The organism is Neorhizobium sp. T25_27, assembly GCF_002968565.1.
In the GTDB taxonomy this organism is placed as follows: domain Bacteria; phylum Pseudomonadota; class Alphaproteobacteria; order Rhizobiales; family Rhizobiaceae; genus Neorhizobium; species Neorhizobium tomejilense.
Map to the genome: position 1 here is coordinate 388,371 of NZ_PVBJ01000002.1, position 55,192 is coordinate 443,562.

Annotated in this window: 58 protein-coding genes (2 of these 58 only partly in view); 25 read left to right on the plus strand and 33 right to left on the minus strand. The window is 61.8% G+C overall.

The features are described 5' to 3' along the window. The 3 genes from C5J24_RS08715 to C5J24_RS08725 all read left to right on the plus strand — a co-directional run. Positions 1–406 carry the 3' portion of an enoyl-CoA hydratase/isomerase family protein gene (locus C5J24_RS08715; RefSeq protein ID WP_105417261.1) on the plus strand. Its footprint begins 383 nt before the window's first position, so 406 of the gene's 789 nt are visible here — the last part of the coding sequence; its start codon lies off the left edge, out of view; the stop codon is at positions 404–406. 207 nt (positions 407–613) lie between these two features. After that, positions 614–1,585: an alpha/beta fold hydrolase gene (locus C5J24_RS08720; protein WP_105417263.1), complete on the plus strand. Its 972-nt coding sequence runs from the start codon at positions 614–616 to the stop codon at positions 1,583–1,585. Between the two features lie 3 nt (positions 1,586–1,588). After that, a complete protein-coding gene (locus C5J24_RS08725; protein WP_105417265.1) occupies positions 1,589–2,266 on the plus strand; it encodes an FMN-dependent NADH-azoreductase in 678 nt (225 codons plus the stop codon). 314 nt (positions 2,267–2,580) lie between these two features. On the opposite strand, the gene guaA is transcribed toward C5J24_RS08725, so the two are convergent. The 13 genes from guaA to C5J24_RS08790 form a co-directional block, all read right to left on the minus strand. Then, positions 2,581–4,158, minus strand: coding sequence for a glutamine-hydrolyzing GMP synthase (gene guaA / locus C5J24_RS08730; RefSeq protein ID WP_105402449.1), 1,578 nt, complete (start codon positions 4,156–4,158; stop codon positions 2,581–2,583). 61 nt (positions 4,159–4,219) lie between these two features. Continuing rightward, positions 4,220–4,873: a 5'-methylthioadenosine/S-adenosylhomocysteine nucleosidase gene (locus C5J24_RS08735; protein ID WP_105417267.1), complete on the minus strand. Its 654-nt coding sequence runs from the start codon at positions 4,871–4,873 to the stop codon at positions 4,220–4,222. Next, entirely contained in the window at positions 4,870–5,319 is a 450-nt protein-coding gene (locus C5J24_RS08740) for a PaaI family thioesterase (RefSeq protein ID WP_046667333.1), read from the minus strand. Before C5J24_RS08740 ends, C5J24_RS08735 begins: the two co-directional genes overlap by 4 nt. 72 nt (positions 5,320–5,391) lie before the next feature. After that, entirely contained in the window at positions 5,392–5,844 is a 453-nt protein-coding gene (locus C5J24_RS08745; RefSeq protein ID WP_046667334.1) for a TspO/MBR family protein, read from the minus strand. A gap of 37 nt (positions 5,845–5,881) precedes the next feature. Continuing rightward, positions 5,882–6,964, minus strand: coding sequence for a DUF1513 domain-containing protein (locus tag C5J24_RS08750; RefSeq protein ID WP_046667335.1), 1,083 nt, complete (start codon positions 6,962–6,964; stop codon positions 5,882–5,884). 4 nt (positions 6,965–6,968) lie between these two features. Next, positions 6,969–8,072 carry an imelysin family protein gene (locus tag C5J24_RS08755; protein WP_046667336.1) on the minus strand — a complete coding sequence of 368 codons (1,104 nt, stop codon included), beginning with the start codon at positions 8,070–8,072 and terminating at the stop codon, positions 6,969–6,971. Beyond that, a complete protein-coding gene (locus C5J24_RS08760; protein ID WP_080951194.1) occupies positions 8,072–9,610 on the minus strand; it encodes a di-heme oxidoredictase family protein in 1,539 nt (512 codons plus the stop codon). The genes C5J24_RS08755 and C5J24_RS08760 overlap by 1 nt, the downstream gene beginning before the upstream one ends. Before the next feature lie 52 nt (positions 9,611–9,662). Beyond that, the gene (locus tag C5J24_RS08765) at positions 9,663–10,940 is read right to left on the minus strand and encodes an imelysin family protein (protein ID WP_105417269.1); all 1,278 of its coding nucleotides are present in this window, start codon (positions 10,938–10,940) and stop codon (positions 9,663–9,665) included. A gap of 134 nt (positions 10,941–11,074) precedes the next feature. Further along, entirely contained in the window at positions 11,075–12,364 is a 1,290-nt protein-coding gene (locus C5J24_RS08770) for an RsmB/NOP family class I SAM-dependent RNA methyltransferase (RefSeq protein ID WP_046667338.1), read from the minus strand. Positions 12,365–12,461: 97 nt separating this feature from the next. After that, on the minus strand, positions 12,462–12,872 hold the full coding sequence (locus C5J24_RS08775) for a septal ring lytic transglycosylase RlpA family protein (RefSeq protein WP_046630324.1): 411 nt from the start codon (positions 12,870–12,872) through the stop codon (positions 12,462–12,464). Between the two features lie 382 nt (positions 12,873–13,254). Further along, positions 13,255–14,127 (minus strand): SDR family oxidoreductase, encoded by an 873-nt coding sequence (locus C5J24_RS08780; protein WP_105417650.1) that lies wholly within the window; start codon positions 14,125–14,127, stop codon positions 13,255–13,257. Continuing rightward, on the minus strand, positions 14,127–15,302 hold the full coding sequence (gene queG / locus C5J24_RS08785; RefSeq protein WP_105417271.1) for a tRNA epoxyqueuosine(34) reductase QueG: 1,176 nt from the start codon (positions 15,300–15,302) through the stop codon (positions 14,127–14,129). Before queG ends, C5J24_RS08780 begins: the two co-directional genes overlap by 1 nt. Next, on the minus strand, positions 15,283–15,975 hold the full coding sequence (locus C5J24_RS08790; RefSeq protein ID WP_046667341.1) for a glutathione S-transferase family protein: 693 nt from the start codon (positions 15,973–15,975) through the stop codon (positions 15,283–15,285). The genes queG and C5J24_RS08790 overlap by 20 nt, the downstream gene beginning before the upstream one ends. Before the next feature lie 156 nt (positions 15,976–16,131). Between C5J24_RS08790 and C5J24_RS08795 the strand changes: the two genes are divergently transcribed. Further along, complete coding sequence (locus C5J24_RS08795) at positions 16,132–16,938, plus strand: undecaprenyl-diphosphate phosphatase (protein WP_105417273.1); 807 nt, start codon at positions 16,132–16,134, stop codon at positions 16,936–16,938. Positions 16,939–16,978: 40 nt separating this feature from the next. On the opposite strand, the gene C5J24_RS08800 is transcribed toward C5J24_RS08795, so the two are convergent. The 7 genes from C5J24_RS08800 to dnaN all read right to left on the minus strand — a co-directional run bounded on the left by C5J24_RS08800 (position 16,979) and on the right by dnaN (position 22,031). Next, on the minus strand, positions 16,979–17,131 hold the full coding sequence (locus tag C5J24_RS08800; RefSeq protein WP_105417275.1) for a hypothetical protein: 153 nt from the start codon (positions 17,129–17,131) through the stop codon (positions 16,979–16,981). A 260-nt stretch (positions 17,132–17,391) separates the two neighbouring features. Next, a complete protein-coding gene (locus C5J24_RS08805) occupies positions 17,392–18,372 on the minus strand; it encodes a complex I NDUFA9 subunit family protein (RefSeq protein WP_105417276.1) in 981 nt (326 codons plus the stop codon). A gap of 102 nt (positions 18,373–18,474) precedes the next feature. Beyond that, positions 18,475–18,762 (minus strand): DUF1330 domain-containing protein, encoded by a 288-nt coding sequence (locus C5J24_RS08810; protein WP_037079589.1) that lies wholly within the window; start codon positions 18,760–18,762, stop codon positions 18,475–18,477. Positions 18,763–18,912: 150 nt separating this feature from the next. Next, entirely contained in the window at positions 18,913–19,605 is a 693-nt protein-coding gene (gene pyrF, locus C5J24_RS08815) for an orotidine-5'-phosphate decarboxylase (RefSeq protein ID WP_105417278.1), read from the minus strand. Continuing rightward, positions 19,602–20,195 (minus strand): histidine phosphatase family protein, encoded by a 594-nt coding sequence (locus C5J24_RS08820; RefSeq protein ID WP_105417280.1) that lies wholly within the window; start codon positions 20,193–20,195, stop codon positions 19,602–19,604. Before C5J24_RS08820 ends, pyrF begins: the two co-directional genes overlap by 4 nt. 2 nt (positions 20,196–20,197) lie before the next feature. Continuing rightward, positions 20,198–20,791, minus strand: coding sequence for a phospholipid N-methyltransferase PmtA (gene pmtA, locus C5J24_RS08825; RefSeq protein ID WP_046667346.1), 594 nt, complete (start codon positions 20,789–20,791; stop codon positions 20,198–20,200). Positions 20,792–20,912: 121 nt separating this feature from the next. Then, complete coding sequence (gene dnaN, locus C5J24_RS08830; protein ID WP_046630337.1) at positions 20,913–22,031, minus strand: DNA polymerase III subunit beta; 1,119 nt, start codon at positions 22,029–22,031, stop codon at positions 20,913–20,915. Positions 22,032–22,301: 270 nt separating this feature from the next. Between dnaN and rsmI the strand changes: the two genes are divergently transcribed. The 9 genes from rsmI (at position 22,302) to C5J24_RS08875 (ending at position 31,342) form a co-directional block, all read left to right on the plus strand. Next, on the plus strand, positions 22,302–23,219 hold the full coding sequence (gene rsmI / locus C5J24_RS08835) for a 16S rRNA (cytidine(1402)-2'-O)-methyltransferase (RefSeq protein ID WP_105417282.1): 918 nt from the start codon (positions 22,302–22,304) through the stop codon (positions 23,217–23,219). Next, the gene (locus tag C5J24_RS08840) at positions 23,206–23,604 is read left to right on the plus strand and encodes a YraN family protein (RefSeq protein ID WP_105417284.1); all 399 of its coding nucleotides are present in this window, start codon (positions 23,206–23,208) and stop codon (positions 23,602–23,604) included. The genes rsmI and C5J24_RS08840 overlap by 14 nt, the downstream gene beginning before the upstream one ends. A 123-nt stretch (positions 23,605–23,727) precedes the next feature. Continuing rightward, positions 23,728–25,050, plus strand: a complete 1,323-nt coding sequence (ugpB, locus tag C5J24_RS08845) for a sn-glycerol-3-phosphate ABC transporter substrate-binding protein UgpB (protein ID WP_105417286.1) — start codon at positions 23,728–23,730, stop codon at positions 25,048–25,050. A gap of 77 nt (positions 25,051–25,127) precedes the next feature. Beyond that, complete coding sequence (gene ugpA / locus C5J24_RS08850; RefSeq protein ID WP_105417288.1) at positions 25,128–26,012, plus strand: sn-glycerol-3-phosphate ABC transporter permease UgpA; 885 nt, start codon at positions 25,128–25,130, stop codon at positions 26,010–26,012. Between the two features lie 9 nt (positions 26,013–26,021). Next, on the plus strand, positions 26,022–26,870 hold the full coding sequence (gene ugpE / locus C5J24_RS08855; RefSeq protein WP_105417290.1) for a sn-glycerol-3-phosphate ABC transporter permease UgpE: 849 nt from the start codon (positions 26,022–26,024) through the stop codon (positions 26,868–26,870). Between the two features lies 1 nt (position 26,871). Next, positions 26,872–27,972, plus strand: coding sequence for a sn-glycerol-3-phosphate import ATP-binding protein UgpC (locus tag C5J24_RS08860; RefSeq protein WP_105417292.1), 1,101 nt, complete (start codon positions 26,872–26,874; stop codon positions 27,970–27,972). Positions 27,973–28,082: 110 nt separating this feature from the next. Beyond that, positions 28,083–28,586 (plus strand): cupin domain-containing protein, encoded by a 504-nt coding sequence (locus tag C5J24_RS08865; RefSeq protein WP_046609561.1) that lies wholly within the window; start codon positions 28,083–28,085, stop codon positions 28,584–28,586. 75 nt (positions 28,587–28,661) lie between these two features. Continuing rightward, positions 28,662–29,612, plus strand: coding sequence for a glutathione synthase (gene gshB / locus C5J24_RS08870; protein WP_105417294.1), 951 nt, complete (start codon positions 28,662–28,664; stop codon positions 29,610–29,612). A gap of 194 nt (positions 29,613–29,806) precedes the next feature. Beyond that, entirely contained in the window at positions 29,807–31,342 is a 1,536-nt protein-coding gene (locus C5J24_RS08875; RefSeq protein WP_105417295.1) for a YifB family Mg chelatase-like AAA ATPase, read from the plus strand. Between the two features lie 129 nt (positions 31,343–31,471). Here C5J24_RS08875 and cysK read toward each other — a convergent pair whose 3' ends face one another. Then, entirely contained in the window at positions 31,472–32,440 is a 969-nt protein-coding gene (gene cysK, locus C5J24_RS08880) for a cysteine synthase A (RefSeq protein WP_105417297.1), read from the minus strand. 129 nt (positions 32,441–32,569) lie between these two features. After that, the gene (dut, locus tag C5J24_RS08885; RefSeq protein WP_105417651.1) at positions 32,570–33,040 is read right to left on the minus strand and encodes a dUTP diphosphatase; all 471 of its coding nucleotides are present in this window, start codon (positions 33,038–33,040) and stop codon (positions 32,570–32,572) included. Positions 33,041–33,138: 98 nt separating this feature from the next. On the opposite strand from dut, the gene C5J24_RS08890 reads away from it, so the two are divergent. Further along, on the plus strand, positions 33,139–34,722 hold the full coding sequence (locus tag C5J24_RS08890; RefSeq protein WP_105417299.1) for a peptide chain release factor 3: 1,584 nt from the start codon (positions 33,139–33,141) through the stop codon (positions 34,720–34,722). Between the two features lie 6 nt (positions 34,723–34,728). Here the strand turns inward: C5J24_RS08890 and C5J24_RS08895 are convergent, their stop codons facing one another. Beyond that, positions 34,729–35,115 carry a RidA family protein gene (locus tag C5J24_RS08895; protein ID WP_105404237.1) on the minus strand — a complete coding sequence of 129 codons (387 nt, stop codon included), beginning with the start codon at positions 35,113–35,115 and terminating at the stop codon, positions 34,729–34,731. A gap of 81 nt (positions 35,116–35,196) precedes the next feature. On the opposite strand from C5J24_RS08895, the gene C5J24_RS08900 reads away from it, so the two are divergent. Beyond that, entirely contained in the window at positions 35,197–35,724 is a 528-nt protein-coding gene (locus C5J24_RS08900) for an Lrp/AsnC family transcriptional regulator (protein WP_105404236.1), read from the plus strand. Here the strand turns inward: C5J24_RS08900 and C5J24_RS08905 are convergent, their stop codons facing one another. After that, positions 35,725–36,669 (minus strand): threonine/serine dehydratase, encoded by a 945-nt coding sequence (locus C5J24_RS08905; protein ID WP_105417301.1) that lies wholly within the window; start codon positions 36,667–36,669, stop codon positions 35,725–35,727. Between the two features lie 62 nt (positions 36,670–36,731). Further along, on the minus strand, positions 36,732–37,625 hold the full coding sequence (locus C5J24_RS08910; RefSeq protein ID WP_105417303.1) for a LysR substrate-binding domain-containing protein: 894 nt from the start codon (positions 37,623–37,625) through the stop codon (positions 36,732–36,734). 110 nt (positions 37,626–37,735) lie between these two features. Here C5J24_RS08910 and C5J24_RS08915 point away from each other — a divergent pair, with 110 nt between their 5' ends. Next, entirely contained in the window at positions 37,736–38,443 is a 708-nt protein-coding gene (locus tag C5J24_RS08915; RefSeq protein ID WP_105417305.1) for a glutathione S-transferase family protein, read from the plus strand. A gap of 101 nt (positions 38,444–38,544) precedes the next feature. On the opposite strand, the gene otsA is transcribed toward C5J24_RS08915, so the two are convergent. Both otsA and otsB read right to left on the minus strand, forming a co-directional pair. Next, positions 38,545–39,921: an alpha,alpha-trehalose-phosphate synthase (UDP-forming) gene (gene otsA, locus C5J24_RS08920; RefSeq protein WP_105417307.1), complete on the minus strand. Its 1,377-nt coding sequence runs from the start codon at positions 39,919–39,921 to the stop codon at positions 38,545–38,547. A 17-nt stretch (positions 39,922–39,938) separates the two neighbouring features. Then, positions 39,939–40,754, minus strand: coding sequence for a trehalose-phosphatase (gene otsB, locus C5J24_RS08925; protein ID WP_105417309.1), 816 nt, complete (start codon positions 40,752–40,754; stop codon positions 39,939–39,941). A 195-nt stretch (positions 40,755–40,949) separates the two neighbouring features. Between otsB and C5J24_RS08930 the strand changes: the two genes are divergently transcribed. After that, positions 40,950–41,744: a class II glutamine amidotransferase gene (locus C5J24_RS08930; RefSeq protein ID WP_105417311.1), complete on the plus strand. Its 795-nt coding sequence runs from the start codon at positions 40,950–40,952 to the stop codon at positions 41,742–41,744. 3 nt (positions 41,745–41,747) lie between these two features. On the opposite strand, the gene coaBC is transcribed toward C5J24_RS08930, so the two are convergent. Next, complete coding sequence (coaBC, locus tag C5J24_RS08935) at positions 41,748–42,953, minus strand: bifunctional phosphopantothenoylcysteine decarboxylase/phosphopantothenate--cysteine ligase CoaBC (RefSeq protein WP_105417313.1); 1,206 nt, start codon at positions 42,951–42,953, stop codon at positions 41,748–41,750. 127 nt (positions 42,954–43,080) lie between these two features. Between coaBC and C5J24_RS08940 the strand changes: the two genes are divergently transcribed. After that, positions 43,081–43,440, plus strand: coding sequence for a hypothetical protein (locus C5J24_RS08940; protein WP_105417315.1), 360 nt, complete (start codon positions 43,081–43,083; stop codon positions 43,438–43,440). A gap of 223 nt (positions 43,441–43,663) precedes the next feature. After that, positions 43,664–44,224: a glyoxalase superfamily protein gene (locus C5J24_RS08945; protein WP_105404228.1), complete on the plus strand. Its 561-nt coding sequence runs from the start codon at positions 43,664–43,666 to the stop codon at positions 44,222–44,224. 28 nt (positions 44,225–44,252) lie between these two features. Here the strand turns inward: C5J24_RS08945 and C5J24_RS08950 are convergent, their stop codons facing one another. The 4 genes from C5J24_RS08950 to ubiE form a co-directional block, all read right to left on the minus strand. Beyond that, positions 44,253–45,029, minus strand: a complete 777-nt coding sequence (locus C5J24_RS08950) for a hypothetical protein (RefSeq protein WP_105404227.1) — start codon at positions 45,027–45,029, stop codon at positions 44,253–44,255. Further along, positions 45,016–46,374 carry a hypothetical protein gene (locus tag C5J24_RS08955; protein ID WP_105417317.1) on the minus strand — a complete coding sequence of 453 codons (1,359 nt, stop codon included), beginning with the start codon at positions 46,372–46,374 and terminating at the stop codon, positions 45,016–45,018. The genes C5J24_RS08950 and C5J24_RS08955 overlap by 14 nt, the downstream gene beginning before the upstream one ends. A 150-nt stretch (positions 46,375–46,524) precedes the next feature. After that, positions 46,525–48,087, minus strand: a complete 1,563-nt coding sequence (gene ubiB, locus C5J24_RS08960) for a 2-polyprenylphenol 6-hydroxylase (protein WP_105417319.1) — start codon at positions 48,085–48,087, stop codon at positions 46,525–46,527. A gap of 4 nt (positions 48,088–48,091) precedes the next feature. After that, entirely contained in the window at positions 48,092–48,868 is a 777-nt protein-coding gene (ubiE, locus tag C5J24_RS08965) for a bifunctional demethylmenaquinone methyltransferase/2-methoxy-6-polyprenyl-1,4-benzoquinol methylase UbiE (protein WP_046667391.1), read from the minus strand. A gap of 151 nt (positions 48,869–49,019) precedes the next feature. Between ubiE and mutM the strand changes: the two genes are divergently transcribed. From mutM to C5J24_RS08995, 6 genes are all read left to right on the plus strand, one after another. After that, the gene (gene mutM, locus C5J24_RS08970) at positions 49,020–49,898 is read left to right on the plus strand and encodes a bifunctional DNA-formamidopyrimidine glycosylase/DNA-(apurinic or apyrimidinic site) lyase (protein ID WP_046667392.1); all 879 of its coding nucleotides are present in this window, start codon (positions 49,020–49,022) and stop codon (positions 49,896–49,898) included. Positions 49,899–49,952: 54 nt separating this feature from the next. Next, the gene (locus C5J24_RS08975; protein WP_105417321.1) at positions 49,953–50,726 is read left to right on the plus strand and encodes an enoyl-CoA hydratase; all 774 of its coding nucleotides are present in this window, start codon (positions 49,953–49,955) and stop codon (positions 50,724–50,726) included. Between the two features lie 190 nt (positions 50,727–50,916). Beyond that, positions 50,917–51,183, plus strand: coding sequence for a 30S ribosomal protein S20 (gene rpsT / locus C5J24_RS08980; RefSeq protein WP_038594489.1), 267 nt, complete (start codon positions 50,917–50,919; stop codon positions 51,181–51,183). 856 nt (positions 51,184–52,039) lie between these two features. Further along, positions 52,040–53,605, plus strand: a complete 1,566-nt coding sequence (gene dnaA, locus C5J24_RS08985) for a chromosomal replication initiator protein DnaA (protein WP_105404222.1) — start codon at positions 52,040–52,042, stop codon at positions 53,603–53,605. 5 nt (positions 53,606–53,610) lie between these two features. Then, on the plus strand, positions 53,611–54,228 hold the full coding sequence (locus tag C5J24_RS08990) for a LysE family translocator (protein WP_105417323.1): 618 nt from the start codon (positions 53,611–53,613) through the stop codon (positions 54,226–54,228). A 9-nt stretch (positions 54,229–54,237) separates the two neighbouring features. Next, positions 54,238–54,831: a bifunctional 2-polyprenyl-6-hydroxyphenol methylase/3-demethylubiquinol 3-O-methyltransferase UbiG gene (locus C5J24_RS08995; RefSeq protein WP_105417325.1), complete on the plus strand. Its 594-nt coding sequence runs from the start codon at positions 54,238–54,240 to the stop codon at positions 54,829–54,831. A 10-nt stretch (positions 54,832–54,841) separates the two neighbouring features. On the opposite strand, the gene hemW is transcribed toward C5J24_RS08995, so the two are convergent. After that, positions 54,842–55,192, minus strand: partial view of a radical SAM family heme chaperone HemW gene (hemW, locus tag C5J24_RS09000; protein ID WP_105417327.1) — the 3' portion only. The gene runs 843 nt beyond the window's last position; the window shows 351 of its 1,194 coding nt (coding positions 844–1,194); the start codon falls outside the window, past its right edge; the stop codon is at positions 54,842–54,844.

Genomic DNA, 55,192 nt, shown 5'->3' on the forward strand with positions numbered 1-55,192 from the left:
GGAAGTGTCGGTCGGCGGCATTCCAATGGCAGGCGGGGTGCAGCGGCTCGCCGATCGCGTCGGCAAAACGCTCGCTACTCGCTTCGTCCTGCTTTCGGAGCCAATTTTCGGAAAGGTCGCAGTCGATCTGGGTATCGCAACCCATTCAGCGCCTGACGGCAAGTTGGAGGAGGTCTCCGACGAACTCGTGCGGCATCTCGCGACAGGGCCGACCCTCTCTTACGGCAAGGCGCGTACGCTCATCCGCACCTGGGCTACTGGAGGTGTCTCGGCTGCCGACATCATCTCCACCCAGCTCGGCGCTGGCATCCTCGACACCAAGGATGGCGCAGAGGGAATGGCCATTGCGGTCGCGGCTGTGCGCAAACACGAGCCGATCCCGAAGATCCAGTTCGCAGGGAAGTAACTCGATCCGGTGCTGACATCAATTCTCGGAGCCAGGCAGTGGCTAGTCTGCGACTGACTCAGAGACGGATGACAGAGAGTTCAAAGTAAAGCCGAACACCATCTCGATCGCACGCGAACTATTATCGAACTGTGTACTTCAAAAGATCGATCCCAGCGGTCGCCGCATCGCGTGCGTCAATTTCACAATTCAAATGGAGCATGAAAGATGATTTTCGTGGATCGGAATAAGTCGCTGAAGCAGACCTTTGTAGAAGCCAATGGCGTCAAGCTGAACGTTGTCGAGCAAGGCGAGGGCCCGGCTGTGCTGTTCGTCCACGGCTTTCCTGACGGATGGCGGGGCTGGCGCCGGCAGATGGCGGCAGTCGCGGCCGCGGGTTACCGCGCGATATCGTTCGATACGCGTGGCTACGGCGATAGCTCCAAGCCTGAAGACGCAGCGCTTTACACGGTTCTCTACCATGTAGGGGACCTTGTCGGCATCCTCGCGAAACTCGGGATCGAGCGCGCTACCCTGGTCGGCCACGACTTCGGCGCGACGGTGAGCTGGAACGCGGCGGTGATGCGTTCGGATCTGTTTGACGCGGTCTTCGGCCTCAGTGTCCCTCCGGTGCTACCGGGTGCGGGGCCTAGCATGCTCGAAATGCTGAAGGCCGCCGGCAAGGAGGGGGCCTTTTATATGTTTCGCCACATGAAGCCGGAGGCCGACCAGGAGTGGGCGGATGCGGCCACGACTTTCCCGGGTGCTCTCTATTGGATGTCGGGGCTGCCCGATGCCTCCGAAGCATGGGGTCCGATGGATCCAAGCAAAGATATGCACCGGCCATCCCCGATCGGCATCCCGCCCTTCGCTGATCGCGAGGATGCCGAGACGATGATCGCAGGCTTCCAGCGTGATGGCTTCCACGGCCCACTGAATATCTATCGCGGCATGCAGCCCTATTTCGACCAAGCCAAAGCATTTGCCGGGGCGAAGATCCGACAGCCATCCTTCTTTGCGTATGGCACGGCAGACAGCATGATTAAGATGCGAGCTTTGAACGAGGAAGATCTCAAGCCGGCCGTGCCAAACCTCCAGGGGTTCCTACCACTTGAGGGCGTCGGGCACTGGCCACAGCTCGAGGCCTCTGAGGCAGTGAATGAGGCGCTGGTCGCCTTTCTCAACAAGAGGAAGGCTTGAGCCGTGACGACGATTTTTCGTTTGGATGCAAGCATTCGTGCCGTCGGCTCTCAAAGCCGCGCTCTAGCTTCAACGCTCGAGGACTCTATCCGAACGCAACTGGCAGAGCTGGATGTCGTGAGGCGGGACGTTGGCCTTTCACCCCTGCCTGCAACAGCGTGGGCCCTTGCCGTTCAGGCTGGTCCAAAGGCCCTCAGCGAACGCACGACGGAGGAGGTGGAGGCGGCAGCGCTGGCAACCAGATTGGCCGATGAGATGCTGGCCGCAGATGCCTTCATTTTTTCGGTTCCGCTCTACAATTATGCTGTTTCGCAACACGCAAAGGCGTGGATTGACCTTCTGGTCACCGAACCGCGTTTCACCGTTAAAGTGGCGTCGCCGATCTCGAAGCGTCCCGCCTATCTGATCTCAGCGCGTGGAGGCGCATACGGCCCTGGCATGCCGAAGGAAGGCTGGGACCACGCGACGCCCTGGCTTAGGCGCATCTTTGAAGACAACTGGGGATTGGACCTCCAACTCATCGATGTCGAGCTGACCCTCGCTGATGTTAATCCCGCTATGGCCTCTTTGCGGGACCTCGCGGTGTCCAATCTTAAGCAGGCGCACGCCGCCGCCAAGCAAGCGGGAGAACAGCTGGCGACGCGACTTACAAAATCGCTGGTGGCTGAGCCGGGGCGGTGATCGCTGCGAACTGCAGGTAGGTCCTCAAGTCAGAGCTTCCAGACGCAGCGCTGACCAAGATGAATGAACGGCAAGTTTCGGGATTATCAACCAAAGCGCCCAACGGCCGAATTGAGGGCGCAAGCCCTTGTGCACGCCAAACTGCACTCCGGCCCTCTAGACCCACTTTACGTCATCCTGGAAGTACGCGCAGATCGGACGTGCGAAGCAGAATGGAGAACGCCAGCTCAATGGCAGTGAAATACGGACGAAGAACAATTTAGCGACAGCGAAAACCACCGCCAAAACTACGCTATTGCCGCCGTTTGTATCCGTCACTCCCACTCGATCGTGCCGGGGGGCTTGCTGGTCACGTCATAAACGACGCGGTTGATGCCGCGGACTTCGTTGATGATGCGGGTGGCCGTGCGGCCGAGGAAGTTCATGTCGTAGGGATAGAAGTCCGCGGTCATGCCGTCGACTGAGGTGACGGCGCGCAATGCGCAGACGAAGTCGTAGGTGCGGTAGTCACCCATGACGCCGACCGTCTGCACCGGCAGAAGCACGGCGAAGGCCTGCCAGATCGTGTCATAGAGGCCGGCCTTGCGGATTTCATCGAGGTAGATCGCATCGGCCTTGCGCAGGATATCGAGCTTTTCGCGGGTGACGCCGCCGGGGCAGCGGATCGCGAGGCCAGGACCCGGGAAGGGATGTCGGCCGATGAAGCTTTCCGGCAGGCCGAGTTCGCGGCCGAGTGCGCGCACTTCGTCCTTGAACAGTTCACGCAGCGGCTCGACCAGCTTCATGTTCATGCGTTCGGGAAGGCCGCCGACATTGTGGTGGCTCTTGATCGTCACCGAAGGTCCGCCCGAGAAGGAAACGCTTTCGATCACGTCCGGATAGAGCGTGCCCTGGGCCAGAAATGCCGGAGAGCCCTTGCCGTCGGCGGCGATCTTGGCGGCTTCCGCCTCGAAGACTTCGATGAACAGGCGGCCGATCGTCTTGCGCTTCACTTCCGGATCGGAAACGCCGGCAAGCTGGGTCAGGAACAGGTCGGACGCATCCACATGCACGAGCGGGATATTGTAGTTGTCGCGGAACATGCCGACGACCTGCTCGGTCTCGCCCTGGCGCATCAGGCCGTGATCGACATAGATGCAGGTCAGCTGGTCGCCGACCGCTTCGTGGATCAGGACCGCTGCGACCGAGGAATCGACGCCGCCGGAGAGGCCGCAGATGACCCGTTCCTTGCCGACCTGTTCGCGGATCTTGCGGATCATCTCGGCGCGATAGGCAGACATCGTCCAGTCGGACTTCAGCCCGACGATCTTGTGCACGAAATTGGAGAGCAACTTGGCGCCGTCGGGTGTATGCACCACTTCCGGGTGGAACATGGTGGTGTAGTAGTGCCGGCTTTCGTTGGCCGCGATGGCGAAAGGCGCATTCTCCGAAGTCGCGATGACCTCGAAACCGTCCGGAAGCTGCGTGACGCGGTCGCCATGGCTCATCCAGACGGGATAGCGGCCACCGACTTCCCAGAAACCTTCGAACAGCGGGCTCTTCGCCTTGATCTCCACGTCGGCGCGGCCGAATTCAGCTGCATGCCCGCCTTCGACGACACCGCCGAGCTGGGTTGCGAGCGTCTGTTGGCCGTAACAGATGCCGAGGATCGGAACCCCGCTGTCGAACACCGCCTGCGGTGCGCGGGGGCTGCCTTCGGTGGTGACCGATGCCGGGCCACCGGAGAAGATCACGCCCTTGGGCTGAAGTTTCTCGAATGCTGCGCCTGCATGCTGGAAGGGGTGGATTTCGCAGTAGACGCCCGCTTCACGGATGCGACGCGCGATGAGCTGCGTCACCTGGCTGCCAAAATCGATGATGAGGATGCTGTCGGGATGAGCTATCTGGGTCATGGCGAGCCTTTAAAGAAACTTCGCCTTTCTGGCAACGGGGAACGCGGCGAAAATCGCGCCTTCAAAGGATGATGGCGCCATCCTCCAACCCCTCGAACAGGCTGTCGACCGCATCCGCCAGCTTTTTATCGATCACATGCAGGTATTCGGTCCAGTCGCCGACATGCTTCAGCTCTTCCTTGCCGTCGGAAATGCCCCGCAGGCCGATCAGCGGCAGGCCAAAAAGCTGGCAGCAGCGCAGCACCGCGAACGTTTCCATGTCGACCATGTCGGCGCCGACGAGATCATAGGCGGCACCGGAGACGATGTTGCCGCCGGTCGATAGCGAGGCTTCCCTGACGCCGGGAATGCGCAAGGGAAGCGGCATGATCGCCGGATGGTCGAGGAAGGGCGTGCGACCTTTCTCGAACCCGAGCGGCGAGGCGTCCATGTCCCGATAGGCGACCGATGAGGCCTGATAGATTTCCGTCTGTTCGAGATTGCGGGAACCGGCCGAGCCGAGCGAGACGACGAGATCGGGCAGGTCGTCCGTCGCTTCCAGGCGTGTCAGCGCATGGGACAGCACGACGGCCGCCTCGACCGGGCCGACGCCGGTCATCAGCGGCTTGATGCGGGATTTCAGCGCCGGGCCGTACTCGGCATCGACCGCCATCACGAAGAGAATGGATTTGCCGCCGGCGAGGCTCGGCTCGCCGAGGGGAAGGGGAGAAGTCATCCGGTTACGTCCTCTCGGCCCCGTATCACCATCATGGTGCCGGTCATGGAAGCAATGAGTTTCGCAGGACCATCGCCGATCGCATAGGCGCGGCCGTCCGCAACGATGATCGTCGAGCCTGGTTTGGTGATCTCGCCGCGAAACAGAAAACGATCGCCGCGGCCGGGCGACATCAGGTTCACCTTGAACTCGATGGTGAGGATGGAGGCTTCCGGTTCGATGACGGTATAGGCGGCATAACCGCAGGCGGCATCAAGCGCCGCGGAAATGACGCCGGCATGCAGGAAACCGTGCTGCTGGGTGAGCTTGACGTCGAAAGGCAGCTCGATCTCGACTATCGCTTGTTCGACGCGTGTCAGTTCGGCGCCCAGCATCGCCATCGCGCCCTGTCGACCAAAACTCTGGCGCACCCGTTCGCGGAAATCGCCCGTATCTCTCCCGTCCATGTTCCCGCCCCTTTCGCAGATGCGAAATTGGCATGGCGGGCGATGTTCGGCAAGCCGTACGATGGAGCGTGCTTAATTCATGAGAACGATCGACAGGTTGAGGAGCGTGGCGAACGCGACCCAGAGCGCATAGGGCACGAAAAGCCATGCAGCCCTGCGGTTTTCCCGCCAGCTGGCGGCGATGAACAGCAGGATCGAGATCAGCAGCGGCACGATGACGACGAGGCCGAGAACAGGGCTCTGCAGGCCGAAGAAAACCGGCGACCATAGAAGGTTGAGCGCCGCCTGAACGGCAAAGAGAACGAGGCGGCGGCTGTTGTTCTCATCATACCATGTCTCGGAAAGTGCGACGCCGATCAGGACGTAAAGGATCGTCCAGACGGGAGCGAAAATCCAGCTCGGTGGATTGAAGAAGGGTTTGTTGAGCGACTGATACCACTCGCCGGGGACATTGCTGACGCCGCTCAAGGCGCCGAGTGCGACGCAGGCGACGATGAAGAGGATCATAACGACGGTTTTGCTCATCCCGCCGCAACTAGGGCGCTTCCGCAGCTGGGAAAGGTCAGCCCAGCCGGACGATATGCTGATCCCAGGCGACTTGGCTGCGCATCTCGTTGAACTGCCCGTCATAGGAGGAAACGGCAATGCCATGCGCGGCGGGCGCGACGCCGGCGGCCTCGCGGACGGCCTCTTCCTTCACCACGGCCCCGGTTTTCGCGTCGAGCGTGACCGCGGCCCCGCCGACCGGGGAGGTAAGGCCAACGACGTTGTCACGACGGTTGACGGCGATGGCGCCGACATAGTTGCCAAGCCGGACCGTTGTTTCCTCCGGCAGCGAGACGAAGGACAGGTCCTCCCCCTTGGAAAACCAGCCGGCGAGCGGCGGCAGGGCGTTGCGCGCACCTTCCCACTGGCAGGCGAACCAGATGCGGCCGTTTTCCGCGATATCGAGATGGCGGGTCGAAAGCTGTTTGAGCGAAGCGGGCAGGCGGTGCCGCTGGATGAGGTGGCCGTTCTTCGCATCGAGCAGAACCAGCGACGGTTCCATGCTATCGACATTGAGCTTGGTGCGCCCGAAATCCGGATGAGTCTCGATACCGCCATTGGCGATGACCAGCAGCTTGCCGTCGTCGGAGACGGTCATGTCGTGGGTGCCGATGCCGTGGGCGTCGAACTCGGCGATGCGGCGGAATTTGTCCCGGGCGTCGTAGACGCCGATCATGCCGCGATTGCCGTCGAAATCGTTCTCGCTGGCATAAAGCCGCGTCCCGTCCGGCGAGAAATGGCCGTGGCCGTAGAAATGCCGGCCTTCCGGGGAGGTGATCATCACCGGTTCGGCCTGCCGTGATGGATCGAAGACCATGGCAAACGTGCCGGGACGGCGGGCAAAGGCGACGGTGCGGCCGGTGGCGGTGCTATAGGCCATGCCATGGGCGCGGGCGGGAAGGGCGACGCGGTCGATGATTTCGCCCCGTCCCGAAACGGTGGCGACGCCGAACGAGCCGTCCGGCGCGCGAAAGCCCGAGGCATAGACCGCGTCAGTGCGTTCGAGCGCCATCAGCGAGCGTGGCGCAAGGGCGGCGGTGAAGGTGATCCCCGCCGCTTTTAGAAAGCCTCGCCGGTCGATGGCCTCGCCGCGCCACATGGTCTTAATCGCCGTCCGCGAAGGAAAAGCCGGAGCTGAGGCCGATCGCGCCGCCGTACCCGTCGTTCAGCTTGGTGATGACGTCCTTTCCGTCCGCCAGCAGCGTATCGAGTTTCTTGCGCTCAGCAGCACTCTCGACTGCCTTGTCGAGGTCCGGCGTGATCTTCGCCGAAAGTTCGATCATCGACTTCAGCTTCGCCTGCGTGGCGGCGACGATCGGCCGGTCCTTTTCCTTCAGCAATTCCACCATCCCGGATTTTTCGAGCAGGGCCGAAAGGCCTTCGAGATTGCCCTTGATGGCCGGCCAGGTGTTCTCCGAGCGCCAGAACAGTGCCTGTTTCGGGAATTTGGCCTTGTCGGCACCCTTGTAGAAGGTTTCGATCCGCTGGTCGCGCACCGCTTCGGCGCCATGCACGAGAATGCCGAGCAGCGCCGTGATCGCCTCGCCGCCGGTGCGGAAATTGAGGTTGTCAGGCCCCGGCTGTTCCCACGTCTTCTGGATGCCGTCGGGCGCGTCCCAGATATCGGAAAGCTCCTTGGCGACATTGGTGATATTGCCGGCGATGGCCGCGCCATAACGGCAGCGATAACTGTTCTTCGCGTTGAGAAGCTCGTCGGAACCGGTGCCCGAAAGCACATATTCGAGTGCGCCGAAACCTTGCATGGCTACGCTCTTGGTGCCGAGCGTGGCGGGATCGGTGGCGGTCTCGTCGACCTTGGAGAGGACCGATTGGACCTGCTTCAGGCCGGTGCTCTTGCGGTCGGGATAAAACAGGATGCGCTCGAAGCGGTTCTGCTCGATGACGGGACCGACGCGCACCACCTCGATATGCGCCCAGCTGACCGCCGCATCGCGGAAGGTGCCTTTCGCGGCATCGTAGTTCGTCTTGGAGGGCGCCTCGCAGAGCACCTTCATCGCCGTCGTCATCTTGCCCGCGGATTCGTGGAAGGCGTCGTATCCGGGTCGAATGAACCCGTCCACCGCCGCCGTCATCACCTTGGTGACATCAGCCATCGGCAGATCCACCGAGGGAGCAGGTTCACCTTCCTGCGCGAAGGCGGTGGCGGGCAGCAGCGAGACGAGTCCGGCAAAAAGGATCTTGCGCATCAGAGCGACTCCAGGAATTTGAGGAGGGCGGCACGGTCTTGTCTTGATAGTGCAGCGAAGGCATCGCGGGCCTTCTGCGCCTCGCCGCCATGCCAGAGGACAGCCTCCGTCAGGTTTCTTGCCCGACCGTCATGCAGGAAGAACGTATGGGCGTTGACGGTTTCCGTCAGGCCGATGCCCCAGAGCGGTTGTGTGCGCCACTCGCTGCCGGTGGCAACGCCCACCGGCTGGCCGTCGGCGAGGCCGTCGCCCATATCGTGCAGCAGGAAATCCGAGTAGGGCCAGATCAGCTGGAAAGCCTGCGCCTTGTTGCCGGCATCGCGGCTGGTGACGAACTTCGGCGTGTGGCAGGCGGTGCAGCCGGCCTGGTAGAACAGCTCCTTGCCCTTCAGAACCGTCTTGTCGCCGATATCGCGGCGGGCCGGTACGGCAAGGTTCTCGGAATAGAAGGTAACCAGCGGCAGGACGGGATCGGGTGCCTCGACCGGCCCGAGCCGCTGCTGCACGCCGGTCGGCATGGCGAGGCACGCAGCCTCCGCCTTTGTGCAGTCGCCGTGGTCGAACGGATCGTCGGGGGTCGAGATGCCGAGGTCGCCGGCAAAGGCGGACGAACTCTGGTCGCGGACCGAGGCGTTCTGCGCCTTGAAGCCGAAGCGGCCGACCTTCAACTCGCCGGTCTTGTGGTCGCGCACCATGGCCGGCTTGCCGGAAATCCCGTCGCCGTCCTTGTCGTTCGGGTCGGCCCGGCCGAGAATATCGGCATCGTGGATAGCCTGGATAAGGCCCATGCCGATCATCGGCGGCGCGATCCGCGGCGACAGCGTCACGTCGCCTTCCATCGCACCGTAGCCGAGATTGGCGACCGAATAGGTCGGCTTGCGCAGGTTGACCACTTCGCCGTCGCCGAGCGTGACCGGCATTTCTTCATAGGAAATCTGCATCCGGCCTTCGGAGGCGAGTCCAGTTACGGCGAGGTCCTGTAGCTGCTCGCCATAGATAGCGTCGGGGAAATTGAGCTTCCTGTAATCGGCGACAGCTTCCCGCTCATCGTCGGTGCGCGCCGGACGGGCGAGCCGGAAGAACATCGAGGTCGCGTCGGCACCGCCTTCCGGCGGGTGGCCGCGGCCGTCCTTCAGGTGGCAGCTCTGGCAGGCGCGGGCGTTGAACAGCGGCCCCAGCCCGTCGGACGCCTGTGTCGAGGACGGCGCCGAGACCCAGAGTTTTGTGAACAGCGCATTGCCGAGCTTGAACGTCCCTTCTTCCTCGAAGGTGATGTTGGCGGAGAAATGCGAGAAGGCATCGCCATTGACATCGGCGCGGCTGGTCGCGGCCCCGCCCGACATGGTCTCGAACTGCTCAGGCTTGGAAAAATCCGTCGTCGGGCGCGTGACGCTCTCGACGCGTTTCTGGTCCTTCGGATTGAGATCCGTGCGGATGGTCGGGAAAAGTGCATCGCCGCCGGTCGCGATCAGCGGCATGAGAAAGAGAGCGCCCGAAAGGATCGGCAGCAGGAAGACGAAAGGCTTGGGCGTTCTCATAGGGCTACCGGGCCGCAGGCTGAAGGTCAGCCGCGGCCCGCCTTTTCATTGCTTATTTGAAGACGGCGTCAGGATTATCGAGGCTGTCGGAACCTTCAAGCTCTACTTTGCCTAGCTTCAGCGACGCAATGACGCGCTCGACGCTCTTGCTCTGGTCGATCAGGCCATCGATCGCCTTCTGGACGACCGCATTGCCCTCGACATTGCTTTCGCCGATCATCTGGTCGTAGGCCTCGACCTTCTTCGCCCGGTCGGCCATGGCGTTCATGGCCGCGAGCGTCGCGTCCAGCTTGCCGAGCATTTCGGTATCGAGCGCCTTGTCGGTCGCGGCAACCAGCTCGGAGAGCGACGGGCCGGTCATCTTGGTGCCGTCGACGCGGGTATATTCGCCCGTATAGGCCGACTTGATGCCGACCGCGTCGTAGAGATGCGAGTTGTAGGTGTTGTCGGAGAAGCAATCGTGCTCTTCTTCCGGATCGTGCAGCAGCAGGCCGAGCTTCATGCGCTCGCCGGCAAGCTCGCCGTAGGAGAGCGAACCCATGCCCGTCAGGATGGCGGTCAAGCCCTTCTTGGAATTGGCTTCGACGTTCTTGGTCGCCTTGCCCTTCGGAGCCCAGGCGGTGACCATGTCCTTGAGGTCGGAGACCAGCAGGGCGGACGCGGCCTTCAGGTAGTCGGCGCGGCGATCACAATGGCGGTTGGTGCAATTGGCCTTGTCGTAGTCCGTGTAGGAGCGCTTGCCTGCGCCCGGCCCCGTGCCGTTCAAATCCTGGCCCCAGAGCAGGAATTCGATGACATGGTAACCGGTTGCGACGTTCGCCTCGATCTCGCCGGCTTCGTTCAGGCTGCGCAGCGTCTTGGCGTCGAACTTCGAGAGGTTGAGCGTCTTGCCGTTGACCTTGATCTTCGGGTTGGCAATGACATTGGCGGTATAGAGTGCGTTCTCGTCGCTCTCCTTGCCGTAGGAGGCGTCGACATAGTCGATCAGGCCTTCATCGAGCGGCCAGGCATTCACCTTGCCTTCCCAATCGTCGACGATCGGGTTGCCGAAACGGTAGACTTCCGTCTGCTGGTAGGGAACGCGGGCGGCTATCCATGCGTCCTTGGCAGCCTTCAGCGTCTCTTCGCCAGGCTTGGCGAGGAATGCGTTGATCGCCTTGTCGAGGGCCTGCGCTGTTGTCAGCGAGTCCTCGTATTTCGCATGCGCCAGCTCGGCATAATGCTTGAGGACGGCAGCGGATGTGGTGGCGGCCTGCGCCTCTGTCACGACGAACGCCGCAGAGGCGGCGAAAAGCGCCAGGGCGGCGCCGAGAACGGTCTTGCGGATCATGTCCCTCTCCTTCACGGCCCGGATCTCTCCCCGACCGTCAAAGGGTTCATCGCGCAATTGGAAACTGGTGTCAAACTATCTAGTTTAGAATAATTTGAAAGTAGAACTCGACTTTGACTTTGATCCTGTCGCACTCAAACTTTGCGTTGCATGCGACAGAAAAAGAATCCGTCCGTATCGGTACTTGCGGGCGTCAGAGTTACGGTCAGTGCATCTTTCGAGCGAGGCCGCGGCGCATCATTTCCGAAAATGCGGTCCCAATGGTCCGCTGCGGGCGCGATGGAAAACTCCGGGTTTTCGGCGCAGAAGCGCGAGACCTGGGCATCGTTCTCCTCCGGCAGGATCGAGCAGGTGACATAGAGAAGTGCGCCGCCTGGCTTCACGAAGACGGCGGCTTCGGAAAGCGCCTCCTGCTGCTGGGTAATGCGCTCGTCGAGGTTTTTGGGCGTGAGCCGCCATTTGGTGTCCGGGCGGCGGCGCCAGGTGCCGGTGCCGGTGCAGGGCGCATCGACCAGGACCGCATCGAGCTTGCCTTTCAGGGCGTTGAGCTGGCGCGCGTCGTCATGCACCTGCACATTGCGGGTGCCCGCGCGCCGCAGCCTCTCGATGATCGGCGCCAGCCGCTTGCGGTCGGCGTCATAGGCGTGGATCTGGCCCTTGTTGTGCATGGCGGCGGCCATGGCGAGCGTCTTGCCGCCGCCGCCGGCGCAGTAATCGAGAACCTGGTCGTGTTCGCCCGGCTGCACGAGCTCGGCGACGATCTGCGAGCCTTCGTCCTGAACTTCGAACCAGCCTTTCTGGAACGAAAGCTCGGCGGTGACGTTGGGCAGACGCGACGCTCCTTCGCCGGCGGCAATCCGGATGCCGTTGCGGGCAATGCGCGAAGCCTTGGCGTTCGAGCGTTCCAACGCCTTGACGACCTTCTCGCGAGACGCCTTCAGCGTGTTGGCGCGCAGATCGAGGGTCGGGCGATCGGCCAGTGCCTTGGCCTCAACAAGCCAGTCCTCGCCGAAATTGGCTTCGAAGGACGGCTGGATCCAGTCGGGTATGTCTCCCTGCACATGCAGGGGCGCATCCTCGAGACGGCGGGAGGCGAGCGACGAGAGGTTCGCCTCGGTCAGAGCCGGTGGCGCGAAGCGGTCGTCGGTAAACTCGGCTTGGAGCGCCTCGGGCGTGAAGCCCCATTGCCGGATCAGGACCGCGTAGGCGAGGGCCGCCGGGCTTTCGTCGTCCATGAGCCAGGCATGCGACAGACGCATGCGCAATGCGTCGTAGACGATGTTGCCTATTGCAGCACGATCGCCGGAACCGGCGAAACGATGGGCGAGGCCCCAGTCCTTGAGAGCGTCGGCGACAGGACGCCTGCGCGTCTCGATATCGGCCAGAACCTCAATGGCTCCGGCAATTCGTCCGCCCAATCGCATGTCGCTCTCCGTGTCGGTTGCACCCGTGTGGCACGGGTCGTAACCGTGATCGCGCGATAGGGCAATAGGCCGGTCTAAACCGTCTCTCTGGCCAGCCTCAGCCTTCGATCGCTTTCAGGCCCTTGCCCGGGACCTTCTGATCGCCGGCGTCGACAATCTGGTAACAGACCTGGGCGGTGCCGGAGCTGATCATGCCGATGTTCTTGGCTGCGGCCTTGGAAACGTCGATCACCCGGCCGCGGATGAATGGCCCACGGTCGTTGATGCGAACGACGACGCTTTTGCCGTTGCGCTTGTTGGTCACGACGACCTTGGTGCCGAATGGCAGCGTCCGGTGTGCCGCCGTCATCAGAGAGGGGTTCATTCGCTCCCCGGATGCGGTCTTGGATCCGAGGGCATACCAGGATGCGTGACCGCATCCAGGCGCAGCATTGGCTTGCGCGGCGCCGAGAGTTGCAAAAGCAGCAATGGAGGCCGCGGCGAAAGTCGAGCGTCGAATTGTTGTCAAGTCGGTCGTCCCCGTTCGTTTTGTCCCTGCACGTTGCGTGCAAAATGGCTAAGCGGGGCGAAAAGTGGCGAAAAAGTGGGGTTATCGATCACGGAACATTACGGTCTGTAACATTTGTGATTAGATTGCCGCCGATATTTTTAAGAAGCCAGCTAAGCTTCTGCGGAAGAAAACCTTTAAAAACAGTCAGAAAGAGGAATATGGTTCCGGTAAGACTCGGAGAGAGTCTGTGATCACGGAAATCGCAGAAAAAAATTTGTTGCTTTGCGAGATTTCCTGCCTCATTTGGGCGAATTTTGTGATCTCAAGCCTCAGGTATTAAGAAACTATAACCGGAAAGGCGCCAGAAGATGGAAATTTCAACCGTTTCAAAATGGGAATTTTATCCTCGCCAACGGCCCGAGGCCTGCATTTCGGCGAGCGACATGCGGTAATTGGGGAACTGGAACTGGAACCCCGCAGCGCGAATCTTGGCATTCGAAACCCGTTTGTTGGCGCCGTAGAACGAACGCGCCATCGGCGTCATGTCGGCAGTCTCGAAGTCCAGTTCCGGCGGTGGCTCGACACCCATCAGCCGTGCCGCTTCGACGATGACATCCTGGGGCGGGCCGGGCTCGTCGTCGGTGACATTATATATTCCGCCGACATTGCCCTTGGCGAGGAAGAGCGCTGCGCCGCCGATGTCTTCGACGCGGATGCGGTTGAAGACCTGATCTTTCTTTATGATGCGCCGCGCTGTGCCCCGTGCGAGATTGACGAAGGCGTTGCGGCCGGGCCCATAAATGCCGGCGAGGCGCAGGCTCGCCACAGGCCGACCGGCGGCCCGCCCTTCGGCGGCCCAGGCATCTTCCGTATCGACCCGTTCGATCGACCGGCCGTGGATCGGGCTGCCGGGGGTCTCCTCGGTGACCCAGCCGCCGCCATGATCGCCATAAACGCCGACGGTCGAGAGATAACCCACCCATTCGAGCTTCGGGCAAAGCGCGCGTAGCTTTCCGGACACGAGCTTGAGCAGCGGATCGCCCTCGGTGCCGGGCGGGATCGATTGCACCAGGTGCGTCGTCTCCCGAAGCTCTGTCAGCAGTTCTTCGCTGAACGGGCTGCCGTCGAACACGAAGGCCTTGATGTCGCGGGCCGCGAGTTCCAGTGCCTTGTGGGCCGTTCTGACGGTGCCGGACACCCGATGGCCCTCGGATTTGAAGGCCTCCGCGATTGCCTGGCCCGAATAGCCGCATCCGAAGATCATCACATTCATCAGGACGCTCCCGCCAATCGCCATTCTTCCAGCACTTCCGTATCCTCTTCGGCGCCGCGTGCCTCGGCAAACCGCGCGAAGTCCATATCAGTCATCAGGCGCTTCAGGGCCCATATAGCCATGCCGCGCACCGTGGGCGAGGGGTCGCCGGCAAGCTCGAGACATTGCCCGATGAGGCTGGCATCGCTGGAATTGCCGGCGGCGATCAGCACGTTGCGGATGAACCGGTCGCGGCCGATGCGTTTGACCGGCGAACCGCTGAAAAAGGTCCGGAAGGCCGCGTCGTCCAAGGTCAGCAGAAACGTGATCGACGGCTCCTTCAGGTCCTCGCGCGCCTGCAGCTTCATTTCGGAGGCGCTTGCCGCAAACTTGTTCCAGGGACAGGCGGCAAGACAGTCGTCGCAGCCATAGATGCGGTTGCCGATCAGCGGCCGGAATTCCGGATCGATCGGACCTTTGTGTTCGATTGTCAGATAAGAGATGCACCGGCGGGCATCGAGCCGATAGGGAGCCGGAAACGCCGCCGTCGGGCAGGCGTCGAGACAGGCCCGGCAGGAGCCGCAATGATCTGTCTCCGGCGCGTCCATAATAAGGTCTGCCGTGGTGAACAGGCTGCCGAGGAAAAGCCAGGAGCCATGGGTGCGGCTGACGAGATTGGTATGTTTGCCCTGCCAGCCAAGCCCTGCCGCCTCCGCCAGCGGCTTTTCCATCACCGGTGCGGTATCGACGAAGACCTTCACGTCCTCGCCGGCCCGCGCCGCAAAGCGCGTCGCGATCTCCTTCAGCCGGCCCTTGATGACGTCGTGGTAATCGCGGTTGCGCGCATAGACCGAGATCGCCGCCTTGTCCGGCTTGTCGAGAATGACGCGCGGGTCTTCGTCCGGCCCGTAGGTCAACCCGAACATCACGATCGAACGCACCTGATCCCACAACACCTTCGGGTCGGCGCGGCGCAGCCTCGTCTCCGCCATCCAGTCCATGCTGCCGTGGTGGCCGTCGGCCAGGAAAACCTCCAGCCGCTCCGGCGCCCGCGGGATGCCGTCCGGGCCTGTAATCCGGCAAAGATCGAAGCCCTGCGCCGCTGCTTCCTCGCGGATGAAGGCGGTCAGCTTCTCTCGCCGCCGGAGCGTCTTTTCTTCCTCCCGCGAGGTCGCGTCAGAAATCAAGGTCCGCATAATGGGATACCGGAGTGAGGCCGCGGATGCGTTCGGCAAGCATCGGCCGGAAGGAGGGTCGCGATTTCAGCCGCTGATACCAGTCCTTGGCGACCGGCGTCTCCGACCAGTCGATCTCGCCAAGGTAGTCGAGGATCGAAATCGAAGCGGCGGCGGCGAGATCGGCATAGCTCAGGCGGTCGCCCGCAAGCCAGGGCCGGGAGCCGGCAAGCCAGGAGAGATATTTCATATGCTGGCGGATGTTGGCGCGGGATGTGCGCAGCACCTTCGAGTCCGGGGCGCCACCGCCCTGGGCGGTCGTCATCTGCAGCTTGTAGACCCGCTCTCGGGTCAGCGGCCGGGTGACATCCTGCTCCATCTTCTGCAGGAACCATTCCGTCAGGCGCCGGATCTCGGCGCGTTGCCACGGGTCTTCGGCAAGCAGCCGGCGGTCGCGCTTCAGCACGCCATGGGTTTCGTCGAGGAATTCCAGGAGCACGGAAGGGCCACAAAGCACTCTCATGCTGTCGTCGACATAGACCGGGAGCGTGCCCGCAGGATTGAGCGTCAGGAATTCCCGCCGCTTTTCCCACGGCTGCTCCTCGAGCAAGTCCGCCTGAAAGCCGTATTCGGCGAGAATCAGCCGGACGAACCGGGAGGCCGAAGACATGGAATGATGATAGAGCGTGGGCATGGATACTTGAACTTCACGAACTTCGTATAGGAGGGGCAGGGGCGCCTCGCGCGCCCGCCTGACATATGGCAGCTATATGGATTTGGTAGTCCCAAGACAAGCAACGGCTCATAAACTGCTTAAAACTGCCCTTATCTGCTCAATAAAGGATTAAGAATGGCGGATCAGTCCATCATCAGTGCGCTCATCCTCGGTTTGATCGAGGGGCTCACTGAATTTCTTCCCGTTTCCTCGACCGCCCACGTTCTTTTGGCTGGTCATTTCCTCGGTTTCCAATCCCCCGGCAACACTTTCGCGGTCCTGATCCAGCTCGGTGCGATCCTCGCCATCCTGCTCGTTTATGCCCGCAAGCTGCTGCAGATCGCGGCCGATCTGCCGACCAGTCCCAAGGCACGCAGGTTCGTGACAACGGTGCTGATCGCATTCCTGCCCGCGGCGGTGATCGGCGCTTTGGCCCACAGCTTCATCAAGGCCGTGCTGTTTGAAACACCGATGCTGATCTGTGTCATGCTGATCCTCGGCGGCTTCGTGCTGCTTGTGGTCGACAGGATCAAGTTCCAGCCCAAATATCACGACGTGATGGATTATCCGCCGTCGCTCGCGTTCAAGATCGGGCTGTTCCAATGCGTGGCGATGATCCCCGGGACCTCGCGTTCCGGCGCGACGATCGTCGGCGCGCTTCTGCTCGGCGCGGACAAGCGCTCGGCGGCGGAATTTTCGTTCTTCCTCGCCATGCCGACCATGCTCGGCGCCTTCGTGCTCGATCTTTATAAAAACCGCAATGTGTTGAGTTTCGACGACGGCGCCCTGATCGCTGTCGGTTTCGTCGCCGCCTTCGTCACCGCCATCGTGGTGGTGCGGTCGCTACTCGACTTCGTATCGAGCCGGGGCTACGCGCCGTTCGCCTACTGGCGAATCATCATCGGCGCCGCGGGCCTGATCGCCCTGCTGCTGGGAGCATAAAAAGAAGGCGGCTCAAAAGGCCGCCGACTTCCCGATCATGTCAGTGATTGATGGATGCCGTGCTGCACGGGTCGACGCCGTATGCGGGCGTGCATTCGCTCTTGCCGGCTGCGCCCGTCGTCGGGGCCATGAAGGAGCCCGCGAGGATGATCAGCGCTGCGCATGCAAAAAAGAGGGCGATGGGCTTGCCCATGGAGGAATGCCTTTCGATGGAAGATTTTATCGTCACGGTTGCGCCGCTTGTTTGGTGAGGGAGGATCTATGGGTTGGATTAGAAGAATTCAATAAAGGATTTTGCTGAACCGGCCGTTAACGCGACTGCATCGGCCACTGCGACCTTTGTGCCACAATCCTTGCCCGAAACATGAGCGACAACAAAGGGGTGCCCGAATTTTCAGCGGGCACTGCCGGCATGCCGGAGCGAAATCAATTGCGTGATATGGTTAACGAATGTCAGGCGGCGCGGCCGGAACCGGTGTACTGGCCCTGCGGGCGGTACTGCACAAGGTAGGATGGCAGGATGGAGGAGGCGAGCGTCGGGCGGATGCCTATCCCCTGCAGCGTGCGGCCTTCCGTGACGGCGGCATCGGAAACCACATTGTCGATCTTCAGCAGCTTCACCTGATCGCTGGTGATCGGCGGCTGGACGAAGGGGATCAGAGACGCAATGCTGCCAATCAGCGATGCGATGCCGAAGGGCAGCGAGACGAGCGCATTGCTGCGATTGGTGACGCGCAGCATCGTCTCGAGACACTGGCGGAAGGTCATGACCTCGCCGCCGCCCAGCTCATAGATTTTTCCGGTTGCGATCGTGCCGTCGACGGAGCGTGCGACGGTTTCGGCGACGTCCTCCACATAGACCGGCTGGAACTTCGTCTTGCCGCCGCCGATCAGCGGCAGGGCGGGGAAGGTGCGGGCCATGGAGGCGAACTTGTTGAAGAAGCTGTCTTCCGGCCCGAACATGATCGACGGCCGCAGGATCACGGCATCCGGCAGCGTCGAAAGGATCGTCGTCTCGGCGCGGCCCTTGCTGCGGGCATAGGACGATTCCGAGTTGGCATCGGCGCCGATCGCGGAAATATGGGTAAGCTTGGCGCCGGCCGCACGTGCCGCATCGACAACCGCCCGAGCACCAAAATCCTGGACCGCATCGAACGTGTTGCGGCCGCTCTCGAACATGATACCGACGCAGTTGACCACATGCGAAGCGCCTTCGGCGGCCTTCAGGACCGACTGGCGGTAGCGAAGGTTCGCCTGGACCAGCGAGATCTGGCCGACATAACCGGCCGGCAGCAGGAAGCCTGCGAGATCCGGGCGGCGGACGGCAACCCGGACGCGATAACCGCGCTTGGCCAGCGTACGCACCACATGCCTGCCGACGAAGCCCGACCCTCCGAAAACGGTGACGAGCGGCGGAAGGTTGTTGATGGTCATGGCGTGCTCCGGGAGCCTGTGGGACGAGATGAGTGCTGTTTAACCGAATCGCGGCACGGGTGGAAGTGTCTCCACTGCCGCACCGCCCGCGACAACCGGTTCTTAAAGGCCGTCGAGCACGACGATTTCGCCATCAGCCACTTCCTGGCGGATCTTGATGGCGATCGCATATTCGGGGGAATTGTAGCAGTCGATGGCAGCTTGCATCGACGGGAACTCGATGATGACGTTGCGGGCGCGGGACTTGCCTTCCATCGCCGCCATCGCGCCGCCGCGGGCGAGGAAATTGGCGCCGTATTTCTCGAAGGCGGGCGTGGCGGCTGCGATATAATCCTTGTAGCGTTCCGGATCGCGGACATCGACGCGAGCGACCCAGTATCCCTTGGCCATGGTATTTCCTCCAGCGTGTTTTCGGTTGCGATGACTTCAGGCAAATTCCGGAGCGAGTCAATATGACAGGCTTTGCGCCCTATCCTGCGGTCCGTCGGAACTCATCTCGGATCACGGCAGGGAGAAATGGTCTCCGGCAACAAATGGTGGTCAGAGCACGCCCTGCATCTCGGCGAGAATTGCCTGTGCCGCAGCCTTCGGATCCGGCGCCTTGACGATCGGGCGGGCGACGACGAGATGGCTCGATCCGGCCCGCAATGCGTCCGCAGGCGTCATGACCCGCTTCTGGTCGCCCGCTTCCGAACCCGCAGGGCGGATGCCGGGCGTGACGATCGCCATGTCGGGGCCGACGATCTTGCGCACCGCAGCCGATTCCTCTGCCGAGCAGACGATGCCGCCCATGCCGGCGGCCAGCGCCTGTTCGGAGCGTCGCAGAACCAGCGTATGCGGATCGTATTCGTAACCTGCGTCGACGAGGTCCGTCTCGTCCATCGAGGTCAGGACGGTAACCGCAAGCAGGCAGAGGTCGGAACCTTTCGCTGCCTCGACCGCGGCGCGCATCGCCTTCGGATAGGCGTGCAGGGTGAGCATGGTCATGCCCATCTTGACGATGTTCTCGACACCCTTCGCGACCGTGTTGTCGATGTCGAGCAGCTTCATGTCGAGGAAGACTTTTTTGCCATCCTTTGCGAGATCGCGTGCAAGTTCGAGACCGCCGGCGAATACGAGCTGATAGCCGATCTTATAGAAGGAAACGGTGTCACCGAGCGTGGCGACCATCTTTTCGGCTTCGCCGATAGTCGGAATATCGAGGCCTACGATGAGGCGATCACGAGCGTTCATGCCTGGAACCCTTCCCATTTTTCGATGGGCGTCCAGTCGCATGAGACAGTCCGATCCGCAAGGGTGAAGCAGAAGAGATTTCCGCCGCCACCCGGCTGGTCCCGGTCGCGGGCGATCGGCGAGCCGGTGAGGTGGCATTTCAACAGCGTTCCAACACCGCCATGGCCGACGAAGGCGATCGGCACGCTTGGATCGTGATCGGCGAGAATTCTGGCGACCGCCGAAACGATGCGTCTCTGCGCGTCCACGGCGCGCTCCCAGCCTTTGAAGCTCTCTTCCGGATGGGCGAAGAACCAGTTGGCCGCATCCTCGAACTGCGGCGGCGGCAGAAAGCCCGTCGCCGACCGGTCGTTCTCGTGGGTATCTTCCGCGATCTCGATCGAAATGCCCGAGGCGAGGCTAAGGATTTCCGCAGTCTCGATCGCCTTCACCTCGTCGCTGGAGACGATCCGGCCCAGTTTCCTTGCCCAATCGGACTTGGCGGCCTCGCGGGCGCGAGCAGCGCCGACATCCGAAAGCCCCCAACGGGGCACTGGAATGTCGGGATCGATACGGACCTGCGGATGAGTGATGTAGAGGCCGAACGTCATGGTCAGCCGCGGCTGTAGGTCCAGAGCTGCGCCGGCGGGATGTTCCTGACGACGAAATCGTAGTGCTTGATCCGGTAACGGTCGGGCTGGGCGATGATCGGCGAGACGGGACCGTAGGTGATCTGCATCACCGGCCGGCCGGCCGGGATGCGGTTGAGCAGATCCTCAAGAAGCGCGATGCGGCGCTCCATCGGGAAGCTCAAAAGCGGGATTGCCGAAATAACGCTGTCGAAGGTCTTGTCCTTCAAGGCACCGAGCGTGCGGTTGAGATCGAAAGCGTCGCCATTGACGAACTTGACCCCTGGATAGGTGCGGACGAGATGCTGGAAGAAATCGGTCGAATATTCGATGGAGACCAGGTTTTCCGGCGAGACGCCGTGCTTCAGGATCGCCTTGGTAATGATGCCGGTGCCGGGTCCGAGTTCGAGGACGGGCAGGCCCGAGGCCGTGTCGATGACGCTTGCCATGCGTTTGGCGGTAACGGAAGAGGTGGGGCAGATCGCGCCGACCCGTTTCGGGCCATCGATCCAACCCTTGAAGAACCGGATCTCATCATCGAACTTGCGGCCGAGCCGCTCCTTCAAGCGCAGTTCCATTTTCTTATCCTCTCCCATTTTGCCCCATGTGGAACCCCAATGCCGCAAAAGCAAGGAAAAATGTCGCACTTGGGAAACCCGTATGAAAAAGGCGGCCGGGGTTTCCGGCCGCCTTCATGATTTAAACGCGCATCGGCATCAACACATAGAGCGCGTCGTCGCCCGCCGTGTCGCGCACCAATGTCGGGGAACCGGCATCCGCCAGCATGAAGATCGCGTCATCGCCCGAAAGCTGGGCGGTAATGTCGAGCAGGTATTTGGCGTTGAAGCCGATTTCCATCGGGTCGTTGTCGTAACCGACCGCAACCTCTTCCGTGGCGCTGCCGGAATCCGGATTGTTGACGGTCAGCATCAGCTGGCCGTCGGTGAGCGACAGTTTCACGGCGCGGCCGCGCTCGGAAGAAATGGTCGAGACGCGGTCGACGGCCCTGGTAAAGCTCTGGCAATCGACGCGCATTTCCTTGTCGTTGCCGGTCGGGATGACCCGCTGGTAATCCGGGAAAGTTCCGTCGATCAGTTTCGAGGTCATCACGACCGAGCCCATGGTGACGCGGATCTTGGCGTCCGAAACCTCGATCGTGACAGCCGCCTCCGGATCGTCGACCAGTTTCTGCAGCTCGCCGACCGTCTTGCGGGGAATGATGATGCCCGGCATTCCTTCCGAGCCCGACGGTGCCTGCACATCGGCGCGCGCCAGGCGGTGACCGTCGGTCGCGACCGCGCGAAGCTTCAGGTCCCCGTCGGCTTCGATCGTGTGGAAGAAGATGCCGTTCAGGTAATAGCGGGTCTCCTCGGTGGAGATCGCAAACTGGGTGCGGTCGATCAGCATTTTCAGATCGGTCGCCTTCAGCTTGAACGTATGCGTGAAGCTGCCGGCGGTAAGGTCTGGGAAGTCGGATTCCGGCAGGCACTGCAGAGAGAACTTCGAGCGGCCGGATTGCACTGTCATCGAGCCGCCGTCCGGGTTGGTGGCGAGCAGCACCTCGGAACCGTCCGGCAGCTTGCGGACGATTTCATAAAGCAGGTGCGCTGGAACCGTCGTGGCTCCGGCAGTCTCGACCATGGCCGGCAGGACCTCGGTGATTTCGAGATCGAGGTCGGTCGCCTTCAGGTCGAGGCTGGCGCCCGACGCGCGCATCAGCACGTTGGAAAGGATCGGGATCGTGTTCCGCCGCTCCACCACGCGATGCACGTGGTTCAGCGACTTCAGAAGGTTGGACCGCTCAAGAGTAATACGCATGGACGCAATCGCTTTCGACCGTGGCGATCCGGCAGGGCCGGACCCCTGATATTCTGCCGGCTTTGGACCAGCCGGATGATGTGGACCGGCAAAATGGCAGACAACCCGTTCGAAAAGCAAGAGGTGAACAAGGCGTTAGCAAGTCATTTCACATCTGTCTCACGCACTGCACACAGAAAATATGCGTTCTCAACAGCTTGCCCGTTACTTGCCGAAGCCGGCCGGCTTGCCCATAAAGGCTCATGACCATCCATCTGCGCGTGATACCCCTTGACCGATGAACCGAAGAGCAGCCAGCGCGGCTATCGCGTCGCCAATACTTTCGTGCCCGCGCGACCGCTGGAGCCGGCGCTTTATCTGGTCGCAACCCCGATCGGCAATCTCGGCGACATCACGCTGCGGGCGCTCGAAACGCTCTCAGGTGCCGATGTGCTCGCATGCGAGGATACCCGGGTGACCCGCGTGCTGCTCGACCGCTACGGCATCGTCAACCGTCCCTACGCCTATCACGAGCATAATTCCGACGAGGTCGGCCCGAAGCTCATCGCCGCGCTGCAAGAGGGGAAATCGGTGGCGCTGGTCTCCGATGCCGGCACGCCGCTCGTCTCCGATCCCGGTTACCGGCTCGGCCAGATGGCGATCGAGGCCGGCCATAAGGTCGTGCCGATCCCCGGCGCCTCGGCGCCGCTCGCAGCCCTCGTCGGTTCCGGCATGCCGTCCGATGCGTTCCTGTTTGCCGGTTTCCTGCCGGTCAAGGACAAGGGTCGGCGGGACCGGCTGGCCGAGCTTTCGAAAGTGCCGGCGACTTTGATCTTCTTTGAATCGCCGCATCGCATCGGCGCAACGCTTGGCGCCGCCGCCGCAGTGCTCGGGGGCGGCAGACGTGCAGCGGTCTGCCGCGAATTGACGAAGACGTTCGAGGAGTTTCGCCGCGGCACGTTGGAGGAGCTTGCCGCCTACTACAATGACGACCGCGTCGTGAAGGGCGAGATCGTGCTGCTCCTGGCGCCGCCCGAGGCAGAGGAGCCGCCCGGGGAAGTCGAGGTGGACGTGCTGCTGCGCCAGCTTTCGGCCTCCATGCCAGCCGCCAAAGCGGCGGCCGAAGCTGCCCGCGTCACCGGACTTCCGCGCAAGGATCTCTATCAGCGGCTTCTGAACCTGAAAGGCGAGGCGGGTGGCGGAGATTGACCCGGTCCTGAGGCGCCGCAAGGTCGGGCGGCAGAAAGCTCAGCGGCAAAAGGCTCAGCGATGGGGCCATGCCTCGGAATATCTCGCTGCGCTTTATCTCCTGGTCAAAGGCTATCGAGTCCTTGCGATCCGTTACCGCACCAAGCTCGGGGAGATCGATCTGATCGTCCGCAAAGGCGATCTGGTGGCCTTTGTCGAGGTCAAGGCGCGGGTCGGCGAACAGGAGGCGATCGACGCCGTCGGTTACGTCACCCAGAGCCGAATTCGAGCCGCAAGCGATGTCTGGCTTTCAAAGCGGCAGGATGCCGCGAGATTGTCTCGGCGTTACGACGTGATCGCGGTGCTTCCCGGCCGTCTGCCGCGGCATTTTGCGAATGCTTTCTGACGCTGATGTGAAATTATTGCATAGGTGTGCAATGTAATATTCCTGACATAAAACTGTTAAGGGCCTGTCACAGCCTGGCCCTATTGCGGTCCTCACCCCAACAGAGGTGGAGAGGACCTTAAAATGTTCAAAAAACTTTCGATGGCCGCGATCGCGGTCGCACTGTCTGCGACCTCGTCGCTTGCCGCGACAGAAGTCACCTGGTGGCATGCCATGGGCGGCGAGCTCGGCAAGAAGCTCGAAGAGATCGCCCAGAAGTTCAACGAGAGCCAGAGCGACTACAAGGTCGTTCCGGTCTACAAGGGAAGCTATCCGGAAACGTTGACCGCCGCGATCGCCGCGTTCCGTGCCGGCCAGCAGCCGGCCATCGTCCAGGTCTTCGAAGTTGGTACCGGCACGATGATGGCCGCCAAGGGCGCCGTCTATCCGGTCTACAAGCTGATGGCCGATGAAGGCGAACCCTTCGACACCAAGACATTCCTGTCTCCTGTTACCGGCTACTATTCCGATACGAAGGGCAACATCCTGTCGCTGCCCTTCAATTCCTCCACGCCGATCATGTATTATAACAAGGACGTCTTCAAAAAGGCCGGCCTTGATCCCGAGGTTGCCCCGAAGACCTGGAAGGAAGTCGAGGAATTTTCGAGGAAGATCGTTTCCTCCGGCGCTGCCAAGTGTGGCGTGACCTCGGCCTGGATCACCTGGGTCCAGACCGAAAACCTTTCGGCGCTGCATGACAAGCCTTTCGGCACTCTGCAGAACGGTTTCGGCGGTGTGAAGTCTGAATTCAGCTTCAACGGTCCTCTGCAGACCAAGCACTGGGCAAACCTGAAGAAGTGGCAGGACGAAGGCCTGTTCAAGTACGGCGGTCCGGTCGGTGGCGACCAGGCGGCGACCATGTTCTATTCCCAGGAATGCGCCATCACGATGAACTCCTCCGCAGGTCGCGCAGGCGTCATCAACAACGCCAAGACCTTCACACCGGGCTTTGCCCCGCTGCCTTACTACGATGACGAGATCAAGGAGCCGAAGAACTCCATCATCGGCGGCGCCACCCTCTGGGTGCTGAACGGCAAGGAAAAGGCGACCTACAAGGGCGTAGCCAAGTTCTTCAGCTATCTCTCCAAGCCTGAAGTCCAGGCCGATTGGCACCAGTTCACCGGCTACCTGCCGATCACCAATGCCGCGTACGATCTCGGCCAAAAGCAGGGCTACTACGCAAAGAACCCGGGTTCCGACATCGCCATCAAGCAGATCACCCGCGGTACTCCCTCGGAAAATTCGAAGGGCGTACGGTTCGGCAACTTCACCCAGGTCCGCACCATTGTCGACGAAGAGTTCCAGGCGCTCCTCGCCAACAAGAAGGACGCCAAGCAGGCGCTCGACAGCGCGGTGCAGCGCGGCAATGCGCTTCTGCGTGAATTCGAAGCTGCCAACTCGAACTGATTGTTCCTATTGCTGCAGGGAGGACCGGCTGTCGCCGGCCCTCCCTTGCTTGCTTGTTACGTTGTGGTGAGGGACCGGTGGATACCAAAAGAACAACCTTCAACAACCGCCTGCTGCCCTATCTGCTGCTCGCGCCCCAGCTCGCTATCACGCTCGTCTTCTTCATCTGGCCTGCCGCGCAGGCAGTGAAATCCTCCTTCGAGCGGGAAGATCCTTTTGGCTTCTCGACCGTTTTCGTAGGGTTGACCCACTATCGGCAGTTGTTTGCGGACCCGAATTATCTGGATGCGCTCGGGCGCACCGCCGTATTCGCGGTATCCGTCACCGTTCTTTCGATGATGCTCGGCCTCGCATTCGCGGCTGCGGTCGATCGCCTGGCGCGGTCCGCAAAAGTCTATACCACCCTGCTTGTCTGGCCTTATGCCGTCGCCCCCGTCGTGGCGGGGGTCCTGTGGTGGTTTCTCTTCAATACATCCACCGGCCTGCTGCCCTTCTTCCTGGAGCGCCTGGGCATTCGCTGGGACCATGATCTCAATGGCACGCATGCCATGATCCTGATCATCATCGCGGCAGCCTGGAAGCAGATCTCCTACAACTTCCTTTTCTTCCTGGCCGGGTTGCAGTCGGTGCCGCAGTCGCTGATCGAGGCTGCCGCCATCGACGGTTCGGGCCCGGTGAGGCGCTTCTTCACCATCTCTCTGCCGCTTCTGTCGCCGACGACGTTTTTCCTGTTCATCATCAACGTGAACTACACGATGTTCGACACCTTCCCGATCGTGGATGCCACGACGGGGGGAGGGCCTGCCCAGGCGACGACCACGCTCGTCTACAAGGTCTACCAGGACGGTTACGTTGGTCTGAACATCGGTTCGTCCTCGGCGCAGTCGGTATTGCTGATGTTGATCGTGATGCTGCTGACCTTCGTTCAGTTCCGCTTCGTCGAACGCCGCGTCCAGTACTGAGGAACGATCATGGTTGAAAATCGCCCCTTCCTGACCTTCCTCACCCACGCTTTCCTGATCCTCGGATTTCTGATGGTTGCGCTACCGGTCTATGTCGCGATCGTGGCATCGACCCACGACGTCTCGACGCTGATGAGCGGGCCTGTCCCGCTTCTGCCGGGGTCGCATCTCATCGAGAACTATTCGACCATTCTGACGAGTGCCTCCGCGGCTCACGGCCTGCCCAATTATTCGCACATGGCGCTGAACTCTCTGATCATGGCACTGGCGATCACGATCGGAAAAATCTCGATCTCGATCCTTTCCGCCTTCGCCATCGTCTACTTCCGGTTTCCGTTCCGGCTGCTGGCCTTCTGGATCATCTTCGTGACCCTGATGCTGCCGGTCGAGGTGCGCATCATGCCGACATACAAGATCGTCGCCGACCTCGGCATGCTGAATTCGTGGGCCGGTCTGACCGTCCCGCTGATCGCATCGGCCACGGCGACCTTCCTGTTCCGCCAGTTCTTCATGACGGTCCCCGACGAGCTTCTGGAAGCGGCCCGGGTGGACGGGGCAGGCCCTATGAAGTTCTTCCGGGACATCCTGCTGCCGCTCTCGCGCACCAATATCGGCGCGCTATGCGTCATCCTCTTCATCTATGGCTGGGTTCAGTACCTCTGGCCGCTCCTGGTGACCACCGACCCCGGCTATTACACGCTGATGATGGGAATGAAGCGCATGGTCACCGTGCAGGACGGTGTCATCGAGTGGCAGCTGGTCATGGCAGGTTCCGTTCTCGCCATGCTTCCCCCCATCCTCGTCGTGGTTTTCATGCAGCGGTTGTTCATCCGCGGGCTCACTGAAACGGAGAAATAACATGGCTGGAATTCACATTTCAGAAGTTTCGAAGATTTATACGGGCGGCGTGAAAGCGGTAAGCTCCGTCTCCATCGACATCGTCGACGGCGAGTTCATCGTCCTCGTCGGTCCTTCGGGCTGCGGCAAGTCCACGCTGCTGCGTATGGTTGCAGGGCTGGAAGCCATTTCCGCAGGCGAGGTGACGATTGCCGGACGAGTCGTCAACCAGATCGAGCCGGCCGAGCGCGACATCGCCATGGTGTTCCAGAACTATGCGCTCTATCCGCATATGACGGTCTACAATAACCTCGCCTACGGTCTGAAGAACCGCGGCACGCCGAAGGCCGAGATCGACGCCCGTGTCGCCGAAGCCGCCCGCATGCTGGAGATCACCCAGTATCTGGAACGCAAGCCCCGCCAGCTTTCCGGTGGCCAGCGCCAGCGTGTCGCCATGGGCCGCGCCATCGTGCGCAAGCCGGCAGCCTTCCTGTTCGACGAGCCGCTCTCCAACCTCGACGCCAAGCTGCGTGTTTCCATGCGCGGCGAGATCAAGCGCCTGCAGCGCCGGCTTGGTACCACGTCGATCTACGTGACCCACGACCAGCTCGAAGCCATGACGCTGGCCGACCGTCTCGTCGTTCTGAACGGCGGCCAGATCGAGCAGATCGGCGCACCGCTGGAAGTCTACCACGCGCCGGCCTCCACCTTCGTTGCAAGCTTCATCGGCTCGCCGGCCATGAACCTCGTCAAGGGCGAGCTGCATGGCGACAAGCTGGCGATCGGCCCGGCGATGATCGCCCTCAACGGTTTCGCGCCGACCTCCGGTGCCGTCACCGTCGGCGTCCGCGCCGAGGATCTGCGTATCGCCCGCGACGACGAGGAGGCTCTGCCCTTCCGTCTCGAATACACCGAGGAGCTTGGCGCCCAGCGCCTGATCCACGGCACGGTGGGCGACCAGCAGATCACCGCCGCCGTTTCTCCGGAGATTGCGCTATCGCCGGAAATGCGCATTGCCGTCGATGCCAAACGCCTGCACTTCTTCTCAATCGAAACGGGCAAGCGCCTGCCGGGCAACGTTCCGGCAGAGGCAAAGCTCGCGCCGGTCGAGCCGGTTATCTGAGGGCCCAATCCGAAATTGAGGCCGATCGTTAAAATTCTAACATCGGCCTGAAGAGCGGGCTTACTCTTTGCCGCTAGCATCTCCCGGAATTGACAGCTTCCGGGGGAAACATGAGTTGGCACGTCCTCGCCGCGACCGCAGCGGCAATTGCATTTCGGTCCAAGTCCTACGCACCTGAAAAGCCGAAGGTGAAGCCGTTTATCGGCGCCTGTCCGCATTCTCTCGAAATGAAGCCGATGCCGATCGAGCCCACCTGGGTCATCGCCGGCGATCCGCAGGCGCGTGCCGGTTCTCATTCCACAGCCGAGGACGATTGCGCGACGACCGGTGTCTGGGAATGTACGGCCGGCGAATTCCGCTGGTACTTCCATTGGGACGAAACGGTGGTGATCCTCGAGGGCGAAGTGCATGTGACTGCCGAAGACGGCACCCAGCGCGTTCTCCAGGCAGGCGATGTCGCCTATTTCAAGGGCCGGACCTGGGCCACCTGGCGCATCGACAAATATCTGAAGAAGGTCGCCTTCATCCGCCGGCCTTTCCCGAAGCCGATCGCCATGCTTTTCCGCCTGCGCAACATGTTGCGGGCAAAGACGCAGGTCGGCATCTCCGCGTGATATCGGCCCGATTGCAGTTGCCTTTGGAGGCCCGCCATCCTACATCAGGCGGGCCAATCCTAGGGGGCTGAAGTCATGGCGAAAATCCGCAAGGTCGCGTTCCAGATGGACCATATTTCCGGCATCAGCATTGCCGGCGATTCCACCTTCGCCATGGCGCTCGAAGCGCAGGCGCGTGGCTTCGAGCTGTTTCACTACACTCCCGACCGCCTGACCATGCGTGACGGCAAGATCTTCGCCGCTGTCGAGCTGCTGCAGGTGCGCGACGTCAAGGGCGATCATTTCACGCTCGGGGAGAAGGAACGCGTCGATCTGTCGGAGATGGACGTCGTTCATCTGCGTCAGGATCCGCCCTTCGACATGGGCTATATCACCTCGACCCATCTGCTCGAGCGCATCCACCCGAAAACGCTTGTCGTCAACGACCCCGCCTGGGTGCGCAACTCGCCGGAGAAGATTTTCGTCACCGAATTCGCCGATCTGATGCCGGCAACGCTGATCAGCCGCGATCCGGGCGAAATCGCCCGTTTCCGGGAAGAGATGGGCGATATCATCCTGAAGCCGCTCTACGGCAATGGCGGTGCCGGAGTTTTCCATTCCGCCCGCGACGACCGCAATTTCACGTCGCTGCTCGAAATGTTCGGCCAGATGTATCGCGGCGAACCCTATATCGCCCAGGCCTATCTGCCGGCCGTGCGCAAGGGCGACAAGCGCATCCTTCTGGTGGACGGCGAGCCGGTCGGCGCGATCAACCGGGTTCCCGCCGAACACGACAGCCGCTCCAACATGCATGTCGGCGGCCGCGCCGAGGCGACCGAGATCACGCCGCGCGAGAAGGAAATCTGCGCCCGCATCGGACCCGCCCTGCGCGAGCGCGGCTTCATCTTCGTCGGCATCGATGTCATCGGCGATTACATGACCGAGATCAACGTCACATCCCCGACGGGCATCCGCGAAGTCAAGAAGTTCGGCGGCGCCGACGTCGCAAGCCTCCTCTGGGATGCAATCGAGGCAAAACGCGGCTGATGAATGCAAGGCGTTTCGGATACGGATCGCCTTTGTTCTCACGATACAACCGCCAGCAACCCATTTGCAGCGGATGCGTGAAATTGTTCGGTTAATGTTCTTGTTTCATTCTGATTTCTATGCCAGATTGCAATTCCTGGCACGGAAAGCGTGTATCGCTGCGTCCCGGACATGAAGTTAGGGGCGGGGTGGTTATGGTTTCGCGCGTCAGCACAGTCGCATTCCAGGGCATAGAAGGCGTTCCGGTCGACGTGCAGGTCATGGTCGGGCCGGGCAAGATCAACATGCATATCGTCGGCCTGCCGGACAAGGCGGTGGCCGAGAGCCGCGAGCGGGTGCAGGCGGCGTTGCACGCCTCCGGCCTTGCCATGCCGCCGAAGAAGATCACCGTCAATCTGGCGCCGGCCGACCTTCCGAAAGAAGGATCGCATTTCGACCTGCCGATCGCACTGGCACTGATGGCGGCGCTGGGCGCCGTTCCCGGCGATGCACTCACCGGTTATGTCGTGCTCGGAGAACTGAACCTCGACGGCACGCTCGCACCTGTGGCCGGCGCACTTCCGGCGGCAATCGCCGCCAACGCTCTGGGTAAGGGCCTGATCTGCCCGGCTGACAGCGGCGCCGAAGCCGCCTGGGCAGGGGCCGAGATCGATATCGTCGCGCCGCGCAGCCTGATCGCCCTCGCAAATCATTTCCGCGGCACCCAGGTCATCTCCCGCCCGCAGCCGGCAAGTCGCGCCTTGCCTGCCAATTTGCCCGACCTCGTCGACATCAAAGGCCAGGAATCGGCCAAGCGGGCGCTGGAAGTAGCCGCCGCCGGTGGCCATAATCTTTTGATGGTCGGCCCTCCCGGCTCCGGCAAATCCATGCTTGCCGCCCGGCTGCCGTCCATCCTGCCGCCGCTTTCAGCCGCCGAACTGCTGGAAGTGTCGATGATCCATTCGATCGCCGGCCAGCTTTCCGGCGGTAAGCTTTCCGATCGCCGGCCTTACCGCACGCCGCATCATTCGGCCACCATGGCAGCGCTGGTGGGCGGTGGCCTGCGCGCCAGGCCCGGGGAGGCATCGCTCGCCCATCACGGCGTGCTGTTCCTCGACGAATTCCCGGAATTCTCGCCACAGGCGCTGGACGCGCTCCGTCAGCCGCTGGAGACCGGCGAGTGCATTATCGCCCGCGCCAATCATCGGGTTTCCTATCCTGCCAGCATCCAGCTCGTCGCCGCCATGAACCCGTGCCGCTGCGGTATGGCGGGCGAACCCGGCCATTCCTGCGCACGTGGGCCAAAATGCATGTCGGACTACCAGGGGCGCATTTCAGGGCCGCTGATGGACCGTATCGATATCCGCATCGACGTGCCGGCCGTGTCCGCCGCCGATCTCATTCGTCCGCGGCCGGCGGAAAGTAGTGCGGATGTCGCCAGGCGCGTGGCGGCTGCGCGTGACAGGCAGCGGGAGCGGTTCGAACAGGCCGGTTATCCGCGGGTCCTCACCAATGCCCGCTGCTCGACGGCCCTGATCGAGAAGATCGCCGAACCCGATCCCGGTGGTCTCCAGTTGCTCAGGGATGCGGCCGAAAAGCTCAAGTTCTCGGCCCGCGGATACCATCGGATATTGAAAGTCGCCCGCACGCTCGCCGATCTCGACGGCAAGGATACGGTCGGCCGCATTCATCTCGCCGAGGCGATTTCCTATCGCATGGTCGGCGAACGGCTGGCGACGGCCGCGGCGTGAGGGGAGTGAGCAGTGATTAGTCGGTAGTGATTGGTGAGTAGTGGATGGAGCTTTCGGCAGCTTGTATGCCGCCGGCTTTGCCCGACACTACCCACTACCCACTACCCACTACCCACTACCCACTACCCACTAATTCCCCAACCCTTCAAACAGCGCCGTCGACAGATAGCGCTCCGCAAAGGAGGGAATGATGACGACGATCGTCTTGCCGGCATTTTCCGCGCGGCTGCCGACTTCGATGGCGGCCTGCAGCGCCGCACCGGAGGAAATGCCGACCGGCACGCCTTCGAGCCTGGCCACCAGACGGGCCATCTCCATGGCCTCGCTGCTGTTGACGGTGATGATCTCGTCATAGATGTGCGTGTCGAGGATTTTCGGTGCGAAACCTGCACCGATGCCCTGGATCTTGTGCGGCCCGGGCTGTCCGCCGGAGAGGACCGGCGATTCTTCCGGTTCGACGGCAATGATCTTGAGTGCCGGGTTGCGCTCCTTCAGCACCTGGCCGGCACCGGTGATCGTGCCGCCGGTGCCGATGCCGGAAACGAAGATGTCGATCTTGCCGTCGGTATCGTTCCAGATCTCTTCGGCCGTCGTCTTGCGATGAATCTCGGGGTTGGCCGGATTTTCGAACTGCTGCGGGATGATTGCATCCGGAAGCGAAGCGGCGAGTTCTTCCGCCTTGGCGATCGCACCCTTCATGCCTTTCGGGCCTTCGGTCAGCACCAGTTCGGCACCGAGGAGGGCGAGCATCTTGCGGCGCTCGATCGACATGGTCTCCGGCATGGTCAGGATCAATTTGTAGCCCTTGGCGGCGGCGGCGAAGGCGAGCGCGATGCCGGTATTGCCGGACGTGGGCTCAACCAGCGTCGTCCTGCCAGGCGCGATCTTGCCCTCGGCCTCCAGGCTTTCGATCATCGCCACCCCGATACGGTCCTTAACCGAAGCGATCGGGTTGAAGAATTCGAGCTTGGCCAAAAGATTGGCCTTCACGCCCTTTTCCTTGGCCAGCTTGTCGAGGCGCACGATCGGCGTGTCGCCGATGGTTTCGGTGATCGAGGAATAGATTCGGCCGCGGCCCGGCTTTCTGGTCTCTGGCATAGTGCTCTCCCTAAGTTTGGAGAGAAGTTAGGGCGTGTTCCCCACGAATGCCAGCAAGGCGGAACCGGACGGAAAGAGAAATGGAAATTTTGTTCCCGGAAGTGGTCGGGAACGAAAACGCCTTTGCGTTCAAAGACCGGTCGAGCCGAAGCCACCGGCACCGCGGGCAGTCGTGGAGGTTTCCGTAATCTCGGTCACCCGAGCCTGGGTCACCGGCGCGATCACCATCTGCGCGATCCGCATGCCACGGGTGATCACGAAATCCTCGACGCCGAGATTGATCAACAGCACCTTCACCTCGCCGCGATAATCGCTGTCGATCGTGCCCGGCGTGTTGAGGCAGGTGATGCCATTCTTGAAGGCAAGTCCGGACCGCGGCCGCACCTGCGCCTCGAACCCTTCGGGAATTTCGAAGATGAAGCCTGTCGGCACCAGTGCCCGTTTGCCGGGCGCGATCGTCAGCGGCATGCCGTCCTCGACGGCGGCGCGCAGGTCCATGCCGGCAGCGCCCGCGGTTTCATAGGCCGGCAGATCGAGGCCGGCGCCGTGAGGAAGGCGGACGAGATTGAGCTTCGGCGAGGAGGGTGCGTGAATGTTCATCATGTCATTTGTCGACCCACGGTCGCTCCGGTCAAACACGAATTGAAAGTTATCCACGGAGTCGTTAGATACGCGGCAACGTAAAGGATCTAGAAAAAATGCCCGAAACGATTGCCGAGGCGGTTTCCCGCCGCCGCACATTCGCAATTATTGCCCATCCGGACGCGGGCAAGACGACGCTGACCGAAAAACTGCTGCTGTTCGGCGGCGCGATCCAGCTCGCCGGTGAAGTGAAGGCGAAGAAGGACCGTATCCAGACCCGGTCCGACTGGATGAAGATCGAGCGCGAACGCGGCATCTCGGTCGTCACCTCGGTGATGACCTTCGAATATGACGGCAACGTCTTCAACATCCTCGATACGCCCGGTCACGAAGACTTCGCAGACGACACCTATCGCACGCTGACGGCGGTTGATGCCGCGGTCATGGTCCTCGACGCCGCAAAAGGCATCGAGCCGCGGACGCTGAAACTGTTCGAAGTCTGCCGCATGCGCGATATCCCGATCATCACCTTCGTCAACAAGATGGACCGTGAAAGCCGCGATCCCTTCGAGATCCTCGATGAAGTCGAGGAGAAACTGGCGCTCGACACCGCCCCAGTCACCTGGCCGATCGGCCGTTCGAAGAGTTTTTGCGGTTCCTATAACCTGGCGGACAATACCGTCCGCGGCTCGGATACGGACGTCAAGGCGACCCCGGTCAACGGCCCGCAGAGCGTTGCCGACCGCCTGCCGGAAAACGAACGCGCGGCCTTCGTCGAGGAAACCGAGCTGGCGATCGAGGCTTGCCGGCCCTTCGATCGTAAGGCTTTCCTCGAAGGCCACATGACGCCGGTCTTCTTCGGCTCGGCACTGCGGAATTACGGCGTGCGCGACCTCATCGATGCGCTGGGCGATTTCGCCCCGCCGCCGCGAGACCAGGTGGCGGACATCCGCACCGTGCACGCGACCGACGACAAGATGACGGCCTTCGTCTTCAAGATCCAGGCGAACATGGACCCGAACCACCGCGACCGCATCGCGTTTGCGCGCATCTGCTCCGGTAAGCTGGAGCGTGGCATGAAGGCGCGGCTGTCGCGCACGGGCAAGCAGCTCGGGCTGACGGCGCCGCAGTTCTTCTTCGCGTCCCAGCGCCAGTTGGCCGATACCGCCTACGCGGGCGATGTGGTCGGCATCCCGAACCACGGCACGCTGCGCATCGGCGATACGCTGACCGAAGGCGAACAACTGGTGTTCCAGGGCGTGCCGAACTTTTCGCCGGAAATCCTCCGCCGCGTCCGGCTGGAGGATGCCATGAAGGCAAAGAAGCTCAAGGAAGCGCTGCAGCAGATGGCGGAAGAGGGCGTCGTGCAGCTCTTCTCGCCGGAAGACGGCTCGCCAGCCATCGTCGGCGTCGTCGGCGCGCTGCAGCTCGACGTCTTGAAGGAACGGCTGCAGGGCGAATACGGCCTGCCGGTCTCCTTCGAAACGTCGCGCTTTTCGATCTGCCGGTGGATTTCGGCCGAAAATCAGGCCGATCTCGACAAGTTCCTGACGGTAAAGCGCGGCGATATCGCCCGCGATCTCGATGGCGATCCGGTTTTCCTGGCGCAGGACAGTTTCTCGCTGCGCTATGAGTCGGAGCGTTATCCGGCCATCAAGATGGTCGCGATCAAGGAATATCAGGTTGCCAAGGCGGCGTGAGACTGCTCACGCCGCGGCAATGATCTCGATCTCCACCAGCCAGTCGTCGCGCAGCGTCTCGACGACGATGGCGGTCGTCGGCACGATGCGGCCGCCGAGTGCTGAAAGCCGCGCATTCTGGTTTGCCTCCACATAGGAGGCGTGCCGCAGATAGCTGGTCAGCCGCACGATATTGTCCGTCGTCATCCGCGCTTCGGCAAGAATCCGGTTGAGGTTCGACCAGATCAGGCGGAGTTGGTTTTCCAGGTCGGTGCCCGCCGCTCCATTCCCATCGAGGCCCATCGTGCCGCTGACGAAAAGAAAGCGGTCGGGGCTGCGCACTTCCATGGCGTGCACATAGTCCGGCGTCGCGGCATAGACGCCATCCTTTGGGTTATGGGCAATCATCTTCATCTTGCTTCCTCTGGAATTTCATCTGGTAATGCCTCATTCTTGCCGAATACTATTCGGCAGAAAAGCTGAAGAGGCGATGGGATGGAAAATACAGAGGATGTTCGGCCGAAGCGGCGGGAGCCTGCCCCACTGGACGCTTTTGACCGAAGGATATTAGCAGCACTCGCCGCCGATGCGGACCGGAGCTATGCGGCGCTGGGAGAAATCGTGGGCCTGTCGCCGCCTGCGGTGCATGAGCGCGTCAAGCGATTGAAGCGTTCGGGCGTGATCCGCGATACGGTGGCGCGGCTGGATGGTACGGCGGTCGGCAAGCCTCTCACAGCCTTCGTGCATGTGGAGGCGGCGGGCTGGGGCAAGAGCGAGCGGCTCATGCAGATCGCCCGTTTTCCGGAAGTGGAGGAACTGCATTCCGTTGCCGGCGATGCGAGCGTGATCCTCAAGGTGCGGATGGAAAATCCGCAGGCGTTGGAATTCCTGCTCGGCCAGATCCATTCGCTGCCCGGCGTGCGCGGCACCCGCAGCTATATCGCACTTTCCACCTATCTCGACCGACCGGTTCAGGCGGAGGTCACGACGGAATGGCCGAACGTGCCCTTGCCGCCGGAATGATCAGTCGAACTTGACCGCCGTCGTGTTGGAACCGCAGACCAGCACGCAGACGCGTTCGTCGAGGCCGGGAACATATTTGCCGGAAAGCAGCGCGGCGAAGGCTGCGGCACCGCCGGGTTCGGCAACGATACGGGCGCCGGCCCACAGTGCCTTCTGAGCAGCGAGGATCTCGTCGTCGGTCACCAGGATCGGCGGCTGGAGGAATTTCTGGGCAACGGGGAACATCAGTTCGCCGACCTGTTTCGGCGCCAGTGAATCCGCCGCGATGCCTCCGGCCGGCGCATCCACGGGGCGGCCGGCCTTGAAGGCTTCGTGAAGCGTCGGCGCGCCGTCGGATTCCACCGCGACGATCTTCACCCGGCCGCGGAACCAGGAGGCGATGCCGCCGATCAGCCCGCCGCCGCCGACGGCAACGATCAGCGTCGTCATCTCCGGCAGGTCGTCCTCGATCTCCTTGCCGAGCGTGCCCTGGCCGAGCAGGGTTTCCACCTGGTCATAGGCATGGGCGGCGATTGCACCGCTCGTCGCCACATAGGTCTGGCTCGCCGCCAGTGCATCGTTATATCGGTCGCCGCCGACCACCAGTTCCGCGCCATAGGAACGAATGAGGTCGATCTTCGCCTGCGAGGCCACGCTCGGCACGAAGATATGCGCCGGAACGCCGAGCCTCATCGCTGCGTAGGCGACGGCCGCCCCATGATTGCCGCCGGACGCGGCGACGACGCCGGCCGCCGGGACATTGCGCGTCAAAAGGTTGGTGAAGGCGCCGCGGGCCTTGAACGAGCCGGAATGCTGCAGCAGCTCGAGTTTCAGGTCGATCGGCAGCGGTGCCCCGCCGAAATCCCGCATGTCGACGCGCATCACCGGCGTGCGGCGGATATGCGGACGGATGAGCGTTTCGGTTTCCGCGATACGTTCGGGCGTGACGGTGTGTTCGATCGACATGATGGCCTCTTGGGAATGGAACGGCCATGGGTAGCCGCCAAGCCGCCGAAATGAAAGTCCTTTTAGGCGCCGATCCGTTCGCTGAGAAAGTCGACGACGGCGCGCACCGCCGGAAGCTGCCCGCGTCGATGCGGCATCAGGATCGTCGTGGTGATGCTGCCGGCCGTCCAATCGGGCAACAGGCGGATCAGCCTTCCTTCGGCAAGCGCTCCGCGGCAGACGGAAGTCGGTAGGCAGGTCAGGCCAAGGCCTGCCATCGTTGCCTTCATGATCACCAACGGCTCGTCAGCGGAAAGCACGGATCTGGGTGTCACGACGACCGCTTCGCCATCCCCAGAGGCCAACTTCCAGACCATGTCCGTTGGGCCGGCGGTGACCGCCCTGTGCCCGGCGAGATCCTCCGGCCGTAAGGGTTCGCCATGGGTGCGAACATAATCCGGTGAGGCGACGACGAAAAAAGGGTCGGTCGCAAGCTTCTTCTGCAGCAGCGTCGAATCCGGCAGCGGCGCCTGGTGGCTGCGTACCGCGATATCGAAACCTTCCTGAACGATATCGACGAACCGGTCGCTGACATGCAGCGAAAGATGCAGTTTCGGATATCGTGCCGAAAGCTCGGCCAGATGATCGGCGAGGATGAATTGCGCGGTCGGCACCGCCGCCGTCATCCGCACGATGCCGCTCGGCTCGCCGAGATGGGTACGCACGATGGTTTCCGCCATCTCCGCCTCGATCACCGATGCCTGCGCGTGCCGGAAGAAATCCCGGCCGAGATCGGTCAGCGAGAAACTGCGGGACGTTCGCTGGATCAGCCGCACGCCGAGCCGGTCCTCAAGTTCCGCCACGCGTTTGCTGACGGTGGATTTCGGCACGCCGAGCCGGCGCCCTGCCGCGGAAAAGCCGCCGTGCTCCACTGCTTGCACAAAGAAATAGAGATCGTTGAGGTTGGGCAAAGTCATCCTCAGCTTCCATGCTTGTAGACTTAAAGGTGGAAAATTGACGTCTACCGCGCCGGCGTCCACGAAATCATATTGCTGGTGTCTCAAAGTTTCAATCCAGGGAGTATGAAATGACACCGATCCTGTTTTACGGCGTTCCGGAAGGATGTTCCTTCGGCTCGATCGTCGCGCTCGAATGGACCGGCGCGCCTTATCGGCTGTGCCGCATCGAAATGCCGGCCGTGGTTTCGAGCGAGGCCTACAAGCCGGTCAATCCGATCGGCGAAACACCGTCGCTGATGCTGCCGGATGGCCGGGTGATGAGCGAAAGCATGGCGATCCTCAACCACATCGCCGCGCGCACGGTGGGGAAAGGCTGGGGTTTCGATCCGAAATCGGAAAAATTCGACCGGCTGAACCAGATGCTGGCTTTCCTCAATACTGCCTTTTTCAACGCCTTCGGTCCGCTCTGGCACACGGTGGAGCATGAACTCGACCCGCAGGCCAAGCAGGCGCTTCGCACCTATGGTATCGCCAAGGTCGAAAAGGCGCATGCGCAGCTCGAAACGCTCCTTGGTGGACGCGAATGGCTGCTCGGCGACGAGAAGAGCTTCGCGGATGCCTATTTCGCCGGCATCGCCCGCTGGAACGATTTCCACCAGGTTGTCGACCGGGGGCAGTTTCCGGGGCTCAATGCACTCTACGAGCGTCTGCAGCAGGACCCCGCGGTGCGGTTCGCCTGGGCCATCGAACATCAGGAAGAAGCGCAGACGAGCGGCCAGTTCCTTGGCCATGTGAGCCTCGACGAAGCGCTCGGATCTCTGAAGCAGGCGGCGTGATCGCCTATCTTCATGCACAGTCATGGCGTCCTTGGGGACGTCATGACCAAGGCACTCGCCGGGCGTGGCACCGGGGGTTGATCTTCAGGGTTTTGAGGAGCTTACGCTGCTGTAAGGTCGTTGAGGAAATCGTCGCACCAGCGCGTCACGTCGTGTTTGAGAAGATGTTCCATCATGCGGCCCCAGCGCTCCTTGCGCTCCTCGATCGGCATGTTGATGCCGCGCGCGATCGCGTTTGCCGTGCCTTCGATGTCATAGGGATTGACCAGCAGCGCCCCGCGCAGTTCCCGCGCAGCACCCGCAAAACGCGACAGCACCAGAACGCCTGGATTTTCCGGATCCTGTGCCGCGACATATTCCTTGGCGACCAGGTTCATGCCGTCGCGTAGCGGCGTGACGAGGCCGATTTTAGCGAGCCGATAAAGGCCTGCCAGAACGGGCCTGCCGATCGAGCGGTTGATATAGCGGATCGGCACCCAGTCGACCGTGCCGATCGCACCGTTCACGCGGCCTGCCTGCTCGGCCACCATGCGCTGCATCTGCTCGTATTCCGGCACTTCGGAGCGGGATTTCGGGGTGATCTGCAGGTAGGTGACACGGTTGTGGTGGGCGGGGTTGGATTTGACGAAGTGCTCGAAGGCGTCGATCCGCTGGGTGATGCCCTTCGAGTAATCTAGCCGATCGACGCCGATGATCAGGTCGCGCCCTTCGATACTCTGCTTGGCCTTCCGCACGATGATATTGCTCGCCGCTTTCTTTGCGTATTCCGCAAAGGCGGCAGTTTCGATACTGATCGAATAGAAACCGCCCTTGAAGGTGCGTCCGTATGAGGTGAGCTTTCCGCCCTCAAGCGCCTCGCCGATGCCCTCGCGCACCAGCCCGCCCGCGAAATTCGCAAGATCGTGATCCGTCTGGAACCCGACCAGATCGTAATACGACAGCCCTTTCATGATCTCCTCGTGAACGGGCATGGTGAAAAGCACGTCAGCCGGCGGCCAGGGAATGTGCAGGAAGAAGCCGATCTTGTTCTTGAGGCCCATCTGGCGCAGTTCCGCGGCCAGCGGGATCAGGTGGTAGTCGTGTATCCAGATGACGTCGTCTTCCTGGATGAGCGGCGCCAGCTTATGGGCGAAGAAGCGATTGACGCGGAAGTAACCGGCCATCTCCTTGCGCCCATACTCCGCAAGATCCATCCGGTAATGACAGATCGGCCAGAGCACGCGGTTGGCAAACCCATGGTAATATTCTTCGACGTCCGTCTTGGTGAGATCGGTGAGCGCATAGGTGATGTTGCCATGCTGCTGCATGTCGAGCGGGGCCGGTTCCTTCGCGCCGCTGGATTTGCCGGACCATCCCATCCAGATGCCGCCGTGTTCCTCCAGGGCGGCCTGCAGCGCGACAGCCAGCCCGCCGGCTGGAGCATCGCCACTTTTCTGCGGCAGGGAGACACGGTTCGAAACGACGACAAGTCGGCTCAAGGTATTGTCCTTTCAGCTCACGCGGCGTCGGGCTTGACGCCACTCGCAAGCACTTTGATTGCCGCGCGCAAGGCAGCGGTCGAGGGGAGGGTGGATTTGGCTTGCGTGTCACCCGGTGTCTCGGTGATACGGATGGAATGGCCGCCGAGTTCGTTGGCGGTGCGGAACATCGCCTCGTCGGTCACGTCGTCGCCGATGGCGATCGGCTTGCGGCCCTTGAAGGGCGGTTGATCGAGAAAGGCCTGCAAGGCGTGGCCCTTGCTCGCCTGGGCCGGCCGGATTTCCATTACCATCTTGCCGTGCTGGAGCGTGAAGTCCGGCCCCGCCATATCGAGGTAGCGGGGCATGGCTGCCTCGACCGCCTCCCGTTGCTCCGGCGCCTGGCGATAATGGGCGGCGACGGCCGCACCCTTGTCTTCCACCAGAACGCCCGGCCATTGACGGGCCTCGCGGACAAGAGCCGCCTTCAGATCCTCGAACGCGGCGCTGATCTCGACGCGGCTTATCGCCCCGGAGGGATCGCGGCGCTCGGAGCCATGCAGGCCGGCGATCGGGAATTGATACGGGGTGAAAAGCTGGTCGGCATAGGGAAGAGCCCGGCCTGTGACCAGCGCCAACGCGCCGCCAAGCCTCATGGAAAGACGATGCAGGTTGTCAGGCAACTCCGCCGGTACGACGATCGCGTCCGGGGTCTCGGCAAGCTCGATCAGCGTGCCGTCGATATCGAGAAACAGCGCCCATCCCCCGGGGTCGAGCATGAGCCTGGCGAGAACGGGATCCCCCGGAAGGGGCGCTTCTGCTGTAGCTGGGCTCGACTGTTCTTTACGCGACATGAGCCTCTATCTAGGCCGCCAAATTCCGGCGGCAACCTCGAAAGATCACGCCTTGTCGCAAAAAGTGATACATTCTTTAGCAAGAAACCGGCATGTAACCCTCGAATTCATGTTTCATTAAGCCTTTGTAGAGACCCTGAAGTTCCTGGATTTTCGGGCCGCGCACGGTCGGCAATGTCGGAGCAGAAAGACCCCATGTGTCGTTGGGCAGCCTATCGCGGCGAACCTCTTTATCTCGAAGAACTCGTCTCCTCGCCGGCCCATTCCCTGATCGAGCAGTCTCATTGCGCCACTCGCGCCAAGACCGCGACGAATGGTGATGGTTTCGGCATTGCCTGGTATGGAGACCGGCCGGAACCCGGCCGTTACCGCGACATCCTTCCTGCCTGGTCCGACTGCAATCTGAAGAGCCTGGCGCGGCAGATCCGTTCGCCGCTCTTCCTCGCCCATGTGCGGGCGGCAACCCATGGCGCGACGCGGCGCGACAACTGCCATCCGTTCGTCCAGGGCCACTGGTCTTTCATGCATAACGGCCAGATCTCCGGTTTCGAGCGCATCCGCCGGCACATGGAGGGCATGCTCTCGGACGCGCTGTTCGATGCCCGTAACGGCACGACGGATTCCGAACTTCTCTTCCTGCTCGCCTTGCAGTTCGGCCTGGATGCCGATCCGTTCCAGGCCATGGAAAAGGCGATCGCCACGGTCGAGGATCTGTCGATCGAAAAGTCGGGCGAGGCATTGGTGCGCTTCACCGCCGCCTATTCCAACGGCCGGGAACTCTACGCGGTGCGTTACGCCACCGACCACAAGCCGCCAACGCTCTACGCGGCGCCGATGGGCGGCGAAACGGGTTATTGCCTCGTATCCGAGCCGCTGAACGACGAGGCCGATACCTGGGTGGAAATCCCGGACGGCAGCGCCGTCGTCGTGGATGCCGATGGCATGCAGGTCGCGCCCTTCCGGCCGAAGGCGCTGTCCGAAGCAGCTTGAAATCTATCCGAGCTTCGAGGCGATCAGTGCCGCAAGACGCTCTGCCACCTCGTCCTTGTCGAGATCGGGCCATTCGTCGACGCCTTTGGCGCTGATGATCTTCACCCGGTTGCGGGTGCCGCCCATGATGCCGGTTTCCGGCGACACGTCGTTGGCAACGATCAGGTCGGCGCCCTTGCGTTCCAGTTTCGCGCGACCGTTCTTTTCGACGTCCTGGGTCTCTGCAGCAAAGCCGACCACGATCTTGGGCCGCTTTTCGTGATGCCCCACGGTCTTCAGGATGTCCGGGTTTTCAGTCAGCAACAGGGGAGGCGGGGCCTCGCCGGGCTGCTTCTTGATCTTCTGGCCGGCCGACGAGGCGACGCGCCAGTCGGCGACCGCCGCCACCATAACGGCGATATCGGCGGGCAGTCGGGAGGTCACCGCCTCCAGCATTTCCTCGGCGCGTTCCACATGGACGGTCTTCACGCCGACCGGATCGGGTATGGTCACCGGTCCGGAGACGAGCGTCACATCCGCACCGAGCTTTGCGAGCGCCGCGGCAATCGCATGGCCCTGGCGGCCGGACGAGCGGTTGGCGATATAACGCACCGGGTCGATCGGCTCATGCGTCGGGCCTGATGTGACGATCACCTTTTTGCCGGCAAGCGGTTTCGGTGCGCCGTCCAGCAGTTTGACGACTGCGGTGACGATTTCCAGCGGTTCGGCCATGCGGCCGGTGCCGCTTTCGTTGCTCTCGGCCATCTCGCCGGCCATCGGGCCGATGAAATGGATGCCGTCAGCCTTCAGCGTCTCGGCATTGCGCCTGGTCGCGGGCGCTGCCCACATCTTCGGGTTCATGGCGGGAGCGATCAGGACCGGCCGGTCGGTGGCAAGCAGCACGGCGCTTGCAAGATCGTCCGCCAGCCCATGCGCCATCTTGGCCATCAGGTCGGCGCTGGCGGGTGCTACGATCACGAGGTCGTTGTCGCGGGCGAGCCTGATATGGCCGACATCCTGCTCGTCTTCGCGGGAAAACAGATCGATATAGACATGGCCGGCGGATAACGCGCCGACCGCGAGCGGCGTGATGAACTCCTGAGCCGCCTTGGTCATGATCGGACGAACCGATGCGCCCCGCTCGCGAAGCCGGCGGATGAGATCGAGGCTTTTATAGGCCGCGATGCCGCCGGAGATGATCAGAAGAATGCGCTTGCCGGAGAGTTCCATGCCATTACCCGATGCCAGAATGGCGGGAAGCTAAGCCTTTGGCCGCCGAGTTGCAATTGCCTTCCCCACTGACGGCGTCACGGAACAGTTGCAGCTGACGGGAGTTCGGCTGCAAAGGAGAGCCGTCATGAAAAAGAATTTTATTCCGAAGAAGATAGCAGGGTTCAAGGTGCCGAAATCCGTGCGCAGGTCGTCATTGCTGCGCAACATGCTGGCGAGCCGCACCGGCCGGCAGATCTTGGCGAGAGCGCTCGTCGCCGGTGCCAATGCTGCCGCCACCGCCCTGACCGACGAGCGGGCCGACATCCGCAAGCCCGGCAAGGCAAGCGGCCGCAGGCAGGCCCTTGCCGCAAGCGTGGCCGGTGAGGCGATCGAGAGCGCGACTGCCGCAGCCATCGATGTCGTCACCAGTCCGACGCGCCCGCTCTTCAAGGCAAGCGCCAAGGCGAAGGAGGGTCGGATTTTCCCGGAACCGGTCACGCACTGACGCGAAAGCAATCCGAACATCTTGCGCGAATTTCTGGACTGCATTACTCCTGTTTGCGGCCGGATGCGGCCAGCCGCCCGCGGCGCAATTCGCGCCAAGGTGAACGCATCCACCGCCTCTCATCCTTTGCCAATCCGGCCAGCGATGACGAACGGATCAGCAATGCGGGCGCTGATTGATGGGACCTGACGGGTCTTTGTTCGTCTGTTGAAGGGATGATGAGATGCGCGATTTCCGCGATGCAAAACTGATGGCGAAAAGCCTGCGCGAGGCGCTTGCCGAACGTAAGGTTGAGCTGACGCATAGCCAGGTCCTGGAACTGGTTGCGGCGCAGTTCGGCTACGACAACTGGAATATCCTTGCTGCAAAGATCGACGCGGCAGAACCGCAGCAAAGGAAGCCGGATGCGGTATCGATCCAGCCGGCGATCCCGATCTTCCGGATCTTCTCCGTCGACAAAGCGATGGAATTCTACCGCGATTTCTTAGGCTTCACCGTGGACTGGGAGCATCGCTTCGGCGAAAACTTCCCGCTCTATTGCCAGATCTCACGAAGCGGCATGCTGATGCACCTCTCCGAACATGCAGGCGATGCCTCGCCGGCAGCCAGGGTCTTCGTGCCGATGACGGGCGCCCGCGCCTTCCAGCAGGAGCTGATCGGCAAGAACTACCCCTATATGAAGCCAGGGCTCGAACAGGCGGATTGGGGTTTGGAAGTGACGGTCACCGACCCGTTCAGCAACCGCATCACCTTCTGCGAGCGGGAGATCAAGCCGCAGGGCTGACCTGGGGCCCTCAGGGCCCAACGGGACGCTAGATTTTCTTTCTCGCCGTCGCGAGCGGCTCGGTCGTCAGCTTGAAATCCGTCATTTCCTTCGGCGTCAGGTAATAGAGCCTATCCGGCGGTGTTTCGAGCGCATGGATCCAGAGGCCCGCGCCGATGCCCATCTGGTCCAGATGGCGGGCGACCCGCGCGGTGGTCGCCTGCGCGGCGGCCATCGCCTGTTCCGCCGACGGCCGGTCCTTGGCTCCGTTGAACACCTGGTGCACGCCGATCACCGCATCCTTCTCCGCCAAACGCCCGACGCCGCCGGCAAATACGATCGGGCAGGAAGAGGCGCAGAGCGCTTTCGACGCGACCTTCGTGTCGAGCTTCCTGTCGCGGATCAGCTTCGACATGGCGAGGGCATCGTCAACCGAGCCGCCGGGGGAGTTGAGCGTCACCGTCTTCACATATTCCCCGCGCGTTTCGATCTCCTTTGAGAAGCGGGCGGCGGCGCCCGGGTCGATCGTCCCTTCGGCGAGCAGCACGCCGCCCGTGGTGAGCTCGAAGGTGATCGGCTTTCTCAGCACTTCCTTGGGGCTGGCAGGCTGCACCGGCGGTGCGGCGGGCACGCCTTCGGTCAAGGCCGGCGGCAGTACGGGCTGATCTTCGTGCATCGGATCGAAGCCGGGCAAGGCGGCGTTCATCATCGTCATGTCGCGAATATCGACGACGAGGAAAACCGCGGCAGCCGAGAGAAGAATATAGAAGGCGCCGCGCATCAGCACGCCTTCATCGAGTTTGCTGATCGCCTCACCGATCCTCATGCGACCGGTCCCGGCTACGTGACTTGAGGTCGATGGCGGTGATGTTGTTCGGTTCGGCTTCAGACGCTGGTTCCGTTGATTCAGGTGCCGGCTGCGGCCTTGGCGCCGATGTCCTGTCGTCGGCTTCCGCCTTGGCGACCGCCCGCTCGACGTTCACCCCGCTCGCCCTGACGGCACGTTGGACTTCCAGCGCTCTCAGAAGCTCGGCCGCCGTGATCCGCTCCGCAAAGGGCAGGTTTTCCTCCTGGCGGCGGATCGCACCATGCACGGTGGCGAGAATGAACACCATCACACCGGGCAGCAGGTCGATGGAAATAGCGCCGGCCCAGGCGGGAATGAAGTCCTGCGCATAATGCAGCACGGCTTCGGCGGAGGAGAGCGGCACGAAGCGACGCTCCTGCACCGGCGGCCGGGCGAGGATTTCGTCGGCGGCCTTGGCGAGCGCCTTGGATTGCGCCGTGACCGAGGTGCGGACGGTATCCATCACCTGGTTCTGCCGGTTGACGAGATCGGCAGCGCCGCCATCCGGAACCGGTGCAATGAAGCCGAGCGACAGGTCGTCTGCCGCGCGGCGGATCGACGGTGCGATCGAGGTCTGGGCGAGCGAGGTGATGACGCCGGTCAGTGCTACGGCTTCCGTGGAGAACTGGTCGGCACGCGGCTCGATCGTGCCCGGCGCGGAAACCAGCGAACGCATCGTCTCGAGCCGTTTCTGGCCCTGGGAGAAGAGGTCGTCCACCTGCTCGCGCGAGGCATTGATGTTGGCTGTAAGCGACTTCATCTGCGCCGACATCTGGCTGAGAAGCTGCACGACGCTCCCCGATCCGGTCGTGCCGGTGAGCGAACCGGATTGCCGCTCGACGCCCGCGAGTTGGGAGAAACGCTCAGACGCGCGCTGGATATCCGGCAGCAGGCTTTGCGCCGCGAGCGCATTCTGGTGGGCTCGGTCGAGATCGGCGGTATAGTCTTCGACCGTTTCGGAAAGATGCTGCTCCACGGCTGCGGAGCCGGCAAGCGCCGCCGCGTTCAGCCAGCTCGACATGGCAAGGATCATCGCAGCACCGACCGCCATGACGCCGAGCATGGCCGTCCGCCCGGCCCGGGTCGTCACATGCGGATAGAACCGGGCCATATAGGACCAGAAGGCATAGATGCCGACCGAGACCGAAGCGGAGTAGATGACCGCCGCAAAAAACACGGCGGTCGGCGACCCGTCGAGAATGCTGCGCGCACCGAGATAGGTGTAGACGCCGGATGCCAGCGCCAGCACGGCAAGCGCGAAGCGGGTCATCGTCTCGACGGCCGCGACGCCGTCATGCAAGCGTTGAGTTGCGCCTAGCGCCATAAAACGTCTCCGGAAGGCCAAGTCCCAAAAGGAATGTATTCCTTAACAGAGAATGAAGAACTCGGCGGAATAAAGGCCGCTTTGGAGTTGCAATATGGCGAAAGCCCTTGTGGAGCAGGGTTTTCGCATCATCAGGCGACCGGACAAACCTCAGCTGAGCGTGAAGGCGAGATACAGCAGCGACAGCGCGATGATCCACAGCGCGACGCGCCCTGAGCGATTGTGCCGCGCCTCCGACCTACCGATGGCCTCTGTCGTCTCTGGGTCGAAGCGCAGGCCGTACTCGCTCATATAGACGAGTTCCTGGTGTAGCGTCTCCGTCTTGGCGGCGATTTCCGGCAGGGCCTCGGCAAGTTTGACGGCGGCTTTCACGCCGTCGCGCAGGTCCGAGACAATGCGTTTCGGTCCGAGATTGTCGCGGATCCATTGGCCGACGACCGGTTCCGAGGCCTTCCACATGTTGAAGCGCGGATCGAGCATGCGCGACACGCCTTCGACCACGACCATGGTCTTCTGCAGCAGGATCAGTTCGGTGCGGGTCTGCATCTCGAACAGGTCGGTGACCTCGAAGAGCAGCGCCAGGAGCCGCGCCATGGAGATCGTTTCGGCCGGCTGGCCGTGGATCGGTTCGCCGATCGCGCGGATCGCCTGGGCGAAGCTCGCCACGTCGTGATGCGCCGGTACATAGCCCGCCTCGAAATGCACTTCTGCTACGCGCAGGTAATCCCGAGTGATGAAGCCGTAGAGGATTTCGGCGAGGAAACGGCGCTCCTTTTTGCCTAATCGCCCGACAATGCCCATGTCGACCGCGACGATCGTGCCGGCAGTGTCGACGAACAGATTGCCGGGATGCATGTCCGCATGGAAAAAGCCGTCCCGCAGCGTGTGGCGCAGGAAGGACTGGATCAGCACCTCGGCGAGCTTTTCGAGATTGTGGCCGGCGGCGCGAAGAGCAGCAACATCCGACATCTTGATGCCGTCGATCCACTCCATGGTGATCACGTCGCGGCCGGTGCGTTCCCAGTCGACCAGCGGCACCCGGAACCCGGGATCGTCCTTGGTATTCTCGGCAATCTCCGAAAGCGCCGCGGCCTCCAGGCGCAGGTCCATTTCCACCTTGGTGGTCTGTTCGAGCGTCCGTGTCACCTCGATGGGCCTTAAGCGGCGGCTGGAGCGCATGAAGCGTTCCTGCATGCGCGCCAGGAGATACATGCTTTCGATGTCGTGGGCGAAGCGCTGGCGCACGCCCGGGCGCACCACCTTGATGGCCACTTTCCTGTCATTGACGACGCCGGGATGGACCTGGGCGATCGAGGCGGCCGCGATCGGCTCGCCGAAGGAGGAATAGAGATCGCCGATCGTTCGGCCGAGCGATGCCTCGACCGCCGCTTTCGCAATCGCGGTCGGGAAGAAGGCCATCCGGTCCTGCAGCATGGCGAGATCGACGGCCCAGTCGACGCCGACCACATCCGGACGGGTTGCCAGGAACTGGCCGATCTTGACATAGGAAGGCCCCAGCCGGTCGACGGCGCGGGTCAGGCGCTCGCTGCGCGCCTGCGTCTTGGAGCGAAACCGCGCCAAGGGCTCGACCAGTGCCTTGATGAGGCCGACGGAAGGCGGCATGTCCTGGGTCGGCAGCGCCGATACCACGCCCTCGCGCACAAGAACCCAGCCGACGCGGGCAAGCCGGAAATAAGCGCCGATCGTGCTCATGCGTTCAGAGCTTCCAGCCGGAATGCAGCGCCGCGATGCCGCCGGTATAATTGGTGTAGGTGACGCGCGAAAAACCCGCATTGCGAATCATCGCCGCGAAATTCTCCTGGTTCGGGAATTTTCGGATCGATTCCACCAGATATTGATAGGGCTCGGCCTCGCCGGTGATCATCTTTCCGAAGCGCGGGATCGCCTTGAACGACCATTCTTCGTAGAAGCGCTCGAGAAGCGGCATCTCGACTTCGGAAAATTCCAGTACCAGCAGCCGTCCGCCGCGCTTCAGCACCCGATAGGCCTCCTTCAGCGCCACGTCGATATGCGGCACGTTGCGGATGCCGAAGGCGATCGTATAGGCGTCGAAGGAATTCGCTTCGAAGGGCAGCGACTCGGCATTGGCCTCGACGAAGGCGAGGTTTTCGGAAAGCCGTTTCTTCTCGGCGCGCTCGGCCCCGACACCCAGCATCGAGCCGTTGATGTCAAGCACGGTCACATGCGCCTTACGGTCGGAAGCCTCGACGATGCGGAAAGCGATATCGCCCGTACCACCGGCCACGTCCAAGGTTTTGTAGCCGACGTCCTTTCTCGGATTAAGCGAGGCGATCAGCGCATCCTTCCAGACACGATGCATGCCGGCCGACATCACGTCGTTCATCACGTCGTAGCGTTTGGCGACCTTGTGGAAGACGTCGTTGACGAGGCCCTGTTTCTCGCCATCCGCGACCTTGCGGAAGCCATAGGACGTTTCCATCCCGCCGTCGGCGCTGGTACGGGCTTCAGTCATCGGTGAACTCCTAACGTCTCTCTTCTGGTCGGCGACCATAGCGAAATCGCTCATCGCACGCTATCTGTGGCGCGTGTCTTTACATGGGTGCGACATCCGGTCCGGTCTATAGACCAGGCGCGATGTCGTTGAAACAGGAAGTTAGTCGATCATGCCCGAATTGCCAGAGGTGGAAACCGTCCGGCGCGGTCTCGCCCCGGCAATGGAAGGTGCGGTGATCGCCAGGCTGGAACTCAATCGCCCGGACTTGCGCTTTCCGCTCCCGGAGAATTTCGCCGATACCGTCAACGAACGCCGTATCGTCTCACTCGGCAGGCGCGCCAAATACCTGCTGATCGACCTGGAGGATGATCTCACCGTAATCAGTCATCTCGGCATGTCGGGATCGTTTCGGATCGAGAACGAAGCGGTCGGCGAGTTCCACCATCCGCGCTCGAAGGATCAGAAACACGACCATGTCGTCTTCCATCTGAGACAGAAGGAAGACCTGCTGCGCGTCATCTATAACGACCCGCGCCGCTTCGGCTTCATGCAGCTCTGGAAGCGCAGCGAGCTCGATCTTTATCCGGCCTTTGCCGAGCTCGGGCCGGAGCCGACCGGCAACGCGCTCGATGCGGACTATCTGGCCGCGAGGTTGGCGGGCAAGAGCCAGCCGCTCAAGGGCGCGCTCCTCGACCAGACTGTGATAGCGGGTCTCGGCAATATCTATGTCTGCGAGGCGCTGTGGCGCTCGCATCTTTCGCCGAAACGCGCAGCCGGCAGTGTCGTGACCAAGACCGGCAGGCCGAACAAGGAACTGGTCCTCCTCAACCAGTCGATCCGCGATGTTATTGCCGATGCGATCGCCGCCGGAGGCTCTTCGCTGAGAGATCATATCCAGACGGATGGCTCGCTTGGCTATTTCCAGCATTCCTTCTCCGTCTACGACAGGGAAGGCGGCGCTTGCCGCACGCTGGGCTGCAACGGTACCGTCGCGCGCATCACCCAGGCGGGCCGCTCTACATTCTATTGCCCCGTCTGCCAGAAATAACCGCTGCCAGAATTAACGGCTGTCAGAAGCAGAAGAGCCAAGAGGAGACATTCGATGAGCTACGAAACCCTGCTGACCGAAACCCGGGGCGCCGTCGCGCTCATCACCCTCAATCGTCCGAAGGCGCTGAACGCGCTGAACTCGACAGTCATGGCCGAATTGACCGAAGCGCTTTCCGCCTTCGGCAAGGACGAGGCGATCGGTGCGATCGTGCTCACTGGCTCGGAAAAGGCCTTTGCCGCCGGCGCCGATATCAAGGAAATGCAGGAGATCGATTTCGTCGAGGCCTATGTCAACGACTTCATCTCCGGCTGGGAGGCGATTGCCACGACCCGCAAGCCGATGATCGCCGCCGTCTCCGGTTTCGCGCTCGGCGGCGGCTGCGAGCTTGCCATGATGTGCGATTTCATCATCGCCTCCGAAACCGCGAAATTCGGCCAGCCGGAGATCACACTCGGCGTCATTCCCGGCATGGGCGGTTCGCAGCGGCTGACCCGGGCCGTCGGCAAGGCGAAGGCGATGGACATGGTGATGACCGGCCGGATGATGGATGTCGCGGAAGCCGAGCGGGCAGGGCTGGTGTCGCGGATCGTTTCGCCGGAGCGGCTGATCGACGAGGCGGTCGAGGCGGCAGCGAAGATCGCCTCTTTCCCGCGCGCCGCGGTGCTGATGGCCAAGGAGGCAGTCAGCCGTTCCTTCGAGACGACGCTTGCCGAAGGGCTGCGCTTCGAACGGCGGCTTTTCCATTCGCTGTTTGCGACCGCCGACCAGAAGGAAGGCATGGCCGCCTTCGTGGAAAAGCGCAAGCCGCAGTTCTCCAACCGGTAAATCGCGCAAAAGCGGATGGTCATCCGCCAAATGCGCGTTGACTGGGGCAGGTATTCCGGTTATATGCCCGCCCACAGTTGGGAAAGCCTGATCATGGCTTCCTCTATTGCTCCCGAATTGCTGGATTGATGGTCGCAAGGACCGGCGCGGCAACGGCGGAGTTTGGTTCGAATTCGTAGAGAGGCATGAAATGGCCAATACAACTTCGGCGAAAAAAGCGACCCGCAAGATCGCTCGCCGTACCGCAGTCAACAAGTCCCGCCGCTCGCGCGTTCGCGGCTTCATCCGCAAGGTCGAGGAAGCCATCGCTTCCGGCGACATGACCGTTGCTGCAGAAGCCCTCAAGGCTGCCCAGCCGGAAATCCAGCGCGCTGCTACCAAGGGCGTGCTTCACAGCAACACGGCATCCCGCAAGGTGTCCCGTCTTGCTGCACGTGTGAAGGCCCTTTCGGCCTGATCATTTCACAAACTGTATCATAATGAAGCCTGGTCCTCTTGACCGGGCTTTTTGTGATTCTCTCAGGTCTCCTTATATTTATCCGGCTCATTAACAATTTCGTGTCATCGGCGTGACAGAAAATAGTTATTTTAATCAGTGGGTTACTGGAGGTCTATGAGTCTGTGGGTGACTTTGGCGATGGCTAAAAGCCCCCAGATGGAGTCAAGCAGATTTTTATTTTTTCTGTGAACGATCGTTCAGAATGTATGTCATTTTTGAATCCCATTGATTCAACAGCGATTCTCCATGAATGCCTCTGTGACATTCAAATCACGCTCGCGGAGTCAACGCCCGCCTCTTAATTTTGCGTAAAATTCATCATTGATCTTGGCATTTGATCCTGCCTAAATGCCTTCAGCAAGGGGCGCGGGGATTACTTCAGAGGGCTGCCGAGTACCGTCACATGTTGGACGGCAGGTAGACTTTTACCCTTTGCAACGGGATAAATTCTCCCGTTTTCCTGATAACCATCGGTTGCGATCCGGAAATTGGCATTTCCGGAAACGATCGGTTTTTGTCAACGCGATCCGGTCCCAGTGTCCGGATGAAGGAGGTGGAAGAGGTTCGGACGGCTCACGATGAGGATGAGGGCGTTCGTATATGTGGGGTGGCTCCCGCAAGCGCAGACCGTTCACGAGGCGGGCTGGGCGTGACTTTCGATCGGCTGCGAGGACGAGAGAAGGTTTTGAAACAAAGGGGACGGGCGGCGACGGTTCTCAATGATTGGGAATGGTTTGCTATGCCTTGAAACGAAGTTTGTTCTGGCGGCGGTAACGAGAACCGCCAGGCTACGAGATTTGGAAGGCGGCGAATTATGCATATGAATACTATATCAGCCCGTGCAGGTAATGGGGATCACGCGCGGCAGGCATTTGATTCAAGTTGCTCCCAGGCGGCAGGGGAAACGACAGAAATGAAGCATAATGCTCTTTTTGAGCGGTTTAGTGCGCGTTTGAAAGCACAGGTCGGTCAGGATGTTTATGCAAGCTGGTTCGGGCGTTTGAAGCTGCATTCCGTCTCAAAGAGCGTTGTTCGGCTCACGGTACCCACCACTTTTCTGAAATCCTGGATCAACAATCGTTACCTCGATCTGATCACCACCATATTCCAGGCGGAAGACGCCGAGATCCTGAAGGTGGAAATCCTGGTGCGCAGCGCAAGTCGCAGCATCAAGGCGCCCGTGGCAGGTGAAGAGCGCAGTCTGGCTCCGGAACCTGCTGTTGTTGCCTCGTTTCCGCGTTCTCAGGGCCCCCGCGAGATTGGCAAGATCGCCACTTTCCCGTCGCCGTCCGCTGCGCCGACGCGTTCTACCCAGGCTCCTGGACCGCTGTTCGGCTCACCGCTCGACAGCCGCTTTACCTTCGACACTTTCGTGGAAGGCCCGTCGAACCGAGTAGCGCTTGCTGCCGCCAAGACCATCGCTGAAGCCGGCGCCAGTGCGGTCCGTTTCAATCCGCTCTTCATTCATTCGGGCGTCGGTCTCGGCAAGACGCACCTTCTGCAGGCGATCGCCAATGCAGCCGTCGGCAGCGAGCGCATGCCGCGGGTCGTTTATCTGACGGCGGAATATTTCATGTGGCGCTTTGCGACCGCGATCCGCGATAACGACGCGTTGACGCTGAAGGACTCACTGCGCAATATCGATCTGCTGATCATCGACGACATGCAGTTCCTGCAGGGCAAGATGATCCAGAACGAGTTCTGCCATCTCCTGAACATGCTGCTCGACAGCGCCAAGCAGGTGGTGGTTGCCGCCGACCGTGCGCCCTGGGAGCTGGAATCGCTCGATCCGCGCGTCCGCTCACGTCTGCAGGGCGGTGTGGCGATCGAAGTCGAAGCGCCGGATTACGAAATGCGTCTCGAAATGATCAAGGGCCGCCTGGCGACTGCCCGCCAGGACGATCCGTCGCTGGATATCCCGGCGGAAATCCTCAGCCACGTGGCGAGAAATGTCACTGCCAGCGGTCGCGAACTGGAAGGCGCGTTCAATCAGCTCCTGTTCCGCCGTTCCTTCGAGCCCTCCCTTTCGATCGAGCGTGTCGATGAACTGCTCGCCCATTTGGTGGGTGCCGGCGAGGCCAAGCGCGTCCGCATCGAGGACATCCAGCGCATCGTCGCCCGCCATTATAATGTGTCGCGCCAGGAACTGGTCTCGAACCGCCGCACCCGCGTCATCGTCAAGCCGCGCCAGATCGCCATGTATCTGTCGAAGACGCTGACGCCGCGCTCCTTCCCCGAGATCGGCCGTCGTTTCGGCGGCAGGGACCACACGACCGTCCTGCATGCCGTCCGCAAGATCGAGGAGCTGATTTCGGGTGACACGAAGCTCAGCCACGAGGTAGAACTGCTGAAACGGCTGATCAACGAGAACAACGCTTAAAATCCATGTTTCTGCTTTCTGTTGCAATGATCTGGGCCGTGGCGTGTATAACGCCAGGGCCCAACACGCTTCTGGTCATGCGTTATGCGCTGACCGCGCCGCGTCGCGTGCCGATTCTCGCGGCAATGGGGACCATTACAGGCACGTTCTGCTGGGGTCTTGCCGGGTGGCTGGGGATCAATGTCCTCTTCCAGGCGGCACCTTTCGCCTATGTGGCGTTGAAGATCGTCGGCGGACTTTATCTTGTCTGGCTCGGATTGAAGATATTCCTGGATGCGCGAAAGTCGCGCCAGTCGGCTGATATAGCGGCGGCGCGTATCGACGTGCCGCTCAAGACCGCCTATCGCATGGGCCTGGTAACCAATCTTGCCAATCCGAAATCGGCGCTGTTCGTTGCCAGCCTTTTTGCCGCGACCATGCCGGTCGGAACGCCCTTCCTCTATGGCCTGGCGGCGATCGCGGTCATGGTCGCCGTCTCGACGGTCTATTATACCTTCCTGGTCGCGCTGATCACCCACCGAACCGTGGCCGCAGCCTATCTGAAGGCAAAGAAGAAGATCGATCTGGGCGTCGGCATGGTTTTTGTCGGCTTTGGCACCAAGCTGCTGATGTCGCAGCGCTGAGGATCACGAATGGCCATGGAAAAAGATCCGACAGCCAGCTTCTACGGCGAAAACGCGGTGACCTACGCGGCGCATTCCGCACCGAGCACGCACCGCCTCGATAGCTTCCTGCCAAAACTTGCGCCTGGTGCTGCCATCCTCGAACTCGGCTGCGGCAGCGGGCGGGACAGCGCGGTCATGATCGCGCGGGGTTTCGACGTCACGCCCACGGATGGCACGCCGGAGATGGCGGAGGAGGCCGCCAGACATCTGGGCAGGCCGGTTGCCGTGCTCCGTTTCGGGGAGATCGACGCGGTCTCGGCGTTTGACGGCATATGGGCCAATGCATGCCTTCTGCATGCGCCGCGGGCAGAGCTCGGTCGTATTCTCGGCCGCATCCACAAGGCCTTGCGCCCGGGCGGCGTCTTCTACGCGAGCTTCAAGGCTGGCGAAGCCGAAGGTTATGATGGCCTCGGACGTTATTATAACTATCCGTCCAAGGCTTGGCTAAGCGCGGCCTACGGGGCTTTCGCCTGGACGTCTGTCGATATCGATGAGGTGCACGGCAGCGGTTACGACAAAAAGCCGACCGACTGGCTGCATGTTCTGGCGGTAAAAGCCTAAAGGCCGGATTTCAGCAAGCCAGATCCGCAACCACCGCGTCGAGGATCAGCATGCCGGACGGCGTGCAGCGCAGCCGCGAATTGCCGATCCGCTCGATAAAGCCGTGTTCCAGCAGCCGCTCCTCGCGGATCGGGTCCGGGTCCCGGCCGGAAAGCTGCTGCCAGCGGGCGAGATCGACGCCTTCCCGCAGGCGCAGGCCCATCAGCAGCAATTCGTCAGCCTGTTCCTCGAAGCCGAGGATTTCTTCGTCCAGCATGCCGTGCCCGACACGCTCCACCTGTTCCAGCCAGGTTTCAGGACGCCGTTCGGTTGAGGTGGCGATCTTGTTTCTGCCGCGCGTCAGGCGCCCGTGGGCGCCGGG

Excerpts from the sequence above, each read along its gene's own strand:
- C5J24_RS08720 (WP_105417263.1), top strand. The coding sequence starts at position 614 with ATGATTTTCGTGGATCGGAATAAGTCGCTGAAGCAGACCTTTGTAGAA.
- guaA (WP_105402449.1), bottom strand. The coding sequence starts at position 4,158 with ATGACCCAGATAGCTCATCCCGACAGCATCCTCATCATCGATTTTGGC.
- C5J24_RS08735 (WP_105417267.1), bottom strand. The coding sequence starts at position 4,873 with ATGACTTCTCCCCTTCCCCTCGGCGAGCCGAGCCTCGCCGGCGGCAAA.
- C5J24_RS08740 (WP_046667333.1), bottom strand. The coding sequence starts at position 5,319 with ATGGACGGGAGAGATACGGGCGATTTCCGCGAACGGGTGCGCCAGAGT.
- C5J24_RS08745 (WP_046667334.1), bottom strand. The coding sequence starts at position 5,844 with ATGAGCAAAACCGTCGTTATGATCCTCTTCATCGTCGCCTGCGTCGCA.
- C5J24_RS08750 (WP_046667335.1), bottom strand. The coding sequence starts at position 6,964 with ATGTGGCGCGGCGAGGCCATCGACCGGCGAGGCTTTCTAAAAGCGGCG.
- C5J24_RS08755 (WP_046667336.1), bottom strand. The coding sequence starts at position 8,072 with ATGCGCAAGATCCTTTTTGCCGGACTCGTCTCGCTGCTGCCCGCCACC.
- C5J24_RS08760 (WP_080951194.1), bottom strand. The coding sequence starts at position 9,610 with ATGAGAACGCCCAAGCCTTTCGTCTTCCTGCTGCCGATCCTTTCGGGC.
- C5J24_RS08765 (WP_105417269.1), bottom strand. The coding sequence starts at position 10,940 with ATGATCCGCAAGACCGTTCTCGGCGCCGCCCTGGCGCTTTTCGCCGCC.
- C5J24_RS08770 (WP_046667338.1), bottom strand. The coding sequence starts at position 12,364 with ATGCGATTGGGCGGACGAATTGCCGGAGCCATTGAGGTTCTGGCCGAT.
- C5J24_RS08780 (WP_105417650.1), bottom strand. The coding sequence starts at position 14,127 with ATGAATGTGATGATCTTCGGATGCGGCTATTCGGGCCAGGCAATCGCG.
- queG (WP_105417271.1), bottom strand. The coding sequence starts at position 15,302 with ATGCGGACCTTGATTTCTGACGCGACCTCGCGGGAGGAAGAAAAGACG.
- C5J24_RS08790 (WP_046667341.1), bottom strand. The coding sequence starts at position 15,975 with ATGCCCACGCTCTATCATCATTCCATGTCTTCGGCCTCCCGGTTCGTC.
- C5J24_RS08795 (WP_105417273.1), top strand. The coding sequence starts at position 16,132 with ATGGCGGATCAGTCCATCATCAGTGCGCTCATCCTCGGTTTGATCGAG.
- C5J24_RS08800 (WP_105417275.1), bottom strand. The coding sequence starts at position 17,131 with ATGGGCAAGCCCATCGCCCTCTTTTTTGCATGCGCAGCGCTGATCATC.
- C5J24_RS08805 (WP_105417276.1), bottom strand. The coding sequence starts at position 18,372 with ATGACCATCAACAACCTTCCGCCGCTCGTCACCGTTTTCGGAGGGTCG.
- C5J24_RS08810 (WP_037079589.1), bottom strand. The coding sequence starts at position 18,762 with ATGGCCAAGGGATACTGGGTCGCTCGCGTCGATGTCCGCGATCCGGAA.
- pyrF (WP_105417278.1), bottom strand. The coding sequence starts at position 19,605 with ATGAACGCTCGTGATCGCCTCATCGTAGGCCTCGATATTCCGACTATC.
- C5J24_RS08820 (WP_105417280.1), bottom strand. The coding sequence starts at position 20,195 with ATGACGTTCGGCCTCTACATCACTCATCCGCAGGTCCGTATCGATCCC.
- pmtA (WP_046667346.1), bottom strand. The coding sequence starts at position 20,791 with ATGGAACTGCGCTTGAAGGAGCGGCTCGGCCGCAAGTTCGATGATGAG.
- dnaN (WP_046630337.1), bottom strand. The coding sequence starts at position 22,031 with ATGCGTATTACTCTTGAGCGGTCCAACCTTCTGAAGTCGCTGAACCAC.
- ugpB (WP_105417286.1), top strand. The coding sequence starts at position 23,728 with ATGTTCAAAAAACTTTCGATGGCCGCGATCGCGGTCGCACTGTCTGCG.
- ugpE (WP_105417290.1), top strand. The coding sequence starts at position 26,022 with ATGGTTGAAAATCGCCCCTTCCTGACCTTCCTCACCCACGCTTTCCTG.
- C5J24_RS08860 (WP_105417292.1), top strand. The coding sequence starts at position 26,872 with ATGGCTGGAATTCACATTTCAGAAGTTTCGAAGATTTATACGGGCGGC.
- C5J24_RS08865 (WP_046609561.1), top strand. The coding sequence starts at position 28,083 with ATGAGTTGGCACGTCCTCGCCGCGACCGCAGCGGCAATTGCATTTCGG.
- gshB (WP_105417294.1), top strand. The coding sequence starts at position 28,662 with ATGGCGAAAATCCGCAAGGTCGCGTTCCAGATGGACCATATTTCCGGC.
- C5J24_RS08875 (WP_105417295.1), top strand. The coding sequence starts at position 29,807 with ATGGTTTCGCGCGTCAGCACAGTCGCATTCCAGGGCATAGAAGGCGTT.
- cysK (WP_105417297.1), bottom strand. The coding sequence starts at position 32,440 with ATGCCAGAGACCAGAAAGCCGGGCCGCGGCCGAATCTATTCCTCGATC.
- dut (WP_105417651.1), bottom strand. The coding sequence starts at position 33,040 with ATGAACATTCACGCACCCTCCTCGCCGAAGCTCAATCTCGTCCGCCTT.
- C5J24_RS08890 (WP_105417299.1), top strand. The coding sequence starts at position 33,139 with ATGCCCGAAACGATTGCCGAGGCGGTTTCCCGCCGCCGCACATTCGCA.
- C5J24_RS08895 (WP_105404237.1), bottom strand. The coding sequence starts at position 35,115 with ATGAAGATGATTGCCCATAACCCAAAGGATGGCGTCTATGCCGCGACG.
- C5J24_RS08900 (WP_105404236.1), top strand. The coding sequence starts at position 35,197 with ATGGAAAATACAGAGGATGTTCGGCCGAAGCGGCGGGAGCCTGCCCCA.
- C5J24_RS08905 (WP_105417301.1), bottom strand. The coding sequence starts at position 36,669 with ATGTCGATCGAACACACCGTCACGCCCGAACGTATCGCGGAAACCGAA.
- C5J24_RS08910 (WP_105417303.1), bottom strand. The coding sequence starts at position 37,625 with ATGACTTTGCCCAACCTCAACGATCTCTATTTCTTTGTGCAAGCAGTG.
- C5J24_RS08915 (WP_105417305.1), top strand. The coding sequence starts at position 37,736 with ATGACACCGATCCTGTTTTACGGCGTTCCGGAAGGATGTTCCTTCGGC.
- otsB (WP_105417309.1), bottom strand. The coding sequence starts at position 40,754 with ATGTCGCGTAAAGAACAGTCGAGCCCAGCTACAGCAGAAGCGCCCCTT.
- C5J24_RS08930 (WP_105417311.1), top strand. The coding sequence starts at position 40,950 with ATGTGTCGTTGGGCAGCCTATCGCGGCGAACCTCTTTATCTCGAAGAA.
- coaBC (WP_105417313.1), bottom strand. The coding sequence starts at position 42,953 with ATGGAACTCTCCGGCAAGCGCATTCTTCTGATCATCTCCGGCGGCATC.
- C5J24_RS08940 (WP_105417315.1), top strand. The coding sequence starts at position 43,081 with ATGAAAAAGAATTTTATTCCGAAGAAGATAGCAGGGTTCAAGGTGCCG.
- C5J24_RS08945 (WP_105404228.1), top strand. The coding sequence starts at position 43,664 with ATGCGCGATTTCCGCGATGCAAAACTGATGGCGAAAAGCCTGCGCGAG.
- C5J24_RS08950 (WP_105404227.1), bottom strand. The coding sequence starts at position 45,029 with ATGAGGATCGGTGAGGCGATCAGCAAACTCGATGAAGGCGTGCTGATG.
- C5J24_RS08955 (WP_105417317.1), bottom strand. The coding sequence starts at position 46,374 with ATGGCGCTAGGCGCAACTCAACGCTTGCATGACGGCGTCGCGGCCGTC.
- ubiB (WP_105417319.1), bottom strand. The coding sequence starts at position 48,087 with ATGAGCACGATCGGCGCTTATTTCCGGCTTGCCCGCGTCGGCTGGGTT.
- ubiE (WP_046667391.1), bottom strand. The coding sequence starts at position 48,868 with ATGACTGAAGCCCGTACCAGCGCCGACGGCGGGATGGAAACGTCCTAT.
- mutM (WP_046667392.1), top strand. The coding sequence starts at position 49,020 with ATGCCCGAATTGCCAGAGGTGGAAACCGTCCGGCGCGGTCTCGCCCCG.
- C5J24_RS08975 (WP_105417321.1), top strand. The coding sequence starts at position 49,953 with ATGAGCTACGAAACCCTGCTGACCGAAACCCGGGGCGCCGTCGCGCTC.
- rpsT (WP_038594489.1), top strand. The coding sequence starts at position 50,917 with ATGGCCAATACAACTTCGGCGAAAAAAGCGACCCGCAAGATCGCTCGC.
- dnaA (WP_105404222.1), top strand. The coding sequence starts at position 52,040 with ATGCATATGAATACTATATCAGCCCGTGCAGGTAATGGGGATCACGCG.
- C5J24_RS08990 (WP_105417323.1), top strand. The coding sequence starts at position 53,611 with ATGTTTCTGCTTTCTGTTGCAATGATCTGGGCCGTGGCGTGTATAACG.
- C5J24_RS08995 (WP_105417325.1), top strand. The coding sequence starts at position 54,238 with ATGGCCATGGAAAAAGATCCGACAGCCAGCTTCTACGGCGAAAACGCG.